Here is a 57,671-nt window from a genome sequence, read left to right as displayed (position 1 = left end):
AGTTTTTTCTTTCAATTATTCCATCAGTAAACAAAACAAGTAAATCGTTTGGATTCATGTGTGCATACCCTCTGTGTAGTTCAATTTCTGGTAAAGCGCCCAAAACCAAGCCGGTAGAGTTAAGTTCACTAATTTTATTCTCAGAGAATAGAAGCGGCGCAGGATGACCAGCATTTACAAATAGAATGTTTCCATTTTTTTCTATTTCTGCATAAAAAAGTGAAATAAAATTAGTTGAATAAACACTTCGATAAATTACTTTGTTAAGCTTTTTAAAAGTGTATGCCATCTTCATATGTTTCTCAAGTCCCATCCTTAAGCCTGTAACAACATCTCTAACTAGTAAAGCTGCAGATAAGCCATGTCCACTAGCATCGCCGATGCATACTCCTAAAACTTCATCATCAAAATTATAAAAATCGAATAAATCACCGCCTACAATTTCAGCTGGCTGAGAGAAACCAGCAATTTTGAAATCTTTAACTTCGGGAGCCTGTGAAGGTAAAAGACTCTGTTGTATATGTGCAGCTTGTTGTTTTTCTGATTTAATAGCTTCAGTATCAATTCTATAATTTATGTACGTTCTAACTGCATTCAAACACAACTCAATTTCTTCTCTTATCCAGTTACTTCTTAGTTCGAAAACAATAATCCATCTATGCTCTGGACTTCTGACTGTTATTGCAGCTGGAATTTTATATTCTCCTTGCTCATTTATATTTTTATCTATGGTTAAAGATGGATTATCAAAAATATAAGTCTTTGATTGAAGTAAAGCGTTCAATGCTTCTGAATCCGATGGTATTTTTTGTGCTATTTTATGAGTGCTTGAGGAAGACCAAATTAAAAAATAATCGTTCTCCCTTTCTTCGTAGACTCTACCATCCCCAATACCTAAATCCTCTCCAAATGTTAATTCTAACTCTTTGACTATGCGGAAAATGAAATCGCTGTCTGATTTGTCAAGCCAAATTTTACTTAGTAAAGAGTCTAATTTCCTATAAAATGTTTTCGGTTCTATCATATTTCAACAAAGTTGTTACACTAATTTACAAAAGATTGACGTTAAAGATGAGAAAACAGCATGAATTATACTAAAGAAATCGATTAAAGGTTTTAGTGTTAATTAGTGAAATTCGTGTCTGTGAAATTCTTTGGCGTAGCCGCAGCAATTATATAATGTTTTGAGTTAAGAATAAATTCAATCTTTGAGGCATGGAGCATTAAACGAGGGAAATTCATTTGTACTTTTTTATCACCGTATTTTAAATCGCCAACTATAGGATGGTTAATTCCATAAAAATGAACTCTTAATTGATGTCTTCTTCCTGTATGTGGTATAACACTTAAAAGCGTTGCATCTTTGAAGCGCTTAATAACATGATATACGGTTTTACTTGGTTTTCCCTTTTGGCTATCAATTCCCATTCTGCCAGAAGCAAATTTTTTGATGGGCATTTCAATTATTCCGCTGTCTTTTTCGACTATTCCATGAACAACAGCGAGGTAGCTTTTAATTATTTTTCTTGAACTAAACAATTTGTTTAATTCCTTGTGTGTTTTTTTATTTTTTGCAAATAAAATAACCCCGCTTACTTCTTTATCTAACCGGTGTACTACAAATAACTTCTGATTTAATTTTTTTTGTGCAAGTTCAAGAAGTGATACATTTGATTTTTTGTTTTCGTGAGCCGAAGAAATTCCAATCGGTTTATTAATTGCTACTATGTTCTCATCTTCGAATAAAATTTCGAGCTCAATTTCATTAGCCATCATAAATATTTTTAAATGATGTTAGTGTATCGTTAGCGCATAAATTGTTTTACCATCAATAACTTTCTTACTAAAGCCCATTCGCTTAAGGTATTTTATGTGAGTTTTGTTGCCAGGAAGGGAAACAATTTCTTTTACATTCATATCACTAAAAATTTTAGTGTAGACAAACTTACCTATTTTAAAATCTCTATAACCGGGAATAACGTAATCTAAATCAACTAAAATTGTGTCATTAGAAATTTTTCTTGCGATAACCAATCCTGCAGGAATCATATTCCGCAATACAAAAAAAGCAATGTTTTCTTTTGTCTCGTAAAACTTGAAAGAAGGAATATATTTTTTAATGTCGTTTTCGTAAAAAGTAAGAAAGTTTTTTAGGTATTCAGCATCTGCTTCTACTTTCAAAACCTTGAAATATTCTTTACGCGAGAATATTTCCCAAAGATAGTATATGTCGACAATCGATATAAAAAAATTTACGGCAGCAACAGGAAAGGCATTAATTATAAATCCATATATTGTAAAAGTAATAGCGCCAATTAAATTAATTATCCTCAATTTTAGGATAGAGCTCATCATTAAAGAAATTGCAACAAGAACTGAAGCTAAGTAACCAACAATTTCTATCATCTTCTTCTTACTTTAGTTTTTACTGCTACAGAAAAATTTTTTTTTAGTTTATTTATCAAATAAAATTTCAACGTGAAGAACTACTGCAGTACCCATTGACGTTTAACTCGATATAACAAAGATATTTTTGATTCTCCCTATTATCAAATATAAGCATTATTTTTCACCAAAAGATTTTGAAAGTATAATCATGAACAATTTTGTAAATCATCCTATTATTAGTGTTGATGAGATCATTCGTCCAACTCATCTTGAAATTGATTTAAAAGCCCTCGCTGAAAATTTCAGTAGAATAAAAAAACATGTCTCACCAGCTAAAGTAATGCCAATATTAAAGGCCAATGCTTATGGTCACGGCTTAATTCGTGTTGCACAGTTAATGGAAGAATTAAATGCTGATTATCTTGGCGTTGCCGTTCTTGAAGAAGGAATTCTCTTGCGTCAAATTGGAATTAAAATGCCAATTTTAATTTTGGGCGGAATTTTAGGCAATCAAGTCCCTCTGTTCTTAAAACATAATTTAACAATTACAGCTCATTCAATTGAGAAATTAAGACAGATTGACGAAACCGCTGCGCAAATGAAAACTAAAGCAAAAGTTCATTTAAAAATAGACACTGGGTTAGAGAGAATTGGTGTTCATTATTACAATGCTGAAAATTTTCTCGAGGTTTCACTAAAATGTAAAAACATTGAGGTGGAAGGGATCTTTTCACATTTCGCAAATTCGGAGTCAACTGATTTAACACATGCTAAATTACAACTTGAAAGGTTTCTAGAAGTTCTTAGATTCTTTGAAAAGCATTCATTAAAAAAGCCAATAAGGCACTTTTCAAATTCTGGTGCTATACTTCAACTGCCAGATGCAAATCTTGATATGGTTCGTCCAGGAATTATGTTGTATGGAGTTTATCCTTCTGCTAATGTTAAAAAAACAATTGAAGTTAGACCTGCATTAACATGGAAATCAAATGTAGTTTATTTTAAGGTTATAAGGGCAGGTCATCCGGTGGGTTACGGTTCTACTTGGCAAGCTAACCATGATGTCCGATCTGTTACTGTGCCTGTAGGTTATGGTGACGGCTATATGAGAAGTATGAGCGGTAAAGCAGAAGTCTTGTTGAATGGGAAACGTTACCCTGTAATTGGAACAATTTCGATGGATCAGATTGTAGTTAATATTGAAAACGATAGTGCATACAACGGCGACGAAGTTATTTTAATTGGAAGCGATGGAAAAAATTCGATTACGGCTGAAGAACTTGCTGAATGGGCTGGAACAATCCCTTATGAAATTCTAACCAGCATAAATACTCGCGTGCCGAGAGTTTATGTTGAATAATTGGACAGCTTTGCTCCGTCACATTATAAACTGGCTACATTTGCTTAACCTTAAGTTCTTTGTTAACCATTTGCGGAAAATTGTTTACACGATTTTTAATTACACGGAGAGCCACTGAGTTCACACGGAGTACCGCTGAGAGAGGAAAAAATTAAAATTCCATCGGAGTATGTAAAAAATATTTGGCATAACTATATTCTCTAAGCTTTTTTAAATCAATACTGGACGTAAAGTATATATAATGTATTCAGATATGTCGATATCTTCACTCGTAAATACTAATGAAAACGATTTTCTATTATATTCTTTCAAAATTTTATTTGTTCTTTTTGATTGAATGAATTGAGATATTTATATAATTCGATTCAGTAGAAAGATTTCCCAATGAGCAACGTTAAATTGACAGCTGGCAATTTAATATTGGGAATTCCGGAACTCTTTAAGTATCCTAACGCGATATCCCCATCCCAATCAAAAAATTCCATCCTTCAAATGTGTAATCTTTGTAAACAAGGTCATTGCGAAAGTAGCTGCTTTTTAAGTAAAGCTCGAATTTATCCGAAGGTTCGTAGCCGATCTTAAAACTAATATTATTTTCAAGATTGAATGGTGAATAAAGAACATTTATTTCCCCGGGACTTTCTGCATTTTTTATGCTGCGCCAAAAATAATCGACTAATAAAAAAGCCGACATCTTTTTAAACAATATTTTGCCTGCTACCAATCTGAACCAGTGTTCGTAAGTGGTAAATTGTGACTCGTCCGAAAAAAGAAACAGAAGTCTGTATTGACCGTTAACAACAAAATCTTTCAGGTAATTTAATTCGAGTTCTGGGCCTGTTCTGTAACCTGTGGTTGTTTCATTTATCTTGCTGTCGTTAACTATTGTTTCCCCTTCAACAAAAAATTTTTCAATGTAGAGTCCGTAACCGGCTCTAAAAAAAGGACTAAAAATAGCGTTCAACTTTCCCTCTAAAAAAATGAAGTCATGATTCAGAGGTAATGAAGAGGCAATATTTTGATATGCATAACCAATCGCCACAGAGAACGGCATGTTTTCAATCCAGTAAAAATTAGCATTACTCTGAACGGCAAAAATATCATAGTCAATATCAACACTGCCGCCGGCAATTCGATTCAAGTGTCTTGTTATATTTACACCCCAGTCAAAATTTTTCTCGCGGCGGACAAGCTCGCCGTTCAAACGTAATTTAAAAGAGAACAATTCTTTAGTTAAACCATACCATTCCGGTCGTGTTCTCAATTCAAAAAAAGCTTCGGTATTTTCTTTGTTAAGTTTGTAGCCGAGTTTTCCTTCAGCTGCAAAAAGCAAGTCGCTCTCCTTCGGAAGAAAATCTCCCGTCGACTTGTAAACTCCGGATTCCAGATTTCCCCGAACTGTAAATTGTGCCGCTATGTTTGATGATATTATGAGTGCAAGAGAGAATGTAATAATTGTGAACCGGTAAAATGGGTCATTCATTTACGATTGCCGATTTTGTTTGTAAGTACAATTTGATAATCGGCAAGGCGTTTTTCAACTTCTCCTAACAGTTCGGAATATTCCTGCATGGAAATATTTTTTTCCGGAAGAATCAAAAGTAAATTTAGCTGCATCGTTTGAACGGACATCAAAATCAAGCTGTTTAAGAATATAAATATACGTTTGAATCTGCGAGGCAATATTGTGAGCATTTTCTGCATAAGTTTTGTCATTGGAGCCGGGTGACATTGCTTCTGCCGCCCCGTTGGTTCTCTGCCCCCGCAGCGAAAGTGCTGTTCTGTCGATATTCAAGCCAAATTCAGCCTCCTCCAAAAACTTTTTTGTTTTCTTCTGCAATGAAATCATACTGCTTATTTCTTCGTGCAGACTTTTTACCTGTTTTAATTTGGAATTAACTTCTTCCAATGCTTCCTTCAGATATTCGTTGTAAATCTTCTTTTCCTCTTCGGTTTTCGCCGTTGTTGGATCTAACGCTAAAATTTTTGTCGGATTAAAAGAAAGCGAATAAATTTTCGGTGCGGTTAATATTTTTTTCTCTGTTAAGTTAAGTATGTGCGCCTTCAGTTCATCTTTATCACCTTTGTACTTTCCTGATCTTTCGAGTTCGGACAAGGAATCAATTACAGCAGTATATTTTTTCTCAAGTTCGGTTTTTGTTTTTTCAATTTCGTTTACTATGCTGTTTACTTTTTTTTGCTGATCATCAATTTTATTAGAAATTGTAATTGAAGCAGACATCAATTTTTTAATATTGCTTTCGTCGTAATCTGATTTCTTTTTTTCCGCATCAATCTGTTTGGCGCGGTTATCGAGTATAATTTTGAGTGAATCCAATACAGCCGATTCACGGAAATATCGTTGATTTAATTCCTGTAATTTATTCTCGAGTAAAGAAAGACTTTGGCCGTATGTTGTTATTAACGATGTAATGAAACAGAGAAAAATTGTAAAGTAAATCAATTTCCTTAATCGTGTTAGCATTTTATTTGCCTTTTCTTTTTATCCGTGAACTTCGTGTAATCTGTGTCTTTTTTACAGCAGTCCGTATTTTTCCAGTTTATAATAAAGCACGCTCGTGTTTATGCCTAGAATTTTTGCCGCTCGGTTTTTAACTCCGCCGGCTTTTTTCATTGCTTCAACAATCAAATTTTTTTCGAAAACATGCACCGCATCCTCAAGTGAAAGATTATCGTACCCGTTGGCAGCATTTACAGCTTTGCCGAGGTGAGAGGCTATTAATGCAGCATCAATTTCTTTTCCGGCGGAAATTACTGAAAGACGTTCAATCAAATTTTCTAGTTCGCGGATATTGCCAGGCCAGGGATACTCCATCAAAAGTTTGATTCCTTCATTGTTGATTTTCTTTGCCGGAATACAATTTTTGAGGGCGACCTTCTTAAGGAAATGTTCAGTAAGCACGACGACATCATCTTTGCGTTCGCGAAGCGGCGGAAGATTTATTGGGATAACGCTTAGTCTATAATAAAGATCTTCTCTAAATTTTCCTTCCATCATTAATTTTTGAAGGTCACGGTTGGTTGCGCAGATAATTCTAACATCGGTGCTCAAAGTTTCTTCGCCGCCTACTCTCTCGAATTCTCCTTCCTGCAAAACACGCAGAAGTTTAACCTGCATTACCTGAGAAATATCGCCTATTTCATCCAGGAACAAAGTGCCTTTATCGGCAAGTTCAAATCTTCCTTTTTTGCTTTTTACTGCGCCGGTAAAAGCACCGCGCTCATGTCCAAACAGTTCACTTTCGAGCAGGTTATCGTTTAACGCCCCGCAGTTGATTTTTATAAACGGATTTTGCGAGCGCTTGCTTTTTTCATGAATTGCACGCGCAACCAATTCTTTTCCTGTACCGCTTTCGCCTTGAATTAAAACTGCGCTTTGTTTATCGGCAATCTGTTCAATTAAAGAAAAAATTTGTTTCATTGACTCCGAAGTTCCAATCATTTCACCGTAACCCGTTTTCAGTTCTTCTGATAAAATTTTATTTTGTTCGATTAAGCTTTCAATTTTTTGCTCATCGGCAATTTTTTCAAAAACTCTTTTTACACGTAGTCTTAACTCCTCGGGTGAAAACGGTTTTGTTAAAAAGTCAAATGCGCCGAGCTGCATAGCTTTTACTGCTATTTCTATGGAGCCGTACGCGGAAATCATAATTACTTCAGTTTTCGGATTTATCTTTTTTATCTCTTCAAGGATTTGAACGCCATCCATCGGTTCCATTTTAAGATCTACTACTGCAGCAGGTTCTTTATTAGCATGAAAATGTTTTACTGCATCGGGTCCGTTGTCGAAAGCAGCAACATTATATCCGCCGCGCTTCAAACTTTCAACCAATCCGAGCCTCATTGTTTCGTTATCTTCAACAACTAGTACACGGTTAATCAATTCTGCCATTTTCTATTACTCCACTGATTGTAAATAAAGCCCCGCCGTTCATTCTATTTTCAACAATAATTTGTGCTTTGTTTTCCGAACATAATTTTTTGCAGACAGCCAATCCCAGGCCGGTGCCGTTTTTCTTTGTTGTAAAGAACGGCTCGAAAACGGATGAAATATTTTCGGGAGGTATTCCAGGACCGTCGTCCGAGATTAATATTTTCCATTTATTTTTGTCAGTGTGCGATTCAATATTAATTTTTCCGCTTTTATTCATTGATTCAATGCTGTTTGCAATAATGTTCATAAGAATTTGTTTTAAATGTCTTTTATCGAAATAAATTGTTCTCCTACTTAATTTCTTTTCTACGGTAATGTTTTTTATTTTCATTTGATCGGCTAAGCCGGCAAGCACTTCATCAGTTATAGCTTCAACATTACAAAACTCAGGATTTGCAGGTATCGGTTTTCCGTATTCAAGAAAGGAGGTAATTAATTTTTTGAGACTGCCAATCTCGCAAATTATCTTTTCGATATATTCGGTATTCATTCCGCTTTTTTGCAAATCTTCTTTTGTCAATCCGGCAAGAAGTTCAATTCCGCCAAGAGGATTTCTGATTTCATGTGCGATTTGAGCAAGCATTTTTTCTTTTTCATTTTGATGTTTAGCTAAGTCGTTTTTCATTTTCTCCATTGCAGAAGCAGTGCTTCAAATTCACCTTTCATTCCTTGAAGTGATTTTATATCGAAATATCCTTAATGAGATTCAATCCAAAACCGGCAGAAGATGAAACAACATCTTCTTCAGCTTTTGATAATGCTCTAACGTTTCCAACCGACGGTTCGGTTAATTCCGGGGCACATTATGTAAAAGTAAGCAGCAAAAACGCAAGCATAAGCAGAAACACCATAAAAAAGATAAATGCAAAATTCTTTCTCATTTTTTCATTTTATTTTTATTGCCTGATCAGGCACAGCTTCGCCTGGTAGGTCACATAAAAATGATATAAAAGCAAGAATTGTACCAGACAGACTTTCAACTAACGTAAAGATGGTTTCACAAAAAGGTTAGATTTTTATCACAAAAATGCAGCCTAAAATTTTTTGTTGGCTACTCAGAATTATTTCAGAAGGATTCCGATTATAGAATTTTTGATGGGGTATCAGATTTCTGATTAGGCTAAAAAACTGGAAATGTGTTTATTTTTAAAAAGATTATATCGTTTCATATCCAACTAAAAAATTCCGTACAAAATTTTGGTCGAATAAAATTGTGGGGTCAGTTGTAAGTTCTGAATCTATTTGTAAGGTTTTTTGTACAGTTAAAAAAGTTCTAAAATTTTAGTTGCATAAATCAAATTAAAAAAAGGCTGAGTTCATTTCAATCATATATTTCATTTCTGCCAGAGGCAGATTTTAAGCAGCAGGTTCACAAGACTGTGGTCTAGATATGAATAAAAGCGGAATACTAAAAAGGAAGACTATTTGTAAATTTTATTTTGTAGAATTTTCTGAGCGGTCGAAATCTATATTATTTTTGATGCTAAATACTCGTAAATATTTGTTGGCAACAGACCAACCAGTCGAGAAAGAATAACAGTAGGCATAGGAAATTGAATTACCCTTTTTTCTTTTTGAATTCCTTTAATGATAATATCTGCGGCATTTTCTGCCGAAATAATAAACGGCATGGGAAATTTATTTTTTGATGTCATAGGTGTTTTTACAAAGCCTGGTTTAATTGTAATGACCTTTACCCCGTAAGGTTTAAACTCGAGACGTAAACTTTCAAGATAAACAGATATAGCAGCCTTGCTTGCACAATAAAAACCACTTCTGGAATATCCTCTGTTATCGGCAAGACTCGAAATGCCTGCAATTATGCCAGATCTTCTTTGGATAAATTCGGGAATAAGTTTTTCTATAAAATAGATCATACCTAATACATTTGTATTAAATATTTTTTCAGCAATTGCAGAATCATAATTTTCTACTTTCATTTCGTTGCCAATGCCGGCATTAAGAATAGCGATATCAATTTTTATTTTTTTATCATGAATAAAGTCAAAAATTTTGGTTACTTCGGTTTTTGAACTAACGTCGCATTGAAGTGTTATTATACTGTTAGCCTTCTGTTTTAATTCTTCTTTTAATTTATCGAGTATTTCCTTTCTTCTAGAGACCAAAATTAACGAGCATTTAAAGTGTGCTAATCTTCTTGCTAATGCTTCTCCAATTCCTGAAGAAGCTCCAGTAATAAGTATTGTTCGGTTTGTAAGTTCCATCGTATATTTATTAGAGAAATAAATTTTTAGTTACATTCAAAACTATAGTTTTATTTGATGAAACAAAATTTGTATCTTTAGCAAAAATTATTCCGTTTTTTATGCAACCAGATTTTATTGAAATAGATAATATCTTAGTAAGCACTGATATCTCCGAAACGCCGTTTACTTGCGACTTAGCTAAGTGCAAAGGTGCATGTTGTACAATGGAGAGTAAATATGGTGCACCTTTAAAAAAGGAGGAAATTGAAATTATTAATAAGAATTTGCCAATTATAAAAGAATATTTAAGTAAGGAACACCAGAAAGAAATTGAAAAAAATGGGTTTTGGATGCAAATTCATGGTGAATATATGACAAAGAGTATTGATAATAGAGCTTGCGTTTTTGTAAGCTGGGAAAACGATATAGCTAAATGTTCTATAGAAAAGGCTTACAGTGATGGTAAAATAGATTTTATTAAGCCCGCTTCGTGTCATTTATTTCCTATTAGAGTAGGGCAATTTGGCGGTAAAGTTTTAAGATATGAAAAATATATTGAATGCGAGCCGGCTCTTAAATTGGGAGAGAAAATAAAAACAAATATTCTGAACTTCTGTAAAGATGCACTCCAAAGAGAGTTCGGCAAAGAATGGTTCACTAAAATAAAGGATATAATGAGGGTATAAAAGATGCTTACGCTGCAACAAAAATTAGCATTACAACAAAAATTATCTCCACAACAAATTCAATATCAAAAACTTCTGCAATTGAACACATTGGCTTTGGAACAACGTATTAAAACTGAACTGGAACTAAATCCAATCTTAGAAGAAACAATTGAAGAAGACATTGAGCTTAGGGAAGAGGAAAATGCAGAAACAGATGAATCGATAGAAGAGGAAGATGATTCCTATCAAAATGATGACGATGAGTTTGGAATAGAAGATTTCATGAACGATGAAGATATTGACCTTGATAAACTAAATCGCTCTAAGGATGAGGAAAAGTCTCGACCTTTGGCACCACAGAAAAAAAGCTTGCGAGAATCTTTAATCGATCAACTCTATATGCTGGAATTAACTGAAGAGGAAACAATTCTTGGCGAAAATATCATTGGTAGTTTGGATAAAGACGGTTATTTTAGAGAAGATTTGCAGCGGTTGGTAAACGATTTAAAACTTTTTGAGCATATTGACATATCATTAGAAAATGCTGAAAAGGTATTAAAACAAATTCAAACTTTAGAACCAGTAGGAATAGCCTCTCGAAATTTACAGGAATGCCTGCTTGTCCAAATTAAAAATTCTTCTTACGACCCATATTATTCTTATCTGGCAGAAAAAATATTAACTAACCATTTCGATGATTTTGTAAACAAACGATATGATGTAATTCAAAAAAATCTTAATCTTACAAGAGAAACTTTAAAAAGCACACTGCAGTTAATACAAAAATTAAATCCTAAGCCAGGTGAAGGTAACATTGATTCTGAGGAACTAAATCAAATTACTCCTGATTTTATAATTGAAAAGGTAGAGGATAATTATATAGTTACGTTAAACGACAAATCTTTGCCATCAGTTACAATAAGCAAATCGTATCTTGAACTGCTTGAAAATAATAAAAGGAAGAGAAAAATTTCTGAACGTGATAAAGAAACCCACAAGTTTCTTAGAGAAAAATTTGAATCGGCAAAATGGTTTATTGCATCTCTGCAGCAAAGACGAAATACACTTTTAAAGATTATGCGAGCCATTTTAGAACGGCAGTATGAATTTTTCGAAAATGGTCCCCGGTTCCTAAAACCAATGATTTATAAAGATATTGCCGATGAAATTGGAATGGATATTTCTACTATCAGCCGCGTTGTAAATGGAAAGTATGTGCAAAGTCCACAAGGCATTCATGAACTAAAATACTTCTTCAGTGAGGGTTTGCCCACAGATTCCGGTGACGAGGTCTCTAATAAACATATAAAAGAATTGATAAAGGAAATTTGCGATAATGAACCAAAGAAAAATCCATACAGCGACGACAAAATTGCAAGTATTTTACAAGAAAAGGGAATTCATATTGCGCGTAGAACAGTTGCAAAATACCGAGAACAGCTCAAAATTCCCGTTGCAAGACTGCGTAAAGAGTTATGAGCTTTCTTCTTGATGTTCTTTTAATAATTCTGCTTTTTACTTTTTTCGGCTTCTCTCACACTTTTCTTGCTTCAAATAAAGTTAAAAGATTAATTGCTCAACGAGCAGGCAACTTAATAGCATTTTACCGTTTGTTTTATAATATCTCTTCTTTAATAATTTTTATGTTTGTCTACTTTGAGGCGCCTAAGCCAGATATAATCATTTACGATTTACATTATCCTTACGATATTATTACATTTGCATTTCAAATTATAAGTTTGTTTGGCTTGCTGTGGGCAGCACGGTCTGTAGACGTAACAGAATTTCTTGGAGTAGCACAAATTAAAAGGTATTTAAATAAAGAATACAATGCAGAAGAACTTGATGAAATTCAAAGATTTAATACAAAAGGTGCTTACAAATATATGCGCCATCCAATTTATTTTTTTTCAATTTTGTTCTTGAGTTTAAGGCCAACAATGGATTTGTTTTATTTAGTAATGTTAATTTGTATTATAATTTATTTCTATGTCGGTTCAATTTTCGAAGAAAAAAAATTGGTAGAAAAATTTGGTGATGAATACATAGAATATCAAAAAAGGGTACCGAGAATAATTCCAATTAAATTACACAAGCGTTAGATATAAAATTAAGTTAGAGGAAAATAAAATGAAAGATAGTGTTTCATCTGCTGCAATACTTGGCGGTGGTAACATAGGTTTAGCAATAGCTAATGGTTTGCATAACTCGAATATTTTCGATGTTTCCAAAATAACTATTACAAGAAGGCATGTTGAACAGTTAAATGAATATAAAGAAAAAGGTTTTAACATTACTTCCGATAATAAATTAGCAGTTAAAAACTCAGAAGTAATAATACTTGCTGTTCAACCGCGACAGCTAAACGACTTGCTGATAGAAATTAAGCCTGAATTAAATCCTGAGAAGCACCTTTTAGTGTCTGTTGTTTCAGGCGCAAGTATTAAGGCAATTAAAAAATTGGTTGGGGACGAAATCAAAGTTATAAGAGCAATGCCAAATACAGCAATTGCCATCCGAGAATCGATGACATGTCTTGCAGCAAACTCTAAGACAGATAAAGCACTTGAAATTGCTGAAAGAATTTTTAGCTCTGTCGGTAAAACTATTATAATTGATGAGGAATTAATGATTCCTGCAACAGCATTAGGTGCTTGCGGTATAGCATTTTTTATGAGGGCTATTCGCGCAGCTTCACAGGGTGGAATTGAAATAGGATTCCATAGTGAAGAAGCTTTATTCATTGCAGCTCAAACTGCTAAAGGGGCGGCCACTTTATTGCTCGATAAAAAGAATCATCCGGAAACTGAAGTAGATAAAGTTACAACTCCGCGAGGTTGTACAATCTCCGGGTTAAATCAAATGGAGCACAACGGATTTAGTTCGGCTTTAATTAAAGGAATTGTCACTTCGGCGGAAAAAGCTGCTGTTTTATATAAAACTGAATAATAATTTTTTAAATTGAGAATGTTATGAAAACTCATTCAACAACAATAATTGGGTTGATTCATAATGGCCAAGCAGCTCTTGGCGGCGATGGACAAGTTACATTCGGAAATACTGTAATGAAACATAACGCAATTAAAATCCGAAGCTTGTTAAATGGCAAAGTTTTAACCGGGTTTGCCGGTTCAACAGCAGATGCATTTACTTTGTTCGACCGCTTTGAAGAAAAACTTGAACAATACAGCGGAAATTTGAGCCGCGCCGTAGTTGAGCTTGCCAAAGACTGGAGAACCGATAAATATTTACGCAGACTTGAAGCAATGCTCGCCGTAGTTTCACAGGATAAGACTTTTATTATTTCTGGCACTGGAGATGTTGTAGAACCAGAAGATAATATTGTTGCAATTGGATCCGGTGGAATGTATGCCTTGGCTGCAGCTAAGATGTTAAAAAAATATAGCAACCTTTCCGCCGAAGAAATTGTTAAAGAAGCACTAAAAGTAGCTGCTGATATTTGTATTTACACAAACGATAAAATTAACGTTGAAGTTATAAAATAAATTTCGGATTTATTATGAAAATTGATTTAATGCATGAATTAACACCTACAAAAATTGTCCAAGAACTTGATAAATATATTATTGGACAGGATGAAGCTAAACGAGCAGTTGCCATTGCACTTAGAAATAGATGGCGAAGGCAAAAAGTAGAAGAAAATATTAGAGAAGAAATACTTCCTAATAATATTATTTTAATAGGACCCACAGGAGTTGGTAAGACGGAAATTGCAAGGAGACTTGCAAAACTTGCCGGTGCCCCCTTTATTAAAGTTGAAGCCTCAAAATATACAGAAGTTGGTTACGTAGGCAGAGATGTTGAATCAATGATACGCGATTTGACTGAAATTGCTGTTAGCATGGTTCGCTCAGAAAAAACAGAAGAAGTCCGCGAAAAAGCTGAACGCCTTGCAGAAGAAAAAATTTTAGACCAACTGATTCCACCAGTAAAAAAGCATGTTTCTACTTTAGATGAAAATGGAGAAAATGAAAATCTTCAAAATGAAAAAACACGCGAATGGATGAGAGAAAAATTGCGCAATGGAGAAATGGACGAAAGAATGATTGAATTTGATGTTAGTGTACCTTCATTTGGACTACAAGTGCTAGGACCAGCAGGCATGGATGATCTTGGAATGAACCTTCAGGATTTAATGAGCAGCATGATTCCTAAAAAGAAAAAAAAACGTAAAACTACAATTAAGGAAGCAAGACAAATTCTTGCTCAAGAAGAAGCTCAAAAATTGATAGATATGGAAGCTGTCCAAAAAGAAGCAATTGATAGAGTGCAAGAAGCTGGTATTGTATTTATAGATGAAATAGATAAAATAGCAGGCTCCAAAAGTCAGCAAGGTCCTGATGTCTCTCGTGAAGGAGTTCAAAGAGATTTACTTCCAATTGTTGAGGGTTCTACTGTAAACACTAAATACGGTCCTGTTAAAACAGACCATATACTTTTTATTGCATCTGGTGCTTTTCATGTTTCTAAGCCTTCAGACCTAATTCCAGAACTGCAAGGAAGATTCCCAATTCGCGTTGAACTTAAAAGTTTAACTGAAGAAGACTTTGTAAAAATTCTTACAGTTCCCGAAAATGCTCTGCTTAAACAATATGCAGCTCTACTTCAGGCAGAAGGAGTTTCAATAGTATTTAAAGAAGATGCTATTAAGGAAATTGCAAAAACAGCGGCGGTAGTGAACGAACAAGTCGAAAATATTGGCGCAAGACGGCTTCATACAATATTGACTACTTTACTCGAGGATATATTGTTTGATGTTCCAGATAAAATTCCTTCTCAAAAAATTGAAATTGATGCCAATTTAGTTAAACAACGCTTAGATAAAATCGTTAAAAACAGAGATCTCAGTAAATATATTCTTTAGTTAAAAGTAAATAATGAGAAAGATATATATTCTTATTCTTTTCTTCTGTTTTGTTTCCAGCTACTATGCTCAAAAAATTGTTAATCTGCAGGAAGCTAAAAAAACTGTAGAAGACTATTACGAATCTGGACAATATGAAATTGACCTCAAAAAAATAATTTCTGAGGCTGAGAGCAAGATAAATAAATTATCCCTCCCACTAAATTCAGCAGTAATTTTCGATGTAGACGAAACTGCTCTTTCTAACTATGAAATTATTAAGGATATTAATTTCGGCTATGAACCGAACCTTTGGGATAAATGGGTCAAGGAGAGCAAGGCACCAGCAATATTAGAAGTAAAGAAATTTTACGACTGGTTGCTTTCAAAAAAAATTAAAATAATTTTTCTTTCAGGTAGAACTATCGATGAAGAACAAGCAACAATTAAAAATCTGAAAAATGCGGGTTATTCAGTCTTTGATACTTTGATAACTAAAAAACCTAATGACCAAAAAATATCCACAGCTGTTTTTAAAGAACGTGAAAGAGAAAAACTTTCTAAAAAAGGTTATCATATAATTGCATGCATAGGTGATCAATGGAGCGATATGAAAGGAAAATACACCGGCATTAAAATAAAACTACCTAATTATATGTATATAATAAATTAAACTTAATTAGCTTGTTAAATTTTTAGTTGCTCCTTGCTTATATCAAATAAAGCCGCATTCAATCTCGTTTTAATGATAAATCTGGGTTAGATATGAACTGTAAACTCCTTTGGTTCTATCTGTAAGAAGTTTGTTACTATTTAACAATTTCAATTGGTTATTTCCCAAAGCTATTTTTGAGGTTATCCGAAGGTAATTCACAAAGTGGTGAATGCTCAAAGGGTTAGATAGGTTCAAGGATTAGACTTGTTACTAAGGTCGTAAACTCTAACGAGTCAATCTCAGAAATAAGGTTTCTTTGACTCGTCAAACGGGTTTGACCTTATCTTTTTCTTCTAAACCTTAGTAACTCTAACTAACCCAAAAAAACTGAACCTTTGAGAATTCACCACTTTGTGAATTACCTTATATCTCCTCTTTGATTTCAAAGATTTTATCAAATCTTTCCTTCAAACTGATTTTTGCCTCATTTGAGTTTAATGTAATTATTAATCGCCTTAGGATCTGGTTCTTCTCACCCCTCGCATCAATAACACCCGTAATAAATCATTTGTCGTTTACCATGTTGTTAATCATCCGTCGAGCTACTAATATGGTTTAATATGGCTCACAAATAAGCTAATAAGGTTTGAAATTTAGTTTGTCGACTATTATTACTAAGGTTATGTAAAAATTTCTTGTTTTTATAACTGCAATCCACAAATGGAATCCACCCACGAAGTGGTGAATTCTCATTTTATTTTTGAGGTAACCTTAGTAACATCACTTAACAAAAATGAAGTCTAACCTTATTACCTTATCCTTAATTTTCTTTCTTCAAAGAATTTTTAATCACGAATTGGTGAATTCTCACTTAACCCAAATTATTCATTAGAAGATTTTTTCTTGAGCGTTGTGGTGTCGAGGAGACCTTGATTCTGCAGCCTGTGTAATAACATGTGCTATTTTTAACCCAAAAGAAGGAATGAATTTTTTCAGAAGGTCGACCTGCCACTGCAGACTGGTACGTAAAACGTTGGTATTCAACTTTTTACTATGTAAGTTATGCCTTATCGTCCAAGGGGCTATTTTTCCTTTGAGTCAGAGGCTCATTAGCCTATGGCTAAGTTAAAAATTTGGATTCTACATTCTGCATTCATAAATGCCCAGTATTTAAAAAGTCTTCCCTTTTTATTAAATTAGATATAGAAATCTTTTTATATTTTATTTATGAGTGATATATCTAAACTAAAATCGGAAATACTTGATTCTTTAGCTGAAGGATTGTTCACAGTTGATATGGATTTTAGAATCGATTTTTTTAATCATGCTGCTGAAAAGATTACTGGTTTTAAAAAAGAAGAAGTAATAGGAAAACATTGTAAAGATATATTTCAGACCGAATTCTGCACTTTTGAATGTCCCTTAGCTAAAGTATTGGAGTCTGGTAGAAGCATTTATGATTTAAAGACCAAATTCCACTGCAAGAACTCTAATCCTATTCCAATTAAACTAAATGCGGCAGTGTTGAAGAACTCAGAACGTTATCCGATAGGAGGCGTGATTTCTTTTAGAGATATTTCTTTTGATTCTGCTGTAGACAATTATTTAAAAGAAAATACTAACTTTCATGGCATTGTTGGTCACACTAAAGTAATGAACGATATTTTTTATTTAATACAAGAAATTGCATGCACTGACGTTCCAGTATTGATAGAAGGTGAAACTGGCACGGGTAAAGAGATGATTGCCAATGCAATTCAGGCTACCAGCAAAAGAAGAAAAGAGAAATTTATTAAAGTTAATTGCTCTGTTTTGCCACCTAATTTACTTGCAAGCGAATTATTTGGTCATACAAAAGGGGCTTTTACAGACGCTGTAAAAGATAGAATAGGCAGGTTCGAGCTTGCTGATAAAGGAACAATTTTTTTAGATGAAATTGGTGAAATGCCTCTCCAAATGCAGGCTCTGCTTCTTAGAGTTATTCAAGAAGGTACGTTTGAAAGATTAGGTGAGTCCATTACAAGAAAAGTGGATGTAAGAATAATTGCTGCTACTAACATAAATATTAAGGAAGCAATTAAAAATGGTAGCTTCAGAGAAGATTTGTATTACCGGTTAAATGTAGTACCAATTTACTTACCACCTTTACGAGCAAGAAAAGATGACATTCCATTCTTAATAAAACATTTTATACAGAGATTTAATCTGCTTTATAATAAGGAAATTGAATATATTGAGGATGATGCATTAAATGCAATGTTAAACTATTATTGGCCGGGCAATATTCGTGAACTCGAAAATGCTGTTGAATACGCATTTATTAGAAACAAAGAAGAGAATAAAATAACATTATGCAGTTTGCCATCTTATATTATTAAGTATTCTGATTGCCAAAAAGATAAAGAGTTAGGCAAACTAAATATTGATACAAACCAGCTTATAAGTCTGTTGAATAAATATCAATGGAACAAGACCAAAGTTGCACAAGTTCTTGGTGTTAATAGAACAACTATCTGGCGTCATTTAAAATCAATAAGAACTCAAGACAGTTAAACCTACCGTTTCATGCAACACTTTGTTGCAATCACTTAATGCGTTTCAGCAAAAAAAGTTAAGGAGATAAGTTGCATTCCGTGCAACAGTACATCGTATCTGTTTTTTAGCAAAAAATCCTTTTTGAAGAAAAAACCAAGATAATTAGTTAAAAAGTTTAACAAAAAAATGGCAGGGAAATTGTACTTGTAAAAATACTATGAGCGAGATGTTAGGAAATTACCATTTTCTAATTCGGAATTATTCTTCAGCAATTAGAGAATTTGAAAAAATAGTTAATAATTCTGCTGCGAAAAAAACACAAAAGAAACTAATAATATGCTATACACAAACGGGTCAGTTGGATAAGGCGTTGGACCTTTTTTACAAACTTATTAGAGAGGATATAAGATTAATAACCAATACTAATCCAGAAAAAGAAGATTGCCCTTGTCCAGAATTAACTAAAAAATTAGAAGAAGAATTTTTAGAGAAAAAAGACAGCTATGAAACCAACGTTGAACTAGGAATACTATGGCTTTATTGTGATAAAGGAAAATCCTTAGAATATTTTCAAAATGCTGAGAAAATTAATTCATCTGACGAAAGAATATCTTCCATTATTCAAATACTAAAACAAACGAATAAAAATCACAATTAAGGAGTTAAATTATGCCACGTGAAATTACAAGGAAAGAATTTTTAACGAGTACATCAAAGTATGCGGTAGGGGCCGTTGCGGGAGTTGTAGGATTAAATGCTCTTGCTGGCGGAAAGATTTTAGCCAATACTAAAACGACATGGCCATTACCGTATACCCAATTGGATCCTGAGGTTGTACGGTTAAAGGCGCATCACCTTTATTGGAATGACAAAGACTGTGCCTCCGGTGTATTTGGAGCCTTTACAGAAGCATTATCTGAATTACTGCCCGACCCATGGGCAAATATTCCAATGGAAGTAATGCTTTTTGGGCGCGGCGGAGGAAACGGCTGGGGTACTCTTTGCGGTGCTGTTAATGGTGCCGCTGCAATTATAAGTTTAGTCACTTCTAAAGCAGATTCCGGGGCACTAATAAATGAAGTGTGGGGTTATTATACTTCTTCAAACTTTCCAAGTGATGCTGCAAATCAAGCTGCTCTTGATGGTAAGTACGAAGACAAAAAGTATAACGATGCATTACCTCAAAGTGTAAGTGGCAGTGTATTATGCCACGCTTCTGTAACTCAATGGTGTATTACCGCTAACAAAAAAGTAAGTGATGTTGAAAGAAAAGAAAGATGTGCTCGTTTGGCAGGTGACGTTGCTGCAAAAACAGCTGAAGTGTTAAATGCCTTTTTCGCTCATACATTTCAATCTACTTTTGTAACCGATCCCGCTGTAGCACAGTGTATGACTTGTCATGGGCCATCAGGGTTCAACAATGTAATGAGTCAAATGAATTGCAAACAATGTCACGGTGACCCGCATAATGTGAATAGTGTTGTTATGAGTGATAAAAATGTACCAAACGATTTTCAGTTGTCGCAAAATTATCCAAATCCATTTAATCCATCCACCAAATTACAAGTAGCTGTTGCCCGAGCAGAAAAAGTATCTTTAATTATCTATGATATTATGGGCAGAGAAGTGAAAAGATTAATTGATTATGAGGTAATGCAGCCAGGCAAATATACGGTAGACTGGGATGGTACTGATGGTCTTGGCAATAGAGTTGCAAGCGGCATTTACTTTGCAAGAATGACAGCCGGAGAATTCCAGCAAACTAAAAAAATGAACCTTGTTAAATAAAATGTTGTTTTTGCCGGTCTATATTTAAGGCCGGCATATTATATTTTACCCAAAATAATTCATTAAAATGAATTTCGATACACCCCGACTTCTCGGGGCTATCGGAGTTAACCCCGACAATCTGTGGATGTTTTATGCAAATGCGCCACTTCGTGGATGGATTCCCATTTTTCTAATCTGCCAGCGCAGACTGGCCTGCCAGCGCAGGCTGGTGAGAAATTTGGGTTTAATCAAAACTAAAACATATATACTTTATAATCCTTCCTTCTTTTAAATAATGCTTTTCATACTTAGTTTTGATTAAAGCAAAAAAATCATGCTGAGTTTCAGAATACAAATTTTCCGACTTGGCAATTATATTTAGGTTTTTAGATTGAATGTTTTTTAAGGCGAATTGGTAAAGTTCCTCATTATCTGTCTTGAAATATACCCTGCCTCCTTTTTCTAAGAGCAGCTTGTAAACCTCTAAAAAATCCAATGAAACCAATCTTCGCGGTGCACTTTTTCTTCTTAGATGAGGATCGGGAAAAGGAATAAAAATTTCAGAGAATTTTATGTTCTTGAAAAGTTCAGGAAGCCATTCGGCACGGGATATTAAAAATACAGCATTGCTCAACTTCAAATCTAAAGAAGCTTTTGCCCCGGCCCAAATCCGAGCGCCTTTGATGTCAATCCCAATAAAATTTTTTTTGGGAAATTCTTTTGCAAGATTAATCGTGTAATCTCCATGCCCACAACCTATTTCCAAAGAAATAGGATTGCTGTTTTTAAAATAACGAAGAATTTCTTTTTCTACTTCAAATTGTTTCCCATCAAACACATTAGGAAATGTTCTCACTTCGGCTAATTTTTTATGCTTTGTCCTTCCCATAGATGCTTTTAATATCTTACACAAAAATAAAAAACTTGTTTCTATTTAAGATTCATTCTCAAATTCATATCTTTGGTAAAGTTTAATTCTATTGATAAACTATAAAAAAAATACTGTAAAAATAAGAATCGTAATTGTCTTAAAATCTTTTTAAAGGAAAAGCACACTGCTTTAGTGATAATAAAAAAATATTTTTAAGTATGAAAAAGTTTATCTTATCTAAACCTGTCTTTTCTTTTTTTATTCTATCAGTTAGTTGGAGCTGGCTATTTTTTTATTTATTAACTCTGCTGAAAATTAAATCGTCACACTACATATCATTAAGCGGCGAAAAATCAATCATATTTTATTTGTTCTTTCTTGCAGCTGCAATTGGCCCTACTTTAGCCGCATTAATATTATCAAAAATTCTTGAAGGAAAAATTTCAAATTTACTTAATGGACTAACAAAACGTACAACAAAAAGAATTTGGTACACTATTGTTTTCATTCCATTACTGTGCGTCTTATTTACTAGATTATTTTTTAGTTTGTTTGATTCACCACCACCGATAAATTGGTTTGGGTGGAGTTCAGTTTTGTTTTTCAGTTTTATTAGTGGATTTGTACAGGAGCTAGGCTGGCGAGGTTTTGCACATAGAAAATTTTTAGAAAAATCTTCCCCGCTAATTACTGGAATAGTGGTTGGATTTATGTGGGGCATTTGGAGTTTTGCCTATTTATATTGGACAGCCGGAGATTTCTTCGGGAAGTTATTCGGTGTTTATTTCATTGCGTCTACTTTCATTCCACTTTTATCTTATTCTGTTATTATTTCATGGATCTATAATTACACTAAAGGAAGCCTCTTACTTATTATCCTTTTCCACTCAAGTATTTTTTTCTTTCAAAATGTTTTTATTACTAATGGAAAAGATGCAAACGAGTTGGTAAAAATTTCTTTTATTTATTCTATGATTACATTTGTTCTTGCAGCAATTATTTCTTTAGGTGTAAAAACAATGTGGTTAAAAAATACAGCTAATTCAAAAAGTTTTTATGAAGAGTAAAATAGACATTAAAGAAATATCAGAAACTTTTAAGAAAGCTCTCGACAATACGGAGCATAATAGTTTAATAAAAGAAGAAGATACATCAATAATTTTTTACGATTACACTTTTTTAAAAAAACGACTTGAAGAAATTAGAAGCTCATTCCCACAAAACACATTAAACACTGTTGCAATTAAAGCAAATCCACTGGTAAGAATTCTAAAATTTTTTAGAGAAGAAAAATTTGGCCTTGAAGCGGCTTCCCTCCCAGAATTATATTTAGCTGAAAAAAGCGGAGTACATCCTTCAAAAATTGTTTTTGATTCACCGGCTAAAACCGAAAAAGAACTTGAATATGCACTTAAATTAGGCGTAAGAATAAATGCAGATTCGTTTTCTGAGCTTGAAAGAATTGATAAACTGCTGAAAAAAATAAAATCAAAAAGCCAAATAGGAATAAGAATAAACCCGCAGGTTGGCTCAGGTAAAATTAAAATTACTAGTACAGCTGATGAATATTCCAAATTTGGAATTCCAATAAAAAATTTTAAGGATGAATTAAAAAATTCCTTTACTGAATTTCCTTGGCTTACCGGTGTTCATTTGCATATTGGCTCACAAGGAATTTCTTTGAGAATGCTTTTGAACGGGATTGGTGTGGTTTATGAATTTGTAGAAGAGACAAATAATTTTTTGCAGAGTAAGAAAGTTCCAAACAGAATAAAAAATTTCGATATAGGCGGGGGACTACCAGTTCAATACAAAAAAAATGATGTTGAAATCAGCGTCTCGGAATACGCAAAAGAAATAAAGAAAAATTTTCCAGCTTTGTTTTCAAAAAAATATAAACTAATAACAGAATTCGGAAGATGGATAAATGCAAATGCAGGCTGGACAGCTTGCAAAGTTGAGTACGTAAAAAAACAAGGCGGGATAAACACTGCAGTAATTCACGCTGGAGCTGATTTGTTTTTGAGACGCGTCTATAATCCTAACGAATGGCATCATGATATTTCTGTTCTTGATTGTAACGGTGAAGTTAAAAAAGGTAGAAAGAAAAGATACGTTATTGCCGGTCCGTTATGTTTTTCCGGAGATGTAATTTCAACAAATATTCTGCTGCCGGAAATCAAACCAGGCGACTTTGTAATTATTCACGATACTGGTGCGTATACACTTAGTATGTGGTCGAGCTACAACAGTAGACAAATGCCTAAGGTTATTGCTTACTGCGAAAACGGTGAAAAATTTATGGTGATTAAAAAAAGATTAACTCTGAAAAATATCTTGGATTTTTGGTCCTAAACCCTTCTTTAAAAGATTTTAAAACAGGAACTGTCCAGAGATTACCTGATTCCTAAAAACAACGCAATAAAATTTTTTAACAGTCCGCCTAAACAGAAACATTAATCATTAATAAAAATGTATTTAATAGAAATTTTGCAACTCATCCAGTTTTCATTTTTTAGATTAGTTACTCTAAAGAATATGCTAAAGTCGGTTCGCTGAATCCATATGCATTGTAAGTCGGAACGCTGTTCCGACTAAGCATCAGTCGGTTCGGCGAACCGACCTACATTCTTGACAACTAAAAAAAATAATCTTAATTTTGTTATGAGCATATGCTCATAACTGTTTTTATGGCAAGGCCCAAAAAATGCAGACATATAAGATGCAGCCCAGCTGCTAATTATTTTAAGCCGCGCGGAATTCCAATGTTCGAGCTTGAGGAAATTGTTCTGGAAGCTGATGAACTGGAAGCGCTAAGACTGGCAGATTTAAATGGCCTGTCGCACGAGGAAGCTGCAGAAAAGATGAAAATTTCGCGGGCAACTTTTGGCAGAATACTTGAAAGCGCTAGAAGGAAAACTGCGGATGGAATCTTAAATGGGAAAGCTATAAGAATAGAAAACACAATTCAAAATTATATAAAAACAGTGAGGTGAAAAATGTTGAATCCAATATCTTCAGGAAAAATAGCCGTAGCAACAAACGATAATATTCATGTTACAGGTCATGTGGGCAGATGCAAAGCATTTATTGTTTTTGAAATCAATGGGAACGAAATTGTAAAAAAAGAAATCCGCGAAAATACTTTTACGCATCATTCAGTCGGAAGACATGACCACCACGAGCATCATCATGGTGAAGGACATCATCATAATCACCAGAGTTTAATCGATGCTTTAAGTGATTGTTCACACTTGATATTTCGTTCGGCTGGCTGGGGATTAATTGAAAATTTGAGGGAAAGCAATATCACGCCCATTTGTACAAACGAAAGAGATGCTGAAATAGCTGTTAAAAAATTAATGAAAGGCGAACTTGAAATAATTGAAGATGCTGCTTGTGCACATCATTAATTTTGTAATTATTTTAGATAATAAGTATTTAACTAACTACTTTGTAAAGCCGCTAATTCGCCAATTAGCGGCTGTTTAATAATTATTTATATGAAAAAAATAGTAATCATAATTATAACTGCTCCTATCGTCTTCTTTATTGTTTTTGCCTTTGCTGCATCGTTCCTTACAAACCGCTATATCGAACAGAAAATAAAAACTATTAAACTGGAATCGGAAAGCAACGACTCTGGCGTTTTTACTTACGATAGAATTCAAAACTTACCAGAGAATGTCAAAAATTATTTCCAATATGCAATAAAAGAAGGCGCAAAAATTCCAAAATCTCTTTTAATTGAACAAAAAGCATTGTTTAAAACTGACGAAAGTTCTCCATACAAAAATCTGTATGCCGAACAGTTATTCAATACTCAAAAACCAGAATTTATATGGAATGCTAGTATTAACCTAATGCCTTTAATTTGGGTGAAAGGGATTGATTCATACATCAACGGCAAAGGAAATATGCTCATCAAGTTTCTATCCAGCGTTACTATTACAGATGCTAAAGGGAAAGAAATTGATCAGGGTGCGCTTTTAAGATATGTGCTTGAGTCGGCATGGTTCCCAACTTTTTTGGCTTTGAATAAAAATGCTAATTGGAAAGAATTAAGCGACAGCACCGCCGAGCTAAGTTTAATTGAAAATGGAATCTTGATGAACATCATTTTTTATTTTAACAAAGAGCATCAAATAATAAAATCAAAAACTGAAAGATACCGCACTACAAATTCTGGCTATGTCCTAACCCCATACACTGGTTATTATAGCAATTATAAATTGATTGACAACTTTATGGTTCCTACTCATGTTGAGGTTGAATGGAACCTGCCAACTAAAAATCTTCTTTACGGCAAATTTGATATTACAAAAGTTAAATACAGTTATTAACTCAAATTATGCAATAAAATGTGAGATTCTCTTGTTTCTAATGTATATACTGGTGAGATAACATTAACAACTAAATTTAGTTTGGTCTGTTGCCTACTGTAAGCAGAGTTGTTTTCAATAAGCTAATAAGGTCTGGTTTCTTTTTTATTTGTTTAGGTTACTAAGGTAGTAAAGAAAAGAATAAGGTATTATGAGAATGCATCCACGATGAGAATTCACCACATTGTGGAGTGGTGGATGACCACACTTCGTGGTAAGTGAACCTTAGTCATAGAAAGTAATAATGAGGAAGCAATGAACCTTAGTAACAAGCGAGAGATCAGAGTGAATCAACCTTATTAGCTTATTGTTGACAGTTAATCTAAAAACTAACAGCGTAGAAAGAGCAAGAATGAAGTAAAGAGGAAAATTTGTAAATAAACAAAGGTAAATAAAGATAGAATATAGAATGTAAATAAGTCACAAGTAAAGGTGAATATATAATTTTCTAATGCATAGGTTGGGATTATCTGTCATTCTCACTAAAGTTTAAGTCTACACTCAAATCAAAGGTACCTGTAATTACGCATTGAATTTTTCAGAAGTTTCAAAGAATTAACTATTATTGGTTTTATGGCTTACTTACTGTAAGCAGAGTTGTTTTTTCAATAAGCTAATAAGGTCTGGTTTCTTTTTTATTTGTTTAGGTTACTAAGGTAGTAAAGAAAAGAATAAGGTATTATGAGAATGCATCCACGATGAAAATTCACCACTTATCTGTAAGTGAACCTTAGTCATAGAAAGTAATAATGAGGAAGCAATGAACCTTAGTAACAAGCGAGATATCAGAGTGAATCAACCTTATTAGCTTATTGTTGACAGTTAATCTAAGAGATACTAACAGCAAAGATAATCAAAGTAGAAAGAGCAAGAATGAAGTAAAGAGGATAATTTATAAATAAAAGAAATTTTGCAAAAAAAGTAGTCAATTTGGCTCTAAAACAAATCGGTAAAAGGAACAAACTTAGAACAAGAATAATCTTTCGAATCAGCCTGGTGCATAAAATTTTTTTGGACTGATATAATTTTTTCAAATATTTTTGCAGAAGTATTTTTTGGAGTACTACTTTGTTTTTCTTAACATAATCAATTCATTTAACCACTAACGTTTATTGTTTTACGCCTCATTCGAAAGGAAAATTTATGATTAAGTTTATTACAGGCTTGCCTGTTATTGTTAGAACATCGTTATTACTCATATTATCAAACATGTTCATGACTTTTGCATGGTACGGCCATTTAAGAAATTTAGCAGATAAAAAATGGTATGTTGCAGCAGTTATCAGCTGGTCAATTGCTCTTTTTGAATATATGTTACAAGTACCCGCCAACAGAATAGGCTATTCTGAACTATCGTTATCGCAGCTAAAAATTTTACAGGAAGTTATTACACTTTCTGTTTTTATACCTTTTGCTGCAATTTACATGCGTCAACCTTTAAAACTTGACTATCTATGGGCAGCACTTTGTTTGGTAGGCGCTGTCTATTTTATTTTTAGGTCAGCTTAAACACAAGCTCACCTAAATTTTCCCAAAATATTATTATCATAAATTTGATAAATTTAGTATGGATTAAATGTTCATTACCAAAAAATCACTTTTATTAAAGTGCTTAAGAACATTTAATCATAAAAATACGTCTAATTTATGTTTATTTTTTCATCAGATAGTGGAGGTCAACATGCCAAACAAATTTAAACTTTTCATCCCCCTGGCTTCTTTTATTGTTCTTTTGTTTTTAGGTTTTATAATCTACCAAAACCCAAGTTCAGGCTTAGATACAAATAATCTTGACACATCAGTAAAACCTCAAGTCAATTTTTATGAATATGCAGTAGGCAATTGGTTAAAAAATAATCCCATCCCGCCTGAATACAGTCGTTGGGGCACTTTTGAAATGTTAGCAGAAAAAAACTATGAGGTACTAAAAAAAATACTTGAAAGTGCCGCTTCAAATAAAAATGCTGCACAAGGAACACCTGAACAAATGATAGGCGATTTCTATGCAACTGGAATGGATACTAATTCAATTGAAAAAATGGGAATTGAGCCTATCAGTCCCTACCTCCTTGAAATTAATGCATTGAATGATAAAATGGGCATGGTCAAATTAATTGCAAAACTTCATCAATTGGGCACGGGAGGATTTTTCAATTTCTTCGCAGGTATTGATTCTAAAAACAGTTCTATGAACATTGCGCAAATTAGACAAGGCGGAGTTAATCTGCCCGATGTGGAATATTACACAAAGGATGATGACCACTCAAAGGAAATAAGAGAAAAATACTTAACACACATTGAAAATATGTTCAAACTAATTGGCATTAATGAAGCTCGAGCTAAAGAATATGCAAATATCGTTATGAAATTAGAAACACGACTTGCAAAAGCTTCTAATACGCGTTTACAAAACAGAGATCCAGAAAAAACTTACAATAAAATGGATGTAAGAGATTTAAAATATCTTGCCGATGGTTTCGATTGGGACCTTTATTTTGATGTGCTTGGTGTAAAAAACATTGGAAATGTTATTGTTGGTCAGCCTAAATACCTCGAAGAGTTGAGCAAAATGATAAAAGAAGTTCCGCTTAACGAATGGAAAATTTACCTCAAATGGAATGTTATTCACGATGCAGCTCCTTATTTAAGCAAGCCGTTTGAAGATGAAAACTTCGAATTTTACGGCAAATTTTTGAACGGACAAAAAGAACAACAGCCAAGATGGAAAAGAGTATTATTCGCAGCTAACCGTGCTATGGGAATGCTTTTAGGAAAGCTTTACGTTAGTGAAGTTTTTCCACCTGAAGCTAAAGCAAGAGCAAAAGCTATAGTTGATAATCTTCTCAAGGCAATGGGTGAAAGAATCAAAAACGTTGATTGGATGAGCCAAACCACAAAAGATGCTGCATTGAAAAAATTAAGTACCTTTGGCGTTAAAATTGGTTATCCAGATAGATGGAAAGATTATTCGGGACTAATCATAAAACGCGATTCTTATTTTAACAACATAATGCGCTCTAACGAATGGGCAAGTCAAGATAACCTGAAAAAAATTAATCAACCCGTCGACAGAACTGAATGGGGAATGACCCCTCAAACTGTAAATGCATATTACAGTCCACAAAGAAATGAGATTGTCTTCCCAGCAGCAATTCTTCAACCGCCATTTTTCGACCCAAATGCCGACGATGCAGTTAATTATGGTGCAATGGGTGCTGTTATAGGTCACGAAATAACTCACGGGTTTGACGACCAAGGAAGACAATTTGATGCAGACGGAAATTTAAGAGATTGGTGGACCAAAGAAGATAACGACAAATTCAAAGCACGCGCGCAAAAACTAATAGATGAATACAACAGCTTTGCAGCAATAGACACATTCCATATTAACGGTGCTTTAACACTTGGCGAAAATATTGCTGATCTCGGCGGTCTTACAGTTTCATTCACTGCATTTAAGAACACTGAACAATATAAAAAAGGTGAAAAAATCGACGGCTTTACTCCGGCTCAAAGATTTTTCCTATCTTGGGCACAAGTATGGAGAAACAACATAAGAGATAATGCACTTAAACTTAGACTTAAAACCGATGTCCATTCACCTGGTTACTTTAGAGTAAATGGACCTCTTATGAACATTCCAGAATTTTTTGAAGCTTTTGATGTTAAACCAGGCGACCCTATGAGAAATCCCGACGACAAAATTGTCAAGATTTGGTAGAAATTGCACTTAAAGCAATTCACAATAAGAGGGGGCTGACTAATGAGAATTCAGCCCCCTATCTGCTTAATAAAAAAACACCCTTACTGAATTCTCTATATTAACCTGCCTTTTCAAAAAGAAAATTTAAGTCCCATAGTGCCATTAAATGACAGAATATTTACTAAATTTGGCAACAAAGAAATTGCCAATAATAACTTTTGCTCTTTATACAAAGCTAATGAAAATAAAAATTATATCTTCAGCCTATCCTTTGAGAGGGGGAATATCTCATTTTACGGGATTGCTATTTAAGGAATTAAAAAAAAATCATGACTTAGAAGTAATTACATTTAAACGTCAATACCCTAAATTGTTTTTCCCTGGCAAATCGCAGACAGAGGCCGAAAATGAAATTGAAAAGATAGATACCAAAATATTAGTCGATTCAATTAATCCATTGAACTGGCTTATGCTCGGAAACAAAATTAAAAAAGAAAAACCAGATCTTATTATTTTCAAATACTGGATGCCTTTTTTTGCACCTTGTTTTGGAACAATTTCAAGAATTGCTAAAAAAAACAAAACCACAAAAGTGCTGGTAATTTGCGACAATATTATACCTCACGAAAAAAAAGTTGGCGATATTGCCTTAACAAGATATTTCTTTTCTGTTGTAGACTATTTTATTTTAATGTCAGAAACTGTTAAAAGGGATTTGATAAAGATTAAAAAAGATGCAAAGTATAAGCTTTTATTTCACCCAATTTATTCTAACTTTGGAGAGTTAATAGATAAGCAAGCAGCAAAAGAAAAATTAGGGATAAAATCTGAAAAAAATATTTTATTCTTTGGCTTTATAAGAAAATATAAGGGATTAGATATTCTTTTGAAAGCGGTTGCCTTGCTAAAAGATAAAATTGATTTGAATCTAATAGTGGCTGGTGAATTCTACGAGGATGAAAACAAATATCTTTCTTTAATAAAGCAATTAGATATTGAAAAGAAAGTAACGCTTCATAATGATTTTATCCCGACAGCAGATGTGAAATATTACTTTTCAGCTGCAGACGTTGTTGTTCTTCCCTACAAAGATGCAACTCAAAGTGGTATAGTTCAGATTGCAAATAATTTCAATAAACCAGTAATTGCAACTAAAGTCGGCGGTTTAACAGAAATGATAGAAGACGGCAAAACAGGATTTCTTATTGAAAAGGAAAATCCGGAACAATTAGCTGATACAATAATTAGGTTTTATGAAGAGAATAAGGAGTTCGAGTTTACCCAAAACATAAAAGCTGAGGTTGAAAAATACTCCTGGCAAAAATTTACCGCCGAAATGATGGAGATATTAAAAAATTAAATGGAGACCATAAATGGCAAAAAAAATTAAAAAAAGCGAAGCGAAGAAAAGTGATTCGTTCTTTGCCAACTTCGATATTGAAAAAATAATCCCATCTAAATACCAAATTCCATTAGGTATTGCGGTTATCTTAATTGTATTTCTCATTTTCTTTTCTCCAATTTTTTTTGGTGGACAAACATTTCAATCTGGAGACATTATAACAATCAAAAGCATGTCAACATACATCCATAAAGATAGAGAAGGGTTTTCATTGTGGAATCCATATTTATTTTGCGGAATGCCAGCTTATGCAATTTCTACTGAATTGAGATGGTGGGATTTTATTGGCGCAATTTATTCTTACGGCAAATATTTATTCTCAGCAATTTTCTCTCTTGAATATTCCGCCAGTGTATTCAATCTCATTTTAATTGCTTTAACAAGCTTCATATTTATGCGTTCGCAAAAGGCTTCACTGCTTCTTTCATTATTAGTTGGATTTGCAACATCATTCAGCACAGGTATTCTCCTTTTTCTTTTTATTGGTCACGTAACAAAAATGATTAGCCTTGCAGCCTTCCCTTTAATTTTGATGATGCTGTTAAAATTCAATGAAAAAATTCGTTTCTTAGATTTTTTGCTTATGGTCATATTCCTACATTTTCTTGTATTTGGCGCACATGTCCAGATTATTTATTACGTGTTTATGAGTATAGGAATTTTTTATTTGTTCTATTTTATAAGAAGTATTGTTAAAAAAGAAAACCAATTAATAAAACAGCTTATTAAATCTGTTGGACTATTTGTAGCCGCAACTTTAATTGCAATGCTGCTTTCATTTGATAGTTATGCTCAATTGTGGGAATACAGTAAATATTCAACGCGTGGAACTAAAAGTCTAATTGAAGAACAGCAAAAATCAACCGATAAAGGTAGTTCAGATTTTTACGAATATGCAACCAATTGGTCTTTCTCGCCTGAAGAAATGATGACCTTTATAGTGCCATCGTTCTACGGTTCCGGAAGAATGACATACAAAGGCGAACTTTCAAATAATCAGCCCGTTGAAATAAACACTTACTTTGGTCAGATGCCTTTTGTTGATGTTCCAATGTATATGGGAATTGTAATTTTTTTCCTTGCCTTGTTCGCTATAATAACAAAATGGAAGAACCCTTTTATACAGTATCTTACTTTAATAAGTATACTGTACATAATTATTTCGTTTGGAAAAAATTTCCCGGTTCTTTTTAATCTGTTGTTCTACTATTTTCCTTTTTTTGACAAGTTTAGAGTCCCTTCGATGATACTTGCCATTGTACAAATGGTCTTTCCAATACTTGCAGGATACGGCATAATGAGCTTGATTGAAATGAGAAAGACAAAGGACTTTTCTAAAGAAAAACTTTTAAAAAATACTGCTCTCGTTTTTGGGGTGCTTTTTGTTTTATCAATTTTATTTCAGTCTGCTATATCTGACTGGTATATTCAACATATTCAAGCAGCAGGAGAAAAAGGTCAACGGCTTCAACAAATTTTTGGATTTTTAGCCGATACATTTACAGGCGATTTAATAATAGGATTAGCCCTAATAACATTAACATTTACAATTGCTTTTGTTTATTTAAGAAACAAACTAAGTACAGATTCTCTTGTTTTGTTCCTTCTGATTTTTGTTCTTTTCGACCTTTTAAGAATTGGCTGCCGCGGGGCAGAGTACGTTAATAAAACAAGCTTCGACCAAATATTTACGGAACCAGATTACATAAAAGCAATTAAAGAACAGAATGATAAAGAGCCTTATAGGATTTTGAATCTAAAAAAAGAAGGACTTGGTAATTTATCGCAAAATTCTAATTTCAATGTTTATTTTCTTGAGCAGGATTTCTACGGTTATTCCGCAGTTAAACCGCGCACTTATCAGGATTTTATGGATATTGTTGGACCCGCAAATCCTACACTTTGGCGAATGTTAAATGTGAAATATCTTGTGTTCGATAACAAAGTAAATATCCCCGGTTTCGAGCTGATATCTTCTTCTCAGCAAACTTTTGTTTATAAAAATACTGATGTACTGCCCCGCGCCTATTTTGTAGACTCTGTTTCTTCTAAACCTATGTTAGAAATTTTAAATATGGTAAAAAATAATTCGTTTGACCCTAAACGAGTTGCCTTCCTCGAAGATGTTACACTTAAAATAGATGAACCAGATTCTTCTGCTTTTGTAAAAATTACTCATTACGGAGAATCACGAATCGAACTTCAGGCAAAAGCCTCGGGTAACAATTTTCTGTTCTTAGGCGATACTTACTATCCCAAAGGCTGGAAAGCATTTATTGATGGAGCGGAAACTACAATCTATAAAACAAATCACGGCTTTAGAGGGATTGTTGTTCCTAAAGGTGAACATAAAATTATATTTATTTATGAACCAAAAAGTTTTTATATAGGAAAATATTTGTCATTAATCTTAAGCGTTTTAATACTAATTGTAATAGTGGGTATAATCTTTTTCGATAACAAAGCAAAAAAGCAAGCTTCTAATGGGCAATAAAGTTTAATGTATCAGAAAATTAAAAGCTTTCTAAAACACACTGCTGTTTACAGTATACCTGGAATTGCATATAAAGGAATTGGAGTAATTACTCTTCCTCTTTATTTGAATGTTCTTTCTGCTTCCGATTTTGGTGTATATGGAATACTGGAGGTAACTATTGTTATTCTTGTTGAAGTTTTCTCATTTGGGCAGGCTAATTCCATTCTTGTTTTAAACAACTCACAAGAATACAAAGGGAAAGAAAAATCAGTTTTCTTCACTATCCTTGCTTACGTTTTTGTAGTAAACTTAATACTATATTTAATTTTATTTATCTTTTTTAACAAGTTATTTTCTGTTTTAGACCCGGATAATATTTTTCGTCCTTATGCACATCTCGTAATTGCAATTATTTTTTTAAGAGTAATTAACAACGTTATACTAAACAAGTTACGTGCAGATGAAAGATCTGTATTTTACTCTGTAATCAATTTAACCAAAATAATCCTAACCCTTCTGTTAGCAGTTTTATTTGTTGGGTTTATGCACCTTGGTGTATTTGGGATATTCTATGCATACTTAGCTGCAGAAATTGTTGCGTTTGTTATTCCACTACCTGATGTGTTAAAAAATATCGAACTTAAATTTGACAGACAAATTTTAATTCAATCCATAAATTTTGGAATTCCTTTGATATTCGGAGCGATTGGCGTTCAGTTGCTTAATGTAAGCGACCGTTATATTTTAAATTATTTTACAGATACAAAAACTGTGGGTATTTACGACCTTGGTTACCGTATTGCAGGCATTGTTAACATGTTTTTAATTTTGCCATTTAATTTAACATTATTACCTGCTGCTGCAAAAATGTATGGTCAGGAAGGTGATTCCCGTTATTTCAAAAAACTTATGACTTACCTTTGTTATGTTGTAATATGGAGTGGTTTAGCAATCTCAATATTCAGCAAAGAAATAATTAGAGTTATATCTTCAAATGCAGACTTTTGGATTGCATATCAAATTGTGCCAATAATTACTTTATCGTATGTATTTAGTGCAACAAGAAATTACGCATCACTTGGGATGTACTTAACAAAAAACACAAAATATATTGCAGTTACTACCATGCTCTCAGCTTTTTTAAACATAGGTTTGAATTTTATCTTCATACCAAAATATGGAATGATTGCTGCTGCTTACAGCACATTAGTTGCTTTCGGTATTTTTCATTTTGCCACAAAAATTATATCGGATAAATATTATAAAATTGAATACGAGAACGGGAAACTTATAACACTTTTTACGATTGCAATATTTATTTATTTTATTTCGTCATTGATTGAAACTGACATTCTCATTTTATCCGTAATCATTAAACTTATGCTTATCATATTATTCCCGTTTTTATTATACTTTTTTAACTTTTATGAAAAAATTGAATTGGATACCCTTAGCAACATGCTTAAAAAAGGAAAGAGGATAAGTCTAAGTATTATTATAGAAAGTCTACTATCGAGAAGGCAGAGGTGATTTGGAAGATTCTTTAGCAGCACTGAAAGGACAGTATATTATGGGTATGTTCACTAAAGCGAAATAACTAGAATAAGATGAAAAAAGTTTTAATTATAACATACTATTGGCCGCCAGCTGGGGGTATCGGTGTGCATCGTTGTTTAAAGTTTGCGAAGTATCTCAGAGAATTTGGCTGGGAGCCAATTATATGCACAGCGGAAAATCCAGAATACCCTGTATTGGATGAATCAAATTTTAAAGATGTGCCTGCAGGAATTATAGTATTAAAAACTAGAATTTGGGAGCCATATAATTTATTTAAATTTATTACGGGCAAAAAAAAAGAAGAACGAATCCATAATGTTTTTTTAGAAGAAGAAAAACACACTATTGCACATAAAGTTGGAATATGGATACGGGGAAATATATTTATTCCTGATGCGAGAAAGTTTTGGATAAAACCTACAGCTAAATTCCTAATTAATTACTTAAAAGAAAATCATGTAGATGTTTTATTTACAAATGGGCCACCTCATACAAATCATATGATTGCCTATAAAATAAAAAGGAAATTAAATATTCCCTGGCATGCTGATTTTCAAGATCCGTGGACACAAGTAGATTATTTTCCACAACTGATGTTAAATCCAATATCAAGAAAAATCCACGAAGCTATGGAGCAACGGGTTTTTAAATATGCAGATAAAATTACAATTTGCAGCGAAACATGGAAAAAAGATCTTGAGTCAATAGGTGCAAAAGATGTAGGAATTATTGTATGGGGATATGATGAAGATGACTTTAAAAATATTCATGTTGAACTTTCACCCAAATTTACTTTGAGTCATTATGGAAGTTTGGGGCCCGACCGCAATGCAAGAACTCTGTGGAAAGCATGTTCAATTATTGCAAAGGAGAATAAACAATTTGCCAATGACCTTGAGATTGAACTTGCAGGGTTCATTGGTCATGCTATTCTTAATGAGATTGAATCATTTGGATTAAAGAATAATCTTACTTTATTTGAACATCTTTCAAGGAAAGAAACTTTGTTACGCATGCATCGTTCACAAGTATTGCTGCTTATTCTTAATAATATGCCAAACGTTAATGGAAGGTTGCCCGGAAAATTATTTGAATATCTTGCCTCGAGGCGACCCATTCTTGTAATAGGTCCCGAAGAAAGCGATGCTTCAAAAATTGTTCATACTGTTAATGCTGGGTACACATGTAACTTTAATGACCTCGAAAAGACAATTATTACTATAAAAAACTTATATGAAAAATATAAGCGCGGGCTACTTCTTCCAAACAAATCGGATATTTCGCAATATTCAAATAGAAGTTTAACAAAAAAGCTATCTGAATTTCTAAATCATATTGTTTCTAAATAATTAACCGAAAGAGATAATTCAAAGTAATAAAATAAATTTATATCTTTGTGTAATAATCATATTATTAATTAAAACACCAATTAAAATGAGTAAAAGTGAAGATTATTGGAAAAACCTTTCAAAAAAAATAAAAGACCCAAAAGAGACAAAAAATAAAAGACCCGATACTTCTGACTTAGAGGTCGAGTTTATATCTAAATATATTAATCCGAACACCGAATTATTAGACTTAGGAAGTGGCACAGGTTTAATTATCAATAAGTTAGTCGACAAAGTCAAGCATATTACAGCAGTCGAAAAATTTGAGGGATTTTCTAAATTTATTATAGATCACCCTAATATGCTTGTAATAAATGCTGACCTAATCGGATTTAAAATAAGAAAGCTTTTTGATGTGGTCCTATGCTTAGGCGTTGCACAATGTTTTCCAAAGGAAGAAATGAAAGGCATATACCAAAACATTTATTCTATGCTCAGACAAAACGGCCATTTAGTAATACGTACACACTGTGGTTTGCATGAAGATGTAATAGTAGATGGTTTTTCTCAAGAATTAGGGACTGAATATTTTGCTGAATATAGACAAGTGGATAAAGAAAAAGCTCTTTTGGAAGAAATAGGCTTTTTAGATATTCAAATATTTGACATTTTTCCTGATACAACTAATGTATGGGAAAATACAAGGCATTTTATGTTTGTCTGTAAAAAACCATAAGATATGAAAATAGCCTTTTGTTTTGATTTAGACGGAACACTTACCAGAGAAGAGATTTTACCTCAGATAGCCAAAGCAGTAGGATTATATGAGGAAATTGACTTGCTTACCAAAATTACAATGGATGGCTTAATTACATTCGATAAATCTTTTAAGCTAAGAGTAAAACTCCTTTCCACAGTGCCCATATCAGAAGTAAAACAAATAATAAGCAAGATTACTGTAGATAAATATTTACAAAACTTTGTGAAAAATAATAAAGACTGCTGTTATATTGTTACAGGTAACTTAGATGTTTGGATTGAAGACTTTATAAAAGAAAAGTTTGGCTGTGGGTATTTTACATCAAAAGCATCATATGACCATGATAATTTATCCGGAATATCCCATATATTAAATAAATCAGATGCGGTAAAAACATTAAAGAAAAGATTCGACATTGTAATTTCTATTGGTGATGGAATGAATGATTGTTCAATGTTCGAAATTTCTGATAAATCCTTAGCATTCGGCGGAGTTCACGAGCCTGTTTCCTCGTTAATTAAAATATCTGATTACGTTTGCTATGATTCTAAGTCTCTAGCAAATCTATTATCATCATTTAAAGAACATTACACAAATGAAAATTAAAAATGCAGTTATTTGTGCTGCCGGAATTGGCAGTAGATTAGGCTTAGATATGCCAAAATGTTTAGTAAAAATTGGCAACCATAAATTAATCTACTATTTGTTAAAGGTATTAGAAGATGTACCTAATATTCGCATTGTAGTAGGATTTAAGGAAGAAGAAGTAATAGAATACGTCCGCTCTATACGTAATGATGTAATCTTTGTTCGTAATCCCGATTATCGTACAACTACTAATTCCTATAGCCTATATTTGGGCTCATATGACCTATCAGAACCTTTTATTAATATTGATGGTGATATGTACATCGACAAAAAAAATTATAACCTTTTTCTTAATCAAATTATTCAAGGAGAAAATTTAATAGGAATTACAAAAGCATATACAGAAGAACCTGTCTTCGTCCAGCTTAATAAAGAAGGCAAAGTGATAAAATTTAGCAGAGAGAAAATTTCAGAATATGAATGGACTGGCATCGCATATTTTAACAAGATAAGAATAAGTAAAGAAGGGCATTACGTTTACCAAGAATTAGAAAAATTCTTACCTATTCAGGCATGTGAAATAGAATGCTATGAGATAGACACACCCCAAGACCTCGATTACGTATCAAACAAAATAGACCTTCATGAGAATCAATAAAATAGAAGATAAATCCGAGGCACTTCGTTTAGCTCAAAAAGAATGTTTAAACCTGCTCTTATTGGTAGACAAGCTATGCAAAGAAAACAAGCTGAATTACTGGATAGATGGGGGTACGTTGTTAGGAGCTGTAAGGCATAATGGCTTTATTCCATGGGATGATGACATAGATATATGCCTTCCCAAAAATGATTATGATAAATTGATTTTTCTCCTTAATAATTATTCTAATAAAAGTGATAAATACTTGCTTTATTTCCATGACGAAAAATTTTTAACCTGGCATGATTGTTTCGGAACATCCTCGCTCTTAGTCGATTACATTTTCCCTGTTAAAATAGATTTGATACCAGTAAAATTTATAAAAAACACAGAAGAAGCCATTGCAATTGACAAAAGCTTAACTAATGTGGCTAGCATTTTCGTCAGAGGAAAAGCAAAAAAAGAAAATGATATACTCGATATTCATCGAGAGTTTTTAACAAAATTTAAAAATCCAATCAAAGCTAAGGAATATTTTTTTAATTATTATAACAGTTATATGAATGAAAGCACTTCGAATTATGATGTGAACAATTGTCTAATTAATTACAGCTTTAATGATACCTTAGTTGATTACGAAAGAGAATATTATAAATTAGAAGATATATATCCCCTTGCCAAAATTAATTTTGAAGGATATAACTTCAGTTGTCCGAAAAATGTAGGAAATTATCTTACTGTTCTTTTCGGCAGCAATTACCTTCAACCCCCTCCTCCAGAAAAAAGAATTACTCACTTTAGCATTTTATTGAAAAACTATCTACCTAAAAAAGATATAAAAGATTTGCTAAAAAAAGTGCATTATTATGGCTTTATCAATCTTGCAATTAATAGAAAAAGATGGCAAAAGATTTTAATTCATATAAGTTCTTTCCTTTTATTGTTTATGTCACTTGTTACCAAATTCAATCCTACTCTTCTGACTAATTTCATTCTCTACAGCTATAAAAGATTTAAAAAGCAATGGGTAAATCAAAGTAATTAATTGCAAAAGACCCCATACATTACTAAAGTCATTTTGTGGCTATAGTATTGGTAAGTCATCATACAGCATTAAGCTTCTCTGTTCTATCTGCAATTTTCAATTTCTCAATTAGTTCGAACAAATCGCCTTCCATAATGCTGTCAAGGTTATAAAGTGTGAGTCCAATTCTATGGTCGGTAACTCTATTTTGAGGAAAATTGTAAGTACGAATTTTATCGCTTCTATCTCCTTTTCGTACCATTGATTTTCTTTGAGCTGCTATCTCATTGATTTGTTCGCTCATTTTCATATCGTACAAACGCGCTTTAAGTACCTTCATTGCCTTTTGCCTATTCTTTAATTGAGAACGCTCATCCTGACACTGAACTACAATTCCAGTTGGAATGTGAGTAATACGTATAGCAGTTTCAACTTTATTTACATTTTGGCCACCTGCTCCACCGCTTCTGTAAACATCAATCCGTAAATCGTTAGGGTCCAAATCAATTTCAATATCTTCTACTTCAGGTAAAACTACAACCGAAGCCGCTGATGTGTGAATTCTCCCGCTCGCTTCAGTTGCCGGAACCCTTTGCACCCTATGAACACCGCTTTCAAATTTCATGTCACCATAAACACCATTGCCAGATAAATTAAAAATTACTTCTTTCAATCCACCGAGTCCCGTTTCGTTCAAGTCAATTAGCTCTTTCTTCCAACCCTTAAGTTCTGCAAAGCGGGAGTACATTCTATAAAGATCAGCTGCAAATAGCCCGGCTTCTTCACCCCCTGTGCCGGCTCTAATCTCCACAATGACATTTTTATCATCATCGGGATCTTTCGGTATTAATAATAACTTGATTTTCTCTTCCAGTTCAATCTTCTTTTCTTTTAACTCTTTTATTTCTGCTTCTGCTACCTCAACTAATTCCATGTCGTCTGCAGTATCAATGATTTCCTGATTTCCTTCAATATTGTTTATTATTTTACTGTATTCATCGTATGCATTTACAATATCTAAAAGCTCACTTCTTTCCTTGCTTAAAGAGATAACTTTTGATTGGTCTGACAAAATTTCCGGGTTAGAAAGTTGCACGGTTATCTTGTCAAATTTTTCTTTTACGCCTTTTAACTTTTCTAAAAAATCCATCATTACCTCAAAATTGGGGTGTAAATATAGTAAAGTTAGCCTACAGATTGTAGGGTCGAGGTTACCTCAGCCCTACATAAAATATACAAAAGTTCTTTTCTAAAAAAATCTCGCTCCTAAGGAGCTAAAATTCCGTAGGAATGTAATATTTGTAGAATAAATTAAAAAAAATAAATAAAGTCCCTTTAGGGACGAAATAGGCTATATTTGGCTTTGTGTTCTTATCGGGTTTGAGGTAACATAACATTACGTTAATTCACGTAGTTTGCTTAAATATTTCAATTGAATTTCTATTGGCGGTATTACCTCGTTAGCTCTTCTAAAGCAATTGATGCCATATTTGTTCAGAATTATATCTAATGCGTCAAACATATTAATTGAAGGGAATGATGTATCTCTTAAAAAGTGAATCAATTTAAGTGTTTTAAAAGCATCAAACCATAATTTCTTTTGATTTTGTATTTGTCTCTCACTTTTTGAATTTTTTAATATTTTATTCCATGTTATATCAAATGAATTTTGAATTAAAAAATCGTGCAAAGCATTATTAATTCTTTTCGCTTTTTGCAAGTAATTATCAGCGTTGTAAATTGTATTAGAATGAAATTCACTTATCCATTCTTTAAGAATAAAAAATGTTTGCGGGTCATACAGTATATACTCGTTCTTGTTATTTGAAAGAAATCTTCCAATTCTTTGTCCAGTACCAAAAGGAACACGCCAGGAAGAGCGCGCTGACGGATAAACTTTAGTTGCAGAAATTTCTTCTACTGTTGTAATCTTTGCAAGCTTTTCCAAAAAGTAAAAATCTTCTCCAGCTTTATTTTTGCTCATGCCCCCGACTTTAATATAACTTTCAGCATCGCAAATAATTGTAGAACCAATAGAATGATAAGCATAAGGCGAGTTAGCATATTTTAGTCCTAAGACATAATATCGCAAAAAAATTTCGTAGTTAATCGCCGCTTTGGCTAGCTGTTCATCATCAGGAAGCGGATGTTCAAATTTAACATAAGCACAATGGCTAGGACATTTATTAAAATACTCCACAATCTCGGTCAAATAATTCGGCTCTACGGTACAATCTGCATCTAAAGAAATAATTAATTTTTTATTAGATGAATGATAATCAAAATATTGAAGAGCCAAATCCATACCTATTTTTCTCGCAAATCCAACCCCTCCTTCTTTTGTCGGCATTGTTTTTTTATGACTTGTAGCATCGACAACTCCAATGTTCAAGCCAAGTGAATTTAACTTCATCAGCAATTTATCATCATCAAAGTTTTTTTGGACAAATTTTCTTAGATAATCTAAGGTATCCAAATTCTCTTCCAAAATTTTATTTGAAGAGTTAGACAAAGCATTAACAACAAACATTACTAATGTTGAATTAAAATATTTGTTATCACAGTTAGCCAATGAGCCTAAAAGCAATTTGATATTTTCTTTTTCTTGTATGGCTGGCACAACAATAATATTATCGTACAATTTTTCTGGGCTGGTTTCAAGCCGCCAAATGGGATTTAAACTTTTTTGCAGATATTCTTTTACATATTCTGGAAATTTATTTTTGATCATATAACAATTTAACCCCATCTATGCATTTGCATTTCTTTATTTACTAACTTTCTATTTTACCTTATTCTTACTTTTCCGGCTTTTACAATCTTACTGTCAAAATTTAAGGTAGATATCATTTTGAACAATAAGCTAATAAGGTCAATCTGCACTCTGTGCTGTCCAACATGTTACTAAGGTTCACTACTTTCTCTTATAATGTTCACCTGCTATTTATTTATTTCTGAGAGTGCCCTTTTATGTTAATTTATTTTTTCCTACCACGAAATGTGGTCATCCACCACTCCACAATGTGGTGAATTCTCAAAAAACCTTATTCTTTTTCTTTACAGCTTTAGTAACATAAACAAAAGAGAAAACAAACCTTATTGGCTTATTGATAAAACAGTAGAAAAAATAAAAACTTGTCCCGACGTTTCTAATCGGGGATAAAACAAGTTAAATTTATCATTAAAGTACTACATGCATAAAAAACAAAGGAATTTGATTTCCATTTTTTCTTTTATATGGGGAATCATCTTTTTTGAATGCTATTGCATAATTATTGTTTATCAAGAATAATTTTCTTCTATAATTTTTTTTGCAAGTTCAAAATTGGGACCTTCAATCCAGTGAATTTTTATTCCTTCTCTTTCCATTTTTCTGAACCAAGTCATTTGTCTTTTTGCAAAGTTATGTATAGCACTATTAAGTTTTTGGAACATATCATTATAATTTAATTCTCCTTTAAGATATTGTGCTATATACCTGTACTCAAGTCCAAAAAAAATTAATTTGTCGTAAGAAATTCCATTAGCCAATAAATTTTTTACTTCTTCAACCATGCCGCTGTTAAGTCTATGTTTTAGTCTCTCTGTTATTCTTTCTTTTAGTTTTTCTCTATCGAGTTTAACTCCTATTGTGAGGGAGTTAATTTTCTTTTTAACACTTTTTTCAGTTTTATTTTTGTTTTGAGCAATTATAATTGCTTTAATTACCCTGTCTTTTATTTTAAGGTCTGTTGTATTATGCAGGTTTGGGTTTAGCATTTTAAGTTTGGAAGTAAGCTCTTCAATGCTAAGTTTGCTTAATTCATCATATTGTGCGTTTTCCATATTAACTTTTTCAAGAAGATATCCTTTGAGAATAGAATGGAGATATAAGCCAGTTCCTCCAGTTAAAAATGGAATTTTTTTCTTTGAAGTAATTTTATGATAAGCATCGTAAAACATTTGATTAAATAAAAACAAGTTGAATTCCTCAGTAGGTTCAATTACATCAATTAAATGATATGGAATTTTTTCCCCCTCCATTATGTAATCTGACAAATCTTTACCCGTGCCAATATCCATACTTTTATAGACTTGTCTCGAATCGGCTGAGATAATTTCACCATTAAAATGATAAGCAAGTTTTACAGCGAGGCGGGTTTTACCAACTGCAGTTGGACCCAAAATTGTAATTAAATTATAATTCATTCAATCTAGTAAATGGAGGCTATTGGTAAAGTAATTGTGACTGTTGTTCCTTCACCAATTGTACTATCAATTTCAATAGTGCCGTTGTGTGCTTCTACAATTTTCTTAGTAATAGTTAGGCCTAATCCAGTACCTTCCTTTTTACCATGAGAGATAAATGGTTCAAAAATCTTATCTTTAAATCCATTTGGTATTCCAAGTCCCTGATCTTTAAAAATTATCTTTACATTCTTTCCCTCGCGTTTAGTAGAAATGGCAATTATACCTGAATCTGGCATAGCGTCGCAGGCATTTTTTATGATATGGTTATAGCAAAGGAAAAATTCTTTGCTATCAAGTTTAACTAAAACATCTTTATCGTAATGAGATTCAATTGAGCAATTATGAGATTGAACAAAAGAACTAATGCGTGTAGCAAAGTCATCTAATGTTTTGTTTAGACTTACAGTTGTAGTTCTTAAAATTGCTTTGCCTATCGCGTAACTGGAAATTGTTTGTACGAGGTCTGTCACTTGCGATAATTGTTCAAGCAGCATATCAATTACTTGCTTAAGTTCAGGGGATTGATTTCGGCTTGCGAGATGTTCAGCATATCTTTTGCTGACCAATATTGGCTTTTTAATGTCTTGTATAAGAAAATTAGCCATTTTGCCCAGAGTTTGATTTCTTTCAAGTTGTAAGAGCTTTTCAACTAATTCTGCATTTTGTATAGCAATTGCAGAATGAATTGACAATGCTTCAAGGAACTCTTCATCTAATTTACTAAACTCACCTCTCGAACTATTAAGCAATTGAAGAACACCTATTATTTCTCCCTGCTTGTTCTTAATTGGAAAACAAATCATGTTTTGAGTAGTATAGCCACTCAGCTTATCAAAGGCACTATTGAAACGAGGGTCGTTATGAACATTTTTGCTGTTAATTAACTCCCCAGTTTTAGCTACGTGACCAGCAAGCCCCTCCCCAATTTTCAATCTTATCTCATGTGTTTCACTGCCAATAGCAATTTTAGACCAAATTTCATTTTTTTCTTTATCAACTAAATAAAGTGTACCACGTTCTGCACTTGTAAGATTACATGCAACATCAACAATTTTTTGAAGCACTTCATCTATTTTAATTGTGGAATTAATCGACTCTGCAGCAGCGATAATCATTTTCAACTGTTCAATCTTAATTGCATTTCCATCTATATTTGTCTCTTTTCTTTGCTTCTGAGTCGACTTTTCTATCCATGCTAATTTTTCATCAACTTCTTTAATAATCTCTATTTCAGTAGCACTTAAGTCCTTTTTACGCTCTTTTAAATTTAACTTCCCATCCTCGAGGTCATTTTCTTCTTCACCACCGATGCTAATTTCACTATCAAGTTGACTTAAAACCACTTCATCTTTAATAAGTTTGTCTTCTTTATTTTCCTTTACATCTTCTTCCGCAATTGCTAGTTCTTCTAAATTTTGGCCTTCTGTCCCAATTATATCATTGTTTCTTTCTTCAGTAGATTTTTCTTGCGATATTTCTACGGATTGTTCTTCCAATGAATTGTCCAAATTTTGTTCACTTTGTAAATCTTCATGTTCATTTTGACTTCCGTTAGAATATGCATTTGTTTCCTGTGTGCTTAATATCTTAAATAAAGCATCGTTCAAATCGTTTGATTCTTCAACTATTGTTTTTGTAAAACTGCTAATGTTTTCTTCATCGGCAGTTTTTTTGCTTTTTTGTTCATTAGACTCGTTCAGTTTTTTAGTTTCAGATTCATTAAAGCTGATGTTTTCTTGCTTTTCATTGGTGTTATTATCTACTAAATTTTTATCTATTGAACTCTCATCTCCATCTAAAGATAAGTCTTTTGACTGCTGATTAAAGTCCAAACTAAAAATTGAAGAGGATTCTTCTGTATTAGTTTCTGAGGTAATCTCTGGAGTTTTAGTATAGCTACTTTTTTTATTATTAACACTTACAAGCGGTTCTTGAGCCGGCTTACTATCTAATTCCTCTAAATTTATTTCAGCATTTTGTTCTCTTAGATTTACATAAATCTCATCATCCTGCTTAATTAATTCGTCAACTTCTTCTTTAGTTAGGGCTATTAAATATGTGTCTTTTAATGCTACAGCAGTCGAAGTACGCGAGGTTTCCTCAAAAAACTCGTCTTGGCCAAAAAAATCTTGGGCATTAAAAATATATGACTTGGATTTTCCTAAAAGTTTCTTTTTTATAACATTAATTTCACCGCTGACTACCAAATATATAATATCAGCACTGTCACCTTCTCTATATAAAATTTCCCCTTCGGAAAGAGTTATTAATTTCCCTTTTAAGCCACTCAGATTTATTTTCGTGAAGTCTACATTTTTAAGCAGCTTGTTATCGGCTAATATTTTTGAAAGCTGTTCCTGCATTATTAAGACCATTTAACAAATAATTGTTAATCACAACAACAGTATAATAACAGCTATTAACGACAACACAATATTAACATTAATAAAAAGTAATTCACTTGCAATTTACAACCTCATATACAATACTTCAATGCCTTAATGAAAAACAGTGTTATTAGAATTTTTTCAAAAACTTAGAACATCAAAAAAGATACTCTTGCACATAGTAATTCTTAATAGCTAAAAAGTTTCAATGTACACAACTACAGGTCTTATTTAATTAACAAAGTAGAAATAAATGTACTGTTCCATCAAAATTGCTTTATTTGCTGTTTGTTGAAACATCTAAATATTAATTTTCACAAGAGTAATTCATGAGTTTATATGTGAAAATGTATGTCTGTTAGAACCTCAGCAAGCTTTGCGGTTTTTATTTTGAAAGGATGGCTTTATGCCCAATACGATTTTGGTATAAAAAAATTAATAATGTTAAATTTCTTTGTTAAAAAACAAGAAAGTAGAGAAAGTCTTAAGAGAATAATAAACATACTTTATTGGCAAACTATTTATCTTTGATTAAGAAGACATAATCAGGCAAACTTGAATCTTTTGTCTTACAAAAAGCATCAAATGACATGAACGAAGAAGAATTAATTAAAAAAGCACAAGAAGGCGATAAAAAAGCGCTCGAGGAACTAGTTAAACTATACGAACAAACAGTATATAATTTTTCGTATAAAATATGCCGAAACAAAGAACGAGCTGAAAATACAATGCAAGAAACTTTCTTAAGCATGGTAAAAAATATTCATCAGTTTTCCGGTCAATCGAAACTTTCCACATGGCTATATAGGGTAGTGGTAAACCATTGCTTAATGCTTGCACGTTCTGAGAGCAAATATGGTTTTACATCGTTAGAAGATGATGATGCGTTAATAGATGAGAAAAACATAGCTGACTGGAATGTAACCCCGGAAAAAGTAACAGAAAATAACGAGTTAAAAGACTTATTGGATAAAGCAATTCAAAAGCTTCCACCGGATTATAGGATAGTTTTTACACTTAGAGATGTAGAGGGGTTCTCAACTGAGGAAACAAGCAAAATTGTTGATCTTTCTATCCCTGCGGTCAAATCAAGACTCCATCGTGCACGTGCTTTTTTAAGAAACGAGTTAAATGAAAGGTTGCGTTATGAACGATTTTAATCAAAATATAAGTGCATCGTCACCGACATGTAAAGACGTTATGAATCATATTTGTGATAATCTTGGGGAAGAACTCGACTCTCCAAAGTGCGTTGAAATTAAGGCTCATCTTGAGCATTGCGACAACTGCAAAAAATATTTTAAATCAATTGAGACTACAATAGAATTTTATAAAAAATATAACGTTTCCCTTTCAGAAGAAGCGCATAATAAGTTATTAGAATTTCTCGGCTTAAAACAAACTTAATGAACTTTTAATAATTAAAAACAAATCCTAATAAAAAATTCGGATTAAAAGTAATTCTTTATGGAACAAAAATATACATATAAAACAAGAGTTGACTGGATAAGTGGGAGACAAGGAGAATTAACGGTTCCAAATTTTCCTAAAATTATAGTTGCTACTCCTCCCGAATTTCCAAAAGGTATCCCAAACACTTGGTCACCTGAACATTTATTTGTAGCTTCAATAAATATATGTTTAATGACCACATTTTTAGCCATTGCGGAAAATTCCAAACTAGAATTTATTAGTTATTACTGTGAGGGGATCGGCATAATAGAAAAAGTTGAAAACAAATTTATGTTCACTAAAGTGGAACTTTACCCTAAAATTGTTGTAAAACAGTCTAAAGATATTGAAAGATGCGAAAGAATTATAAAAAAAGCAGAAGAACATTGTTTAGTATCAAATTCAATAAAGACGAAAATAATATTGAAAACAGAAATTAAACCTTCATAGCTCCTCCATATTACTTAGACACATCCTCCGTGTTGTCTAATGAAAACCCAGCTACTGCAAAGTAGTTGGGTTTTTCTTTTTAAAGTTATAGCTTAATAATAAAATCTAAGAATCATAATAAGCTTGCAAGAATTAAGCATAATACCAAAGAATTGATGGAATTAATCTTTAACTTAATTTTTTTCAGTGGGAGGTTTTAAATCAAAAAGCTAAGAAAACTAAACAAGTTGTAAAACGAAAATAACCTAAGGCAACGTTTTTGATGTTATGGCTTAGCTTATTTACAAATTATGAGTTTTAGGAAATTACACATTCCGAATTAGCAGCTAACCGCGCATTTTATCAAGAAGCTCATTAAGTGTTTTAGCTTCATCTTCACTTAAATTACTAAAGATGGCATCTAATGCATCATTTAAAGAATCTATCTCTCTTAATAACTCTAATCCTTTTTCTGTAATTAGGACATCCACTTTTCTTCTGTCATTTGGACAAACATTTCTTTCTGCCAATTTTTTTTCCACCAAACGATCTACTAATCGTGAAGCATCAGACATTTTATCTAACATTCTTTCCTTAAGCAAATTAACAGTGGCTGGGTTAGGGTATTGCCCGCGCAGAATTCTTAATATATTAAACTGCGCGGGTGTAATGTTAAAATCCTTCATAATGATAATATGCTTTTTTGTAACCCAGCTATTAGAATAAATTATATTAACTGCTAATTTATGAAATTCATTTCTAAATTTAGTTTGCTTTATTTCTTCTTCAAGTTTCATTATGCTTTTTTAATTAACTCAACATTGATATCAAGCTTAACTTCTTTTCCTGCAACGAGTCCACCTGTTTCAAGAACTCCACTCCACTTCAAATTATAATCAAATCTATTCAATTCGCCTGTAATTTTAAAGCCCGCTCTAGTATTTCCCCAAGGGTCTTTAACTATACCATAAAATGTTACATCAAGTTCTACTGGTTTAGTAACGTCGCGTATAGTAAGATCACCAATTAATTTGAATTTATTATCACCGACTTTCTTTATTTCTTTACTCTTAAAAAATATTGTTGGATATTTCTCTGCGTTGAAAAAGTCATCCGATCTGAGGTGATTATCTCTTTGTTCATTATCAGTATTAATAGAGGGAACATTAACCGTAAATTCTATTTTAGCTGTTGTGAAGTCATCCCCTTTAGTAACTACTGAACCGTTGAATTCCTTGAAGTAACCTTCAACTTCAGATATTACCATGTGGCGAACACTAAAACCCACTTTTGAATGGGCTTTATCGAACTCCCAAGTTGTTTCAACTTGTGTAGAACCCGCCACTAATCCAAGTGTAATGAGACTTAAGCCTAATATGTCCATAATTAATACTCCTTTTATTTTTAAATTTATTTGCGATTAAAATATACGTTATAACATCAAATGTTGCAACAATTATTTTAATAAAATGTAAATAAAATTCTCATTAGGTCTTAATAAGGAATTAAATTCTGAATCACAGCTATCCAAAATATTTTTTAACTGCAATGAAATGAGAATTCACCCACTTCGTAGGAAGCAAATACTGTATTTATTCCGAATAATATTTGTTGCTTTGAGCTCAATTCAAGGGGTTGTCTAAAAGGTAAATTTTTATAATAAAAAATTGGTTATTTATGCTGACCTATTAGACCTTCATCAAGACATTGGTTACACTCAAATTGTAAAGTTATATGATTAATGCCAAGATTATTCTGCAGTGTTTTTTCAATTTCTTTTCGGAGTCTATCACTTTGACTTATTTTCATATCAGCAATATTAACATGAGCCTCTAAATGCACATCGTTTTCGCCAATAGTCCACAAATGGATGTGGTGAATATCATCAACTTCCTGAAATGCTTCCACAATTTTCTTTATTTCATGAAGAGAAATTTCAGGTGGTGCACCTTCCATTAGCACATGAACTGCGTTTGATAAAATTTCGTAACTTTCTTTTACTATGTAAAACCCTATTAAAATTGTTAATAGAGGATCGACCCAATAACTTTTCCATAAATATATTGCAATACCGCCAGCTATAATTGCCACCGAAGAAATAGTATCGCTCAGCAAATGCAAGTAAGAAGATCTTACATTTAAGCTGTCAACTGAGTCACGTTTCAACAAAAAAGTACCAATAACATTTGCAATTAATCCTATTGAAGCTACCAACATCATAAGCGAAGGCTTAATTTCTTTAGGCTCTGTAAATCTTGAAATTGCTTCAAAAAAAATGAAGCCATAAATAATAATCAAAGCTGATGCATTTATAACGGCGGCTAATATTTCTGCTCTTTTTAAGCCAAATGTATGTTTATGGGAATTGTCTTTTTGTTTTAATTTGATAGCCACATATGTTATAATAATTGATATCCCGTCACTTAGATTATGTAATGCATCGGAAATTAATGAAAGACTGCCAGAAATTAAACCACCAATTATTTGTGCAGCTGTAATAACAAAGTTCAAAGTCATTGTAGTCATAAGTCTACCAGAAGTAGAATTCAACCGATGCAAATGGGAATGATTATCACTCATGATTTAAAACTTATTTTGATGTACGTAAATAAATTTCTTATACAAAAATTGCGAACACAAGAATTAAAAACAACTCTTTGGTTGTTAATATAATTTGTTAAACGGCTGCTGTTATAATAGCAACTAATAAATGGATGTTCTGTTAAATTTGACTTTACATCGCAATTACGATTTTAAGGTTAATTTTTTAATATATTTTTAAGAGAAATTAAGTTCATAGTGTGCCCACCATCAAAAACAATCAGTTTATAACTTGTACCTGATTTTTTCAATAGTTCTTCCTCTTCATCAATTCTATCTTTTGAAATAAATTCATCAGCATTTCCTACAATTAGCCATAATTTAGATTTATGCAGGAAAGAATTTTCTTTGTCCAAATGTAAGTCGGGTGGAACACCTCCACTGCATAAAAATATATTTTCTGGTTTCAATTTACTTGAATTAAGCCAACGACAAACAGTTGCTGTACCTTGTGAAAATCCAAGCACATTTATTTTTTGTGGTGTTACATCATTAAAAATTGTTTCACTAATTTTATTCAAATAATTAATATAATCTGCTATTTCATTTTCTCGGTCCTCTTTTGTCATCCACGATGCACCGATTTTACCTGAAAATCCCCTTACATAAAATTTATTTAATGCTTCTGGTGCTACAATTAAATTGCTGCCGTTATTCAAAAACTCAAATTGCTTAATAAAATCCTCTGCTAACTGTCCATACCCGTGCAATACAAACCAAAGCTCTTCGACCTTGCCAAAAGATTTTCCCAACAAAAAATAACGGGCTGTTTTTTCTACGGAAATATTTTTAGTTATTATATCACTCAATTAGTCTCCTGTGATAGTTAACTTGTCCTAAATGATAGTTTAAATGAGAAAGTAAATGAACAAGAAAGTATGAAGTGGTCATTTCTTTACCAAGTACTTTTAACGGATAGGCCTTCTCAAAGTCTTCTTGTTTCATATCCAATAAAGTTGCTTTAACTATTAGCAGTGTTTCTTCGATATTCTTAACTAAACTTTCTATTGGAACATTTTTCACATTAAATTCACTTTCCCTATCTCTTTCATATCTAAATTTTCCTAAAGTACTGCCAATAAAAAGTTTTAAATTGCCACATAAATGAAGAACAAGATTTCCTGCAGAGTTAGAGATAGCTCTTTCTGTTTTCCAAATATTTGTTTCGCTTTTATAAGAATTTACTTCATCTTTTAGTTTTGAAAGGTCGCGTTCGAATAGTTCTAATAATATTTCTCTTAACATTTTTTCTTCTATTACCTAGTTTTAGTGTAACAATTTATGGTTTCAAATTTTCTTGGAACAGCCGGAAAATTCTTTTGTATTCGTCTGTCCAACTGCTTGGTTGAACAAACCCATGTTTTTCCAAAGGATAAATTGCAATTTCCCAATTATCCTTTCCAAGTTCAATCAATCTTTGAGTCAATCTAACAACGTCTTGAAAATGAACATTATCGTCTACCATGCCGTGACATATAAGCAAAGCACCTTTCAAGCCGTCAGCAAAATATATTGGTGAACTTTTAGCATAAGCAAGACTATCATTGTAAGGGAGGTTCAAAATATCGGAAGTATAACTATGATTGTAATGTGCCCAATCTGTAACAGGGCGCAGTGCAGCCCCGGCAGCAAATACGCCAGGTTTTGTAAACATTGCCATTAAAGTTATAAAGCCTCCGTAAGAACCCCCGTAAATTCCTATTTTGTTACTATCAACATCAAATTGTTTAATTAGATATTTTGCACCGTCTACTTGGTCACTTAAATCTTTTCCACCCATGTGGCGATAAATAGCAGTACGCCAATCTCTCCCATAGCCTTCACTTCCTCTATAATCAATGTCCATAACGTAATAACCGTTATCTGCTAAAAGGTTATTAAACATATACTCTCTAAAATATTCACTCCACCATTTATGTGCATTCTGGGAGTAACCTGCGCCATGGACAAAAATTACAGCCGGACTTTTAGGGATTGGGTTAGTCGGTAGATACAATCTTGCATAAACTTCGGCACCATCTTCAGCTTTAAATGTAATTACTTGGGGGTCGCGCCAAGGATAAGATTTAAATTCATCTGTTACAGAATAAGTAACTTGAACAGGTTTAGCACCTACTCTATTTTCCATTAAATAAAGTTCCCAAGGTTTATTCGAATAAGAATACCGAATAGCAAGCATTGTTCCATCTGGAGAAACAAAAACTTCATTATTGCCAGTCATACTTGTTATTCTTTCTGGTTTACCGCTGTTAATTGGCATTCTATAAAACTGTCTTTCTCCTGGATGGACTTCATTTGAGATAAAGTACCAATATTTTTTATCTACTGAGATTTGTGGGTTTCTAATTTCAAATTTTCCTTTTGTCAATTGTTTTTTTTCTAAGGAATTAATGTCCACGGTATAAAGGTGAGAATACCCATCGGTTTCGCTTTGAAACCAAACTTTTTTATTATCAGGCATCCAGCCTACAATTCCAACATCATTGTTCCATTCAACGATTCCTGGCCCGGCTACCCAAGCATCGTCGTGCTGCCTATCTAAATTCTTCAATTTACCAGCGTTTAAGTCCAACAGCATAATCCAGCGATCCTTATTATCTAAAGCTTTTACTACCACCATTGCTTGTGTTCCATCGTCAGAGTAAAAAGGACCGAATATATTTACATCACGCGGCTGTTTATATAATGAATCGCCTTGTGATTTTAAGAATGCTGGTTTATCGTAAATGCCGGGAATAGTTTTGAAGTCTACAAAATAAACAGTGTCGTGTTGTATATCGTAAATTCCAAGCTTATAACTTGTTTCTTCTCTACCAACTTTTGTTCTAGATTCGAATGTTTCAGTATAACCGGATTCCGTTACATAATTTGGAATTATTGTCTTATTAATATTTGGTGTTTTAGAAAGTTTGAAAGTAACAAATTGTTCGTTAGGAGAAAGTTTTATCATTGAAACATTATTGTCTTCTAAGTAAATAGTTTTAGGTCTCTTAGGATTAATAATTTTCTCAGTTTTCTCGGCAAGTTCCTTTTTGTTTTTTCTTTCTCTCAATACATCAAAAAGCTGCAGTTGTTCTTTTTTCAGCCATTCATTTTGATTTGATAATTTACTTTCTTTTGGTGCGCTTCCTTTTTTGAAATCTGTAATCTGTGTCAACTCACCATCAAAAATATTAATCGAATAAAGATTATTATCTTTAATGTATATAATCTTCTTTTCATCAAACGTAAAAGACGGATTAGATTCTTCTTCTACTGTATTTGTAATTTGTTTTTTCTTACCGGTTTTAATATCTAATAAAAATATATCTCCATTTTTCTCGTATACTTTCATTGTTTTGGATTTATTTATCTCGCCTTTTTTAGATGGCAATTCTTTTATCTGTTCAAGGGTAAGCTTTTGAGGAATGCCGCCATCACGAGAAACAGCATAAAGTGAATCTTCACGCGCACCAATATAGTTCCAACTAAAATAAACAAACTTACTGTCATCCGACCAAAAAATATTTCGCGGCTCTCTACCAATCCATTTTGGATCTCTCATTATTTTTTCAACTGTAAGAGTTGAGATATTATTTAAGTGTTTTTCCTGCTGAAAGAAATAAAGGTTGGGTAAAAGAAGTAATGATAGTAAAATTATTTTTATCATTTTCATCCTCCATTAAGAAGAAGTTAATCTTATTACAGTAATCTCTGGTGTTGAATTATAACGAAACGGAGCTATCGACATTCCAAGTCCCCTTGTAACTATCAGCATTAAATTTCCAAAATAAAAATCACCTCTTACATATTTAGTTTCTAACAAAGTTGGAGAAAGATTAAAAAAAGGAAACAAGAAAGTAATTTGTCCGCCGTGCGTATGACCAGCAAGCATCAAATCAAATTTTTTCTTAATTGCCTCATCTATAATATATTGACGAGGCTGATGTGTAAGTAAAATATTAAAATCGTTTCCTTCAGGTAAATTTGTTAGACTGTCAAGTTCTGTATTGTTAATATGTTCAACATAAGTATTAGTCACAAAAGAAATTCCAATTTTAGATTTTTTCACTGGAATTATAATTTTTTTGTTGTCAAGCATCTTTACATTGTATTTGGCAAGAGCATTTTCTATTTCACTTAAATTTCTTTTTGAATCATTACTGTATGCCCAATTATCATGATCACCAACGCAAGAATAAACCCCGTACTTTGATTTTATTTTACCAACATATTCCGCACTTTCGTTAATATAATCCGGTGTGGAAGTTATCATGTCTCCGCCTATCAAAACTAAATCGGGACTTGTTTCATTAACTTTTTGTATGTAATTCTTGAGTCTATTTGAGTTTGTATATGGATCGGCTTGTAAATCAGAAATAAATGTAATTTTAAATCCATCTAATTCATGCGGTAAATTTTTTTTAACGTATTCAACTGGACGAACTGAGATTTTATAATAATCGTAAACTACTCGAACAGGTACATACAGAACACAAAAGGCTATAATTGCAACAACATATTTATCGGCTAAAAGTTTTACTTGTTCTTTTTTTCTCCAAAGTATAAAAATAAATATATACTTAAGTAAATCGACGGGCAGCCACAATAATACAGCTTGAATCATAATTAGTATAGCTATCCAAAAAGGAAAAACCAAAATAAAATTCACTAAGATTGATTCCGGCGGATAAACAAAATTCGAACCCGAGATCATATTATAGATTATACCTGCAATAATAAATACTGGAAATAAATTAACAAAAATTAAAAGCCATCTGACATATTTTGAAAATTTACTCTTATTAATCCTCGGAAAAATTTTGGAAAAAGCTTTTCCAGCGCGCTTAACAGCGACAAATTCTATTGATGCAAAAATTAATACAACAAGCAGTATTCGATAAAAGAGGGTCATTAATTTTCTCCAATCTGATTTTTTATTTTCCTTATCAACTCTTTCATTTTATCATAATGGGTACCGTGCCAATAAATTTTACTGCAATTATCACAAACAAAAAAACTATTCTGATTTTGCTTAACTTTTTCTGGTAACCTATGATAAACTTTTCTTTTAGCTATTTTTTTTAGTTTTCCATTACATTCCAAACATCTACTGAACTCCTTAATAAGCTTTGTTAAATCGAACCGTTGTATAATTTCAACTGTCTGTTTAATAGGATCGGTATTTCTAACCCAATAACCACGTGTTACTTCTTTTCTTTTTAGCAGCCCTAAATCACGAGTAAGAATTGCTCTTTTTTCTTTTTTTGAAATCGCAACTATCTGTTCATCCGTAAGATAATTTTGCCATACAGAATCAAAACCAAGCATTCGTAAATAAACAGCAAGGGTTCCAAGGTGTACATCCAAAACGAATTTAGGTTTTCTTAAAGGCTTTGGTCGAAGTTTTTGAACACCGCTTATATCAAACGATTCAAATTCGGGATAAACTGAAATTTGGTCACCATTTTGAACTATATAATTAAATTCAACAGATAAGCCATTTACTAAAATCATATCGACTTCTGTATGAGGTATGCCAATTGATTCAATCATATCTTTAACAGAAACTTTGCCGCTAAATATGTGCTGGAATTTAATTTTTCTTTTATTGGTTGGAAGGAAATCATTTAATTCTTCGTATGCCCTAATCCAGCATTTTTTTTGTTTAACTTTATGAGGGTCGGCTTCAATATTTTTCACACTAATAGTTCTATTTTATTATTTGGAAATATCTAAGAAGGTTTTCGGTTATCTCCAATCTTTCTTTTATAAGTTTATCTGCATCTTCTCCATTCATATTCATAGCAAAAAAGTATACATCTTTTCCTTTTTCTATCCAGCCTACAAACCATGCTATATATTTTTTAGGATTCAACTTCCCCAAACCAGTTTTCCCTCTTAGCACATAATCTTTATTTTGTTCAATAATCATAACATTCTTTACAATTTGCATTGTACGTTCAGAAAATGGGAGAGCATTGTCATACAACCGTTTCAAAAATTCAATTTGTTCATCTGCCGAAATTTGTAAACTGCCATCGAGCCAAAATTTATCGATGTCGCTCCCAATAACCATGTTTCCATAACCTACTTCATTTAAATACCTTTGCATTTTAGATCTGCCTATTCGTCGAGCTACCTCTTGATAATACCAAACAACAGAATTTTTAAATGCAGTTTTCATCGATTGATTGCCATTCCATGATTTTATATCATATTGAGTTCCATCCCATTTTATGGTGTAGTCTTCGTTTTTGATTACACCTGTCTCTAGTCCAACTAATGAATTAAATATCTTAAAAGTAGATGCTGGAAGAAATTGCTGCGAGCATCTTTCGGGATTGTACTTAATATATTTATCGGCGTTAAGGTTATATAGAACAAAAGCTGCATCTTTTCCCGGGAAAAAATCGGCAAGATTTTCAACAGTAATTTTCTGTGGATAAATGCAGTTGAAGCAGAGAGCAAAAACAAAAGAAGCTGCTACAATTTTTTTCATTCTAATTCATTTTTACTTCGAGTTTATATTCAAATATAGATTAAAATTGGGACATTAGAAATGAATTAAAAAATAAATTCAGAAAGCATAAAACAGAGTGATGGTGTAAGGTGGCGGAGCACAATGTAAAATAGGTGGTCGGTGAATGGGACTTAGTAAAGACGGGTTCTCTCAAAATTTTAATTCAATGTTTTGAGATGTCACATTTTCACAGCAAGCAAACGATTTTCAACTTGGTACTTTAACTTCCAAAATGTTATGTCAGAACTCACCGAATGAAGCTACATTCTCAATCTTTATGTAAATAATATGTTGTTTTTTATTATCATTTTCATACTTGTGAAATTTCTTTTCTTCCCGCCTTCTGAAGTTTAAAAAGCTTATAGTTAATACTGTCAATTAATGCTCTAAAACTTGCTTCAATAATATTTCTTGAAACACCGACTGTACTCCAAGTTTCCTCACCATCTCCGGATTGAATTATAACTCTCACTTTAGCACCAGTTCCATCTTTTTCATCAAGCACTCTCACCTTATAATCAATTAATTTTATTAATGAAATTTCAGGATAAAATCTCATTAGCGCTTTTCTTAGAGCATTATCGAGAGCGTTTACAGGTCCATCGCCGTCGGAGGCTGTATGTTCAATTTCACCATTGACTTCAATTTTAAGTACAGCTTCAGCGTCTGAATGACCCTTATCGTCATAAAAGACATTTACCTTTGAATCAATAACATTAAAAAATGGTCTAAACTCGTTCATCTCTGTACGAAGTATTAATTCAAAAGAAGCTTCTGCGCCATCAAACTGATAACCATCGTATTCAAGTGACTTGATATACTCAACAATACGCTTGCTTAGTTCTTTATTACTTGAAATATCAATTCCTATTTCGTTAGCCTTATATTTTATATTGCTTTGCCCTGATAAATCAGAAATTAAGACGCGTTGTTTATT

The 57,671-nt window shown here is 32.8% G+C and carries 52 protein-coding genes (2 of these 52 running past the window's edge); 29 read left to right on the top strand and 23 right to left on the bottom strand.

The features are described 5' to 3' along the window. From ABRY23_11515 to ABRY23_11505, 3 genes are all read right to left on the bottom strand, one after another. A protein-coding gene (locus ABRY23_11515) for a PP2C family protein-serine/threonine phosphatase (protein ID MFA3783680.1) crosses the window boundary here: on the bottom strand, positions 1 to 1,024 show its 5' portion. 170 nt of this gene lie to the left of the window's left edge; only the first 1,024 of its 1,194 coding nucleotides appear in the window; the start codon lies at positions 1,022 to 1,024; its stop codon lies off the left edge, out of view. A gap of 98 nt (positions 1,025 to 1,122) precedes the next feature. Then, entirely contained in the window at positions 1,123 to 1,776 is a 654-nt protein-coding gene (locus ABRY23_11510) for an RluA family pseudouridine synthase (GenBank protein MFA3783679.1), read from the bottom strand. Between the two features lie 18 nt (positions 1,777 to 1,794). Beyond that, complete coding sequence (locus tag ABRY23_11505; protein ID MFA3783678.1) at positions 1,795 to 2,406, bottom strand: hypothetical protein; 612 nt, start codon at positions 2,404 to 2,406, stop codon at positions 1,795 to 1,797. 190 nt (positions 2,407 to 2,596) lie between these two features. Between ABRY23_11505 and alr the strand changes: the two genes are divergently transcribed. After that, the gene (gene alr, locus ABRY23_11500; GenBank protein ID MFA3783677.1) at positions 2,597 to 3,748 is read left to right on the top strand and encodes an alanine racemase; all 1,152 of its coding nucleotides are present in this window, start codon (positions 2,597 to 2,599) and stop codon (positions 3,746 to 3,748) included. A gap of 448 nt (positions 3,749 to 4,196) precedes the next feature. On the opposite strand, the gene ABRY23_11495 is transcribed toward alr, so the two are convergent. The 5 genes from ABRY23_11495 to ABRY23_11475 form a co-directional block, all read right to left on the bottom strand. Further along, positions 4,197 to 5,231 carry a hypothetical protein gene (locus tag ABRY23_11495; protein MFA3783676.1) on the bottom strand — a complete coding sequence of 345 codons (1,035 nt, stop codon included), beginning with the start codon at positions 5,229 to 5,231 and terminating at the stop codon, positions 4,197 to 4,199. Between the two features lie 54 nt (positions 5,232 to 5,285). Beyond that, positions 5,286 to 6,233: a hypothetical protein gene (locus tag ABRY23_11490; GenBank protein MFA3783675.1), complete on the bottom strand. Its 948-nt coding sequence runs from the start codon at positions 6,231 to 6,233 to the stop codon at positions 5,286 to 5,288. Positions 6,234 to 6,284: 51 nt separating this feature from the next. Next, on the bottom strand, positions 6,285 to 7,661 hold the full coding sequence (locus ABRY23_11485; GenBank protein MFA3783674.1) for a sigma-54-dependent transcriptional regulator: 1,377 nt from the start codon (positions 7,659 to 7,661) through the stop codon (positions 6,285 to 6,287). Further along, on the bottom strand, positions 7,645 to 8,328 hold the full coding sequence (locus ABRY23_11480) for a PAS domain-containing sensor histidine kinase (GenBank protein MFA3783673.1): 684 nt from the start codon (positions 8,326 to 8,328) through the stop codon (positions 7,645 to 7,647). Before ABRY23_11480 ends, ABRY23_11485 begins: the two co-directional genes overlap by 17 nt. An 841-nt stretch (positions 8,329 to 9,169) precedes the next feature. After that, positions 9,170 to 9,928 (bottom strand): SDR family NAD(P)-dependent oxidoreductase, encoded by a 759-nt coding sequence (locus ABRY23_11475; protein ID MFA3783672.1) that lies wholly within the window; start codon positions 9,926 to 9,928, stop codon positions 9,170 to 9,172. Positions 9,929 to 10,029: 101 nt separating this feature from the next. Between ABRY23_11475 and ABRY23_11470 the strand changes: the two genes are divergently transcribed. The 10 genes from ABRY23_11470 (at position 10,030) to ABRY23_11425 (ending at position 20,420) form a co-directional block, all read left to right on the top strand. Then, positions 10,030 to 10,596 carry a DUF3109 family protein gene (locus tag ABRY23_11470; GenBank protein MFA3783671.1) on the top strand — a complete coding sequence of 189 codons (567 nt, stop codon included), beginning with the start codon at positions 10,030 to 10,032 and terminating at the stop codon, positions 10,594 to 10,596. Positions 10,597 to 10,599: 3 nt separating this feature from the next. Further along, positions 10,600 to 12,057, top strand: a complete 1,458-nt coding sequence (rpoN, locus tag ABRY23_11465; GenBank protein MFA3783670.1) for an RNA polymerase factor sigma-54 — start codon at positions 10,600 to 10,602, stop codon at positions 12,055 to 12,057. Further along, positions 12,054 to 12,680, top strand: a complete 627-nt coding sequence (locus ABRY23_11460; GenBank protein MFA3783669.1) for an isoprenylcysteine carboxylmethyltransferase family protein — start codon at positions 12,054 to 12,056, stop codon at positions 12,678 to 12,680. The genes rpoN and ABRY23_11460 overlap by 4 nt, the downstream gene beginning before the upstream one ends. A 28-nt stretch (positions 12,681 to 12,708) precedes the next feature. Then, complete coding sequence (proC, locus tag ABRY23_11455) at positions 12,709 to 13,527, top strand: pyrroline-5-carboxylate reductase (GenBank protein ID MFA3783668.1); 819 nt, start codon at positions 12,709 to 12,711, stop codon at positions 13,525 to 13,527. 23 nt (positions 13,528 to 13,550) lie between these two features. Beyond that, on the top strand, positions 13,551 to 14,084 hold the full coding sequence (gene hslV / locus ABRY23_11450; protein MFA3783667.1) for an ATP-dependent protease subunit HslV: 534 nt from the start codon (positions 13,551 to 13,553) through the stop codon (positions 14,082 to 14,084). 14 nt (positions 14,085 to 14,098) lie between these two features. Then, a complete protein-coding gene (gene hslU, locus ABRY23_11445) occupies positions 14,099 to 15,463 on the top strand; it encodes an ATP-dependent protease ATPase subunit HslU (GenBank protein MFA3783666.1) in 1,365 nt (454 codons plus the stop codon). Positions 15,464 to 15,476: 13 nt separating this feature from the next. Then, positions 15,477 to 16,115 carry an HAD family acid phosphatase gene (locus ABRY23_11440; GenBank protein ID MFA3783665.1) on the top strand — a complete coding sequence of 213 codons (639 nt, stop codon included), beginning with the start codon at positions 15,477 to 15,479 and terminating at the stop codon, positions 16,113 to 16,115. Positions 16,116 to 17,324: 1,209 nt separating this feature from the next. Continuing rightward, positions 17,325 to 18,650 (top strand): sigma-54 interaction domain-containing protein, encoded by a 1,326-nt coding sequence (locus ABRY23_11435; protein ID MFA3783664.1) that lies wholly within the window; start codon positions 17,325 to 17,327, stop codon positions 18,648 to 18,650. A 199-nt stretch (positions 18,651 to 18,849) separates the two neighbouring features. Beyond that, the gene (locus tag ABRY23_11430; protein MFA3783663.1) at positions 18,850 to 19,290 is read left to right on the top strand and encodes a tol-pal system YbgF family protein; all 441 of its coding nucleotides are present in this window, start codon (positions 18,850 to 18,852) and stop codon (positions 19,288 to 19,290) included. 11 nt (positions 19,291 to 19,301) lie between these two features. Beyond that, a complete protein-coding gene (locus ABRY23_11425; protein MFA3783662.1) occupies positions 19,302 to 20,420 on the top strand; it encodes a C-GCAxxG-C-C family (seleno)protein in 1,119 nt (372 codons plus the stop codon). A gap of 226 nt (positions 20,421 to 20,646) precedes the next feature. Here ABRY23_11425 and trmB read toward each other — a convergent pair whose 3' ends face one another. After that, on the bottom strand, positions 20,647 to 21,291 hold the full coding sequence (trmB, locus tag ABRY23_11420) for a tRNA (guanosine(46)-N7)-methyltransferase TrmB (protein MFA3783661.1): 645 nt from the start codon (positions 21,289 to 21,291) through the stop codon (positions 20,647 to 20,649). A gap of 200 nt (positions 21,292 to 21,491) precedes the next feature. Between trmB and ABRY23_11415 the strand changes: the two genes are divergently transcribed. From ABRY23_11415 to ABRY23_11345, 15 genes are all read left to right on the top strand, one after another. After that, entirely contained in the window at positions 21,492 to 22,340 is an 849-nt protein-coding gene (locus ABRY23_11415; GenBank protein ID MFA3783660.1) for a CPBP family intramembrane glutamic endopeptidase, read from the top strand. Further along, positions 22,330 to 23,628: a diaminopimelate decarboxylase gene (locus ABRY23_11410; GenBank protein MFA3783659.1), complete on the top strand. Its 1,299-nt coding sequence runs from the start codon at positions 22,330 to 22,332 to the stop codon at positions 23,626 to 23,628. The genes ABRY23_11415 and ABRY23_11410 overlap by 11 nt, the downstream gene beginning before the upstream one ends. A gap of 335 nt (positions 23,629 to 23,963) precedes the next feature. Beyond that, complete coding sequence (locus ABRY23_11405; GenBank protein MFA3783658.1) at positions 23,964 to 24,269, top strand: DUF134 domain-containing protein; 306 nt, start codon at positions 23,964 to 23,966, stop codon at positions 24,267 to 24,269. A gap of 3 nt (positions 24,270 to 24,272) precedes the next feature. Further along, positions 24,273 to 24,686: a NifB/NifX family molybdenum-iron cluster-binding protein gene (locus tag ABRY23_11400; GenBank protein MFA3783657.1), complete on the top strand. Its 414-nt coding sequence runs from the start codon at positions 24,273 to 24,275 to the stop codon at positions 24,684 to 24,686. Positions 24,687 to 24,776: 90 nt separating this feature from the next. Further along, on the top strand, positions 24,777 to 25,616 hold the full coding sequence (locus ABRY23_11395; GenBank protein MFA3783656.1) for a DUF6544 family protein: 840 nt from the start codon (positions 24,777 to 24,779) through the stop codon (positions 25,614 to 25,616). Positions 25,617 to 26,798: 1,182 nt separating this feature from the next. Continuing rightward, positions 26,799 to 27,164 carry a DMT family protein gene (locus ABRY23_11390; protein MFA3783655.1) on the top strand — a complete coding sequence of 122 codons (366 nt, stop codon included), beginning with the start codon at positions 26,799 to 26,801 and terminating at the stop codon, positions 27,162 to 27,164. A 172-nt stretch (positions 27,165 to 27,336) separates the two neighbouring features. Then, complete coding sequence (locus tag ABRY23_11385; protein ID MFA3783654.1) at positions 27,337 to 29,376, top strand: M13 family metallopeptidase; 2,040 nt, start codon at positions 27,337 to 27,339, stop codon at positions 29,374 to 29,376. A gap of 148 nt (positions 29,377 to 29,524) precedes the next feature. After that, complete coding sequence (locus ABRY23_11380) at positions 29,525 to 30,718, top strand: glycosyltransferase (GenBank protein ID MFA3783653.1); 1,194 nt, start codon at positions 29,525 to 29,527, stop codon at positions 30,716 to 30,718. Between the two features lie 13 nt (positions 30,719 to 30,731). Then, positions 30,732 to 33,254 carry a YfhO family protein gene (locus ABRY23_11375; GenBank protein MFA3783652.1) on the top strand — a complete coding sequence of 841 codons (2,523 nt, stop codon included), beginning with the start codon at positions 30,732 to 30,734 and terminating at the stop codon, positions 33,252 to 33,254. Between the two features lie 6 nt (positions 33,255 to 33,260). After that, positions 33,261 to 34,766: a lipopolysaccharide biosynthesis protein gene (locus ABRY23_11370; protein MFA3783651.1), complete on the top strand. Its 1,506-nt coding sequence runs from the start codon at positions 33,261 to 33,263 to the stop codon at positions 34,764 to 34,766. A 77-nt stretch (positions 34,767 to 34,843) separates the two neighbouring features. Beyond that, positions 34,844 to 36,142 (top strand): glycosyl transferase family 1, encoded by a 1,299-nt coding sequence (locus tag ABRY23_11365; protein ID MFA3783650.1) that lies wholly within the window; start codon positions 34,844 to 34,846, stop codon positions 36,140 to 36,142. Positions 36,143 to 36,227: 85 nt separating this feature from the next. Next, positions 36,228 to 36,857, top strand: coding sequence for a class I SAM-dependent methyltransferase (locus ABRY23_11360; protein ID MFA3783649.1), 630 nt, complete (start codon positions 36,228 to 36,230; stop codon positions 36,855 to 36,857). Between the two features lie 3 nt (positions 36,858 to 36,860). Then, positions 36,861 to 37,487, top strand: coding sequence for an HAD-IB family phosphatase (locus ABRY23_11355; protein ID MFA3783648.1), 627 nt, complete (start codon positions 36,861 to 36,863; stop codon positions 37,485 to 37,487). Next, the gene (locus ABRY23_11350; protein ID MFA3783647.1) at positions 37,477 to 38,127 is read left to right on the top strand and encodes an NTP transferase domain-containing protein; all 651 of its coding nucleotides are present in this window, start codon (positions 37,477 to 37,479) and stop codon (positions 38,125 to 38,127) included. The genes ABRY23_11355 and ABRY23_11350 overlap by 11 nt, the downstream gene beginning before the upstream one ends. Further along, on the top strand, positions 38,114 to 39,154 hold the full coding sequence (locus tag ABRY23_11345) for a phosphorylcholine transferase LicD (GenBank protein ID MFA3783646.1): 1,041 nt from the start codon (positions 38,114 to 38,116) through the stop codon (positions 39,152 to 39,154). Before ABRY23_11350 ends, ABRY23_11345 begins: the two co-directional genes overlap by 14 nt. Positions 39,155 to 39,212: 58 nt before the next feature. Here the strand turns inward: ABRY23_11345 and prfA are convergent, their stop codons facing one another. From prfA to ABRY23_11325, 4 genes are all read right to left on the bottom strand, one after another. Then, positions 39,213 to 40,283 carry a peptide chain release factor 1 gene (gene prfA, locus ABRY23_11340; GenBank protein ID MFA3783645.1) on the bottom strand — a complete coding sequence of 357 codons (1,071 nt, stop codon included), beginning with the start codon at positions 40,281 to 40,283 and terminating at the stop codon, positions 39,213 to 39,215. Positions 40,284 to 40,529: 246 nt separating this feature from the next. Continuing rightward, positions 40,530 to 41,864 carry a hypothetical protein gene (locus tag ABRY23_11335; GenBank protein MFA3783644.1) on the bottom strand — a complete coding sequence of 445 codons (1,335 nt, stop codon included), beginning with the start codon at positions 41,862 to 41,864 and terminating at the stop codon, positions 40,530 to 40,532. Between the two features lie 551 nt (positions 41,865 to 42,415). Beyond that, complete coding sequence (gene miaA / locus ABRY23_11330; GenBank protein MFA3783643.1) at positions 42,416 to 43,321, bottom strand: tRNA (adenosine(37)-N6)-dimethylallyltransferase MiaA; 906 nt, start codon at positions 43,319 to 43,321, stop codon at positions 42,416 to 42,418. Between the two features lie 5 nt (positions 43,322 to 43,326). After that, entirely contained in the window at positions 43,327 to 45,726 is a 2,400-nt protein-coding gene (locus ABRY23_11325) for an ATP-binding protein (GenBank protein MFA3783642.1), read from the bottom strand. Positions 45,727 to 46,340: 614 nt separating this feature from the next. Between ABRY23_11325 and ABRY23_11320 the strand changes: the two genes are divergently transcribed. From ABRY23_11320 to ABRY23_11310, 3 genes are read left to right on the top strand one after another with little or no spacing between them, the layout of a single operon-like run. Then, complete coding sequence (locus ABRY23_11320) at positions 46,341 to 46,910, top strand: RNA polymerase sigma factor (GenBank protein MFA3783641.1); 570 nt, start codon at positions 46,341 to 46,343, stop codon at positions 46,908 to 46,910. Next, positions 46,897 to 47,157, top strand: coding sequence for a zf-HC2 domain-containing protein (locus tag ABRY23_11315; protein MFA3783640.1), 261 nt, complete (start codon positions 46,897 to 46,899; stop codon positions 47,155 to 47,157). The genes ABRY23_11320 and ABRY23_11315 overlap by 14 nt, the downstream gene beginning before the upstream one ends. Positions 47,158 to 47,217: 60 nt before the next feature. Beyond that, positions 47,218 to 47,652 carry an OsmC family protein gene (locus ABRY23_11310; GenBank protein ID MFA3783639.1) on the top strand — a complete coding sequence of 145 codons (435 nt, stop codon included), beginning with the start codon at positions 47,218 to 47,220 and terminating at the stop codon, positions 47,650 to 47,652. Between the two features lie 326 nt (positions 47,653 to 47,978). On the opposite strand, the gene ABRY23_11305 is transcribed toward ABRY23_11310, so the two are convergent. From ABRY23_11305 to cimA, 10 genes are all read right to left on the bottom strand, one after another. Further along, positions 47,979 to 48,428, bottom strand: a complete 450-nt coding sequence (locus tag ABRY23_11305) for a MarR family winged helix-turn-helix transcriptional regulator (protein MFA3783638.1) — start codon at positions 48,426 to 48,428, stop codon at positions 47,979 to 47,981. Beyond that, positions 48,428 to 49,015 (bottom strand): YceI family protein, encoded by a 588-nt coding sequence (locus ABRY23_11300; protein ID MFA3783637.1) that lies wholly within the window; start codon positions 49,013 to 49,015, stop codon positions 48,428 to 48,430. Before ABRY23_11300 ends, ABRY23_11305 begins: the two co-directional genes overlap by 1 nt. Positions 49,016 to 49,302: 287 nt before the next feature. Then, complete coding sequence (locus ABRY23_11295; protein ID MFA3783636.1) at positions 49,303 to 50,157, bottom strand: cation diffusion facilitator family transporter; 855 nt, start codon at positions 50,155 to 50,157, stop codon at positions 49,303 to 49,305. Between the two features lie 233 nt (positions 50,158 to 50,390). After that, complete coding sequence (locus ABRY23_11290; protein ID MFA3783635.1) at positions 50,391 to 51,041, bottom strand: alpha/beta hydrolase; 651 nt, start codon at positions 51,039 to 51,041, stop codon at positions 50,391 to 50,393. Beyond that, positions 51,034 to 51,477, bottom strand: a complete 444-nt coding sequence (locus ABRY23_11285) for a DinB family protein (GenBank protein MFA3783634.1) — start codon at positions 51,475 to 51,477, stop codon at positions 51,034 to 51,036. The genes ABRY23_11290 and ABRY23_11285 overlap by 8 nt, the downstream gene beginning before the upstream one ends. Positions 51,478 to 51,511: 34 nt before the next feature. Next, a complete protein-coding gene (locus ABRY23_11280; protein MFA3783633.1) occupies positions 51,512 to 53,881 on the bottom strand; it encodes a prolyl oligopeptidase family serine peptidase in 2,370 nt (789 codons plus the stop codon). 12 nt (positions 53,882 to 53,893) lie between these two features. Beyond that, positions 53,894 to 55,126 carry a metallophosphoesterase gene (locus ABRY23_11275; protein MFA3783632.1) on the bottom strand — a complete coding sequence of 411 codons (1,233 nt, stop codon included), beginning with the start codon at positions 55,124 to 55,126 and terminating at the stop codon, positions 53,894 to 53,896. Further along, on the bottom strand, positions 55,126 to 55,914 hold the full coding sequence (locus ABRY23_11270; protein MFA3783631.1) for a Mut7-C RNAse domain-containing protein: 789 nt from the start codon (positions 55,912 to 55,914) through the stop codon (positions 55,126 to 55,128). The genes ABRY23_11275 and ABRY23_11270 overlap by 1 nt, the downstream gene beginning before the upstream one ends. Before the next feature lie 10 nt (positions 55,915 to 55,924). Next, positions 55,925 to 56,713: a class D beta-lactamase gene (gene blaOXA, locus ABRY23_11265; GenBank protein MFA3783630.1), complete on the bottom strand. Its 789-nt coding sequence runs from the start codon at positions 56,711 to 56,713 to the stop codon at positions 55,925 to 55,927. 331 nt (positions 56,714 to 57,044) lie between these two features. Continuing rightward, positions 57,045 to 57,671, bottom strand: partial view of a citramalate synthase gene (cimA, locus tag ABRY23_11260; GenBank protein ID MFA3783629.1) — the 3' end only. The gene runs 963 nt beyond the window's last position; only the last 627 of its 1,590 coding nucleotides appear in the window; the start codon falls outside the window, past its right edge — the gene reads right to left on this strand; it ends in the stop codon at positions 57,045 to 57,047.

The sequence above is a fragment of the Melioribacteraceae bacterium 4301-Me genome, from assembly GCA_041538185.1.
Classification (GTDB): domain Bacteria; phylum Bacteroidota; class Ignavibacteria; order Ignavibacteriales; family Melioribacteraceae; genus Pyranulibacter; species Pyranulibacter aquaticus.
The sequence above is the reverse complement of the archived record's forward strand: the minus strand, read 5'-3'. Positions and strand labels throughout refer to the sequence as shown.

Bases quoted from the DNA above. Each gene is read 5' to 3' on its own strand.
- ABRY23_11510 (MFA3783679.1), bottom strand. From the start codon at position 1,776: ATGATGGCTAATGAAATTGAGCTCGAAATTTTATTCGAAGATGAGAAC.
- ABRY23_11505 (MFA3783678.1), bottom strand. From the start codon at position 2,406: ATGATAGAAATTGTTGGTTACTTAGCTTCAGTTCTTGTTGCAATTTCT.
- alr (MFA3783677.1), top strand. From the start codon at position 2,597: ATGAACAATTTTGTAAATCATCCTATTATTAGTGTTGATGAGATCATT.
- ABRY23_11495 (MFA3783676.1), bottom strand. From the start codon at position 5,231: ATGAATGACCCATTTTACCGGTTCACAATTATTACATTCTCTCTTGCA.
- ABRY23_11490 (MFA3783675.1), bottom strand. From the start codon at position 6,233: ATGCTAACACGATTAAGGAAATTGATTTACTTTACAATTTTTCTCTGT.
- ABRY23_11485 (MFA3783674.1), bottom strand. From the start codon at position 7,661: ATGGCAGAATTGATTAACCGTGTACTAGTTGTTGAAGATAACGAAACA.
- ABRY23_11480 (MFA3783673.1), bottom strand. From the start codon at position 8,328: ATGAAAAACGACTTAGCTAAACATCAAAATGAAAAAGAAAAAATGCTT.
- ABRY23_11475 (MFA3783672.1), bottom strand. From the start codon at position 9,928: ATGGAACTTACAAACCGAACAATACTTATTACTGGAGCTTCTTCAGGA.
- ABRY23_11470 (MFA3783671.1), top strand. From the start codon at position 10,030: ATGCAACCAGATTTTATTGAAATAGATAATATCTTAGTAAGCACTGAT.
- rpoN (MFA3783670.1), top strand. From the start codon at position 10,600: ATGCTTACGCTGCAACAAAAATTAGCATTACAACAAAAATTATCTCCA.
- ABRY23_11460 (MFA3783669.1), top strand. From the start codon at position 12,054: ATGAGCTTTCTTCTTGATGTTCTTTTAATAATTCTGCTTTTTACTTTT.
- proC (MFA3783668.1), top strand. From the start codon at position 12,709: ATGAAAGATAGTGTTTCATCTGCTGCAATACTTGGCGGTGGTAACATA.
- hslV (MFA3783667.1), top strand. From the start codon at position 13,551: ATGAAAACTCATTCAACAACAATAATTGGGTTGATTCATAATGGCCAA.
- hslU (MFA3783666.1), top strand. From the start codon at position 14,099: ATGAAAATTGATTTAATGCATGAATTAACACCTACAAAAATTGTCCAA.
- ABRY23_11440 (MFA3783665.1), top strand. From the start codon at position 15,477: ATGAGAAAGATATATATTCTTATTCTTTTCTTCTGTTTTGTTTCCAGC.
- ABRY23_11435 (MFA3783664.1), top strand. From the start codon at position 17,325: ATGAGTGATATATCTAAACTAAAATCGGAAATACTTGATTCTTTAGCT.
- ABRY23_11430 (MFA3783663.1), top strand. From the start codon at position 18,850: ATGAGCGAGATGTTAGGAAATTACCATTTTCTAATTCGGAATTATTCT.
- ABRY23_11425 (MFA3783662.1), top strand. From the start codon at position 19,302: ATGCCACGTGAAATTACAAGGAAAGAATTTTTAACGAGTACATCAAAG.
- trmB (MFA3783661.1), bottom strand. From the start codon at position 21,291: ATGGGAAGGACAAAGCATAAAAAATTAGCCGAAGTGAGAACATTTCCT.
- ABRY23_11415 (MFA3783660.1), top strand. From the start codon at position 21,492: ATGAAAAAGTTTATCTTATCTAAACCTGTCTTTTCTTTTTTTATTCTA.
- ABRY23_11410 (MFA3783659.1), top strand. From the start codon at position 22,330: ATGAAGAGTAAAATAGACATTAAAGAAATATCAGAAACTTTTAAGAAA.
- ABRY23_11405 (MFA3783658.1), top strand. From the start codon at position 23,964: ATGGCAAGGCCCAAAAAATGCAGACATATAAGATGCAGCCCAGCTGCT.
- ABRY23_11400 (MFA3783657.1), top strand. From the start codon at position 24,273: ATGTTGAATCCAATATCTTCAGGAAAAATAGCCGTAGCAACAAACGAT.
- ABRY23_11395 (MFA3783656.1), top strand. From the start codon at position 24,777: ATGAAAAAAATAGTAATCATAATTATAACTGCTCCTATCGTCTTCTTT.
- ABRY23_11390 (MFA3783655.1), top strand. From the start codon at position 26,799: ATGATTAAGTTTATTACAGGCTTGCCTGTTATTGTTAGAACATCGTTA.
- ABRY23_11385 (MFA3783654.1), top strand. From the start codon at position 27,337: ATGCCAAACAAATTTAAACTTTTCATCCCCCTGGCTTCTTTTATTGTT.
- ABRY23_11380 (MFA3783653.1), top strand. From the start codon at position 29,525: ATGACAGAATATTTACTAAATTTGGCAACAAAGAAATTGCCAATAATA.
- ABRY23_11375 (MFA3783652.1), top strand. From the start codon at position 30,732: ATGGCAAAAAAAATTAAAAAAAGCGAAGCGAAGAAAAGTGATTCGTTC.
- ABRY23_11370 (MFA3783651.1), top strand. From the start codon at position 33,261: ATGTATCAGAAAATTAAAAGCTTTCTAAAACACACTGCTGTTTACAGT.
- ABRY23_11365 (MFA3783650.1), top strand. From the start codon at position 34,844: ATGAAAAAAGTTTTAATTATAACATACTATTGGCCGCCAGCTGGGGGT.
- ABRY23_11360 (MFA3783649.1), top strand. From the start codon at position 36,228: ATGAGTAAAAGTGAAGATTATTGGAAAAACCTTTCAAAAAAAATAAAA.
- ABRY23_11355 (MFA3783648.1), top strand. From the start codon at position 36,861: ATGAAAATAGCCTTTTGTTTTGATTTAGACGGAACACTTACCAGAGAA.
- ABRY23_11350 (MFA3783647.1), top strand. From the start codon at position 37,477: ATGAAAATTAAAAATGCAGTTATTTGTGCTGCCGGAATTGGCAGTAGA.
- ABRY23_11345 (MFA3783646.1), top strand. From the start codon at position 38,114: ATGAGAATCAATAAAATAGAAGATAAATCCGAGGCACTTCGTTTAGCT.
- prfA (MFA3783645.1), bottom strand. From the start codon at position 40,283: ATGGATTTTTTAGAAAAGTTAAAAGGCGTAAAAGAAAAATTTGACAAG.
- ABRY23_11335 (MFA3783644.1), bottom strand. From the start codon at position 41,864: ATGATCAAAAATAAATTTCCAGAATATGTAAAAGAATATCTGCAAAAA.
- miaA (MFA3783643.1), bottom strand. From the start codon at position 43,321: ATGAATTATAATTTAATTACAATTTTGGGTCCAACTGCAGTTGGTAAA.
- ABRY23_11325 (MFA3783642.1), bottom strand. From the start codon at position 45,726: ATGCAGGAACAGCTTTCAAAAATATTAGCCGATAACAAGCTGCTTAAA.
- ABRY23_11320 (MFA3783641.1), top strand. From the start codon at position 46,341: ATGAACGAAGAAGAATTAATTAAAAAAGCACAAGAAGGCGATAAAAAA.
- ABRY23_11315 (MFA3783640.1), top strand. From the start codon at position 46,897: ATGAACGATTTTAATCAAAATATAAGTGCATCGTCACCGACATGTAAA.
- ABRY23_11310 (MFA3783639.1), top strand. From the start codon at position 47,218: ATGGAACAAAAATATACATATAAAACAAGAGTTGACTGGATAAGTGGG.
- ABRY23_11305 (MFA3783638.1), bottom strand. From the start codon at position 48,428: ATGAAACTTGAAGAAGAAATAAAGCAAACTAAATTTAGAAATGAATTT.
- ABRY23_11300 (MFA3783637.1), bottom strand. From the start codon at position 49,015: ATGGACATATTAGGCTTAAGTCTCATTACACTTGGATTAGTGGCGGGT.
- ABRY23_11295 (MFA3783636.1), bottom strand. From the start codon at position 50,157: ATGACTACAATGACTTTGAACTTTGTTATTACAGCTGCACAAATAATT.
- ABRY23_11285 (MFA3783634.1), bottom strand. From the start codon at position 51,477: ATGTTAAGAGAAATATTATTAGAACTATTCGAACGCGACCTTTCAAAA.
- ABRY23_11280 (MFA3783633.1), bottom strand. From the start codon at position 53,881: ATGATAAAAATAATTTTACTATCATTACTTCTTTTACCCAACCTTTAT.
- ABRY23_11275 (MFA3783632.1), bottom strand. From the start codon at position 55,126: ATGACCCTCTTTTATCGAATACTGCTTGTTGTATTAATTTTTGCATCA.
- blaOXA (MFA3783630.1), bottom strand. From the start codon at position 56,713: ATGAAAAAAATTGTAGCAGCTTCTTTTGTTTTTGCTCTCTGCTTCAAC.